Origin of the sequence: Methanocaldococcus infernus ME (assembly GCF_000092305.1) — an archaeon.
In the GTDB taxonomy this organism is placed as follows: domain Archaea; phylum AGJL01; class Methanococci; order Methanococcales; family Methanocaldococcaceae; genus Methanocaldococcus; species Methanocaldococcus infernus.
In genome coordinates, this window is the sequence record NC_014122.1 from 1022182 (window position 1) to 1079852 (window position 57671).

Below are 57671 nucleotides of genomic sequence, written 5' to 3' on the forward strand. Positions count from 1 at the left end.
CCTCCTACTGTGGCTAATGGAAGATCAGGAAGGGTTACTGAAAAATAGAGCTTGTCATCTTCAACTTCAGCCATAGTTATGCCTAAGCTACCTTCAACTATATGAGCCTCATCTTGACCAGTGGCTAAGAAGATGGCTCCAACAATATTGGCATAGTGGGCATTAAAACCCATGCTGTTGGATATTGCTGAGCCAATATAGTTTTTTAGTCTATTAACCTCAGCAATGGCCTCAGGGGTTGTCTTTAAATACTTCTCCACCTCTTCCCTATCTAAGTAAATCTCTGCTACAACACTCTTCCCTCTCCCCTCTATTAAGTTCATGCCACTTGGCTTTTTATCTACACAGGCATTTCCACTTAAGGAAACAAGCTTAACATCAATATTTTCCTTTTTAAGCTCTTCAACAATAAACTTACAAGCCTCTTCTGTAGCTATGGTAACCATATTCATGCCCATAGCATCTCCAGTTTTGTAGCAAAATCTTGGGTAGATATTTCTCCCAACTATTAATATTGGCTCTATCTTTATTAACTTCCCATGCCTTGTTGTTGACTCAGCCACTTCCTTAATTTTATCAAAGTTTTTTAATATCCAATCTCTTACTTTTATAGCTTCAACAACAGACCTTGTTTTAAAGCATGGAGCTCTTGTCATCTTGTCATCAATAACTCTAACTATAGCTCCTCCACACTTGGTTATTATTGAGCAACCTCTATTAACTGAAGCTACTAAGGCTCCTTCAGTTGTAGCCAATGGAATATAAAAGAGACCTTTAGCATGCTCTCCATTAACCCTTATTGGCCCAGCTATTCCTAAGGGTATTTGAATAGCTCCTATCATATTCTCTATATTCTTTTTTACATTCTCCTCTGATATAGAATATTTATTTATGTGATTAAATTTAATGTTAAGTTCCTTTTCTAAAAATTCTCTCCTTATCTTTGTAGCTTCTTTATGTCCTAACATATCATCCAATTGATATAACTTTATTTTCTTATTTTTTAGCTCTTCAAAAATATCCATAGAATCACCAACTTAATCTAAATCTCTCTTCACATGCTTATCCATGTAAAGCTGTGACTTGACATAGAGATCTGCAGCTTTCTCATAATTTCCTTCTTCTTCATGTATCTTAGCCAGACTTAAAAGAGCTTTAACATAACTTGGTTTCTTTTCTATACACCTATTTAAATATTCTTTAGCTCTTTCATACTCCTTTAGTCTCTCATAAGCTTTTCCAATATAGTATAGGAAAGTAGGATCTTCTCCAGCTATCTTTAACCCTTCTTCAGCATATTTTATAGCTTCTTTAAACTCTCCAATAGTTAAACAAATTGATGCCAAGTGTCTTAGAGCATCTAACCACTTAACATTAAGCTCATCAATTAATTTTTTAAACACCTGATAAGCCTCTTCAAATTTATTCATTCTCTTTAATAGCACTCCTTTTAAGTATAAAGCATTAATGTCATTTGGATCTTTCTCTAAGGCTTTATTTATGCATTCTAAAGCTTCATAATACTTTCCTAATTTCCTTAATATATCTGCTTTCTTAACATACAAAATTTTTAAATTTGGAGCAACTCTTAAAACTTTATCATACTCTTCTAAAAGCTCTTCATATTTTCCTAAGCTCTCTAAGCATAGAAGTTTTAAAAATTGAGCTGATGGGAAATTATCTTCAATATTTAAAGCTTTTTTATAGTTTTTTAATGCATCTGAACATGATCCCTTAATACCATAAAGTTGTCCTAAGAACAAGTAAGTAATAGGATTTTTATCTCCCAATCTAACTAAGGTGTTAAAAACCTCAATAGCCTCATCAACCTTCCCTAAAGAGGTTAAGATTAACCCTTTTAAGAATAAAGGGATTAAAAAATCTGATTGTAATCTTAAAGATTCATCACAGTAATATAAAGCTTTATATAAATTGCCTTCAAACATAGCTCTATATGCTCTTAATGCATAAGACACAGCTTCCAAAACTTTAACCCTTGGGGTTTCAGGAGTTTCCAATGTTTCCACCTTGTACATTACTTAGATACTATATTATTACATTGATTTAATGTCAAGAATAGTATATAAAACTAAAGTGAGATGTATATGAATTTTGAAAATTACATAATAAAGATTGGAATTTTTATATTCATTTTAGTAGTTGGTTATTTTGTAAGCATTTTTGTAGATCTATTTTTAAATAGATTGGAAAAAATAGCTGAGAAAACAAAAAATAAGTTAGATGACATTGTTATTAGTGCTATTAAAGTTCCTTTAAAGATAATAATTATCCTCTTCTTCTTATACTTAGGCTTCTATCTTACTCTTCCAATCCAGTATATAAACTTAGTTGAGAATGCTATTAAATTTATATTTATTTTAATACTCACATATACATCAGTTAAAATACTTGATAAACTCTTTGATCTCTATGTAAAGCCAATAATTGAAAAGACAGACACTAAGTTAGATGATCACTTAGCCAAGCCATTAAAGAAAATTTTAAAGATTCTTCTCTACTTACTTGGAATTTTAACAGCTCTAAGCTCTATTGGTTATGACATAACCACCATCTTAGCTGGTTTAGGAATTGGAGGTTTGGCTGTAGCCCTTGCCTTACAAGATACTATAAAAAACTTCATTGCTGGCCTTCTCATCTTAGCTGACAAGCCCTTTATAATAGGACATTGGGTTAAGATTAGTGATATAGAGGGAATAGTTGAAGAGATTGGAATTAGAAGCACAAGGATAAGAAGTTTTGATGAAACCCTCTATATAATTCCAAACTCTAAACTTTTAGAAGAAGTTATAGAAAACTTAAGTGTTAGAGATAGAAGGAGAGTTCTCTTTACCATAGGATTAACCTATAACACTCCTCCAGAGAAGATTAAAAGAGCTAAGGAGATAATATTAAAGATTATTGAAGAGCATAAGGCTACACTTCCTCCTTACAGAGTTCATTTTATTGAATATGGAGATTGGAGCTTAAACTTAAGGATTGAGTATTTTGTTAGAAATATGGGCTTTGACTACTATTTAAATGCTGTTGAGGAGATAAACTTAAAGATTAAGGAGGAGCTTGAAAAAGAGGGAATAGAGATAGCTTTCCCAACCTATACTATCAAGGTTGATAAATATGATACTTAAAAATTGTAGAGCATATATAAACAAAAAATTTATAAATTGTTGTATTGAAATTGATGATGGAAGGATTAAGAAAATAGCTAAGGTTATTGATGGAGAGGGAATAGACTTAAAAAATAATGTTGTTGTTCCTGGGTGTATAGATAGCCATGTCCATCTAAGATGGAAGTCAAAAAAGGAAGGATTTAAAAGTGGTAGTGAAGCAGCTATAAATGGAGGCTTCTGCTTTGTCATAGATATGCCTAATGATAACCCACCAATAACAAGCAAAGAAAGATTTTATAAAAAGTTAGAAGATACTAAGAAATGTAAGGTTAATATTCTTTTAAATTATGGGATAACTGATGAGAACTATAAAGACTACTTAAAAGAGGCTAAAGGATACAAAATTTTTATGGTTAAGTCAGTTGGAGATCTCCATATTAAAGATTATAATAATTTAAAATATATCCTAAATGAGAAAAAGCTTTTTTGTATCCATGCTGAGCATAAAGATATCATAGAGGAGAATAAAAAGAAGATTCCATTAAAAACTTGGCTTGACCACTGTAGAATTAGAGAGAAGAGGGCTGAAGTTGAAGCTGTAAAAGAAATCTTAAAGTATAAAAAAGAGAAGGTTTATTTTTGCCATATTTCAACTAAAGAAAGTTTGGAGATAATAAAGGATGACTATATTGAAGTAACTCCTCACCATCTATACTTAAACAAGGAGATGGCTGAGGAATTAAAAGGCTTGGGGAAATTTAACCCACCCTTAAGGGATAAGGAAGATAACATAGCTCTAATAAAGGCTCTAAATAATAAGGTTAGTGTTATAGCCTCTGACCATGCCCCTCATCTCTATGAGGAGAAGTTGAGAGATGTCAGTGAATGTCCCTCAGGAATTCCTGGATTAGAAACCTTAATTCCCTTAACACTAAATTTAGTTAATAAGGGTTATATATCCTTAGAGAGAGCTATAGAATTAATTTCCCTAAATCCAGCTAAGATCTTTAATATTAACAATAGAATAAAAGAGGGAAATTTAGCTAATTTAACTATCCTAAATATTAAAAAAGAGATTAAGATTGATGCTGAAAACTTTAAGTCCAAGGCTAAGTTTAGTCCATTTGATGGCTGGAAAGTGAGAGGGGCTCCAATATATACAGTGGTTAATGGTAACCTTTATGAGACAACATATAGGTGATATCTTTTGGTAGAGAAGCATAGACACTGCTTGAACTGTGGAATCTCTATTCCTCCTGATCAGGTTTTTTGTTCTGAAAAGTGTAGGATGGAATATTTAAATAGAAGAAAAAAGATGATGAGAGTTCAATATATGTTTATAGGGATTGCTATCCTACTTATTATTTATGTTTTCATCTCAAACTACTTTATTGGGTGAGCTTAAAAATGTTAAAAGTAGCTTGGGGAATTACAGGATGTGGAGATAGAATAGAAGAAGTTGTTAACATTATGATAGAGATGAAGAATAAATATAACTTAAATGTTGATGTCTATGTTTCAAAAAATGGAGAGTTTGTTTTAAGATGGTATAAGTTGTTTGATAAAGTAAAGAAAGAGTTTGATAAAGTTTGGGTTGAAAAGGGACCAAACTCTCCTTTCCTGCCTGGAAAGTTACAGACAGGAAAGTATGATCTATTTATAATAGCTCCTGCTACAGCCAACACAACAGCTAAGATAGCCCATGGGATAGCAGACACTTTAATAACCAACTCTGTAGCCCAAGGGATGAAGGCAAGAGTTCCAACCTATATATATCCTCCAGATAATAAAGAGGGGGTTGTTGAAACCCTACTTCCAAATGGTAAGACATTAAAGTTGTATATAAGAAAGGTGGATGTTGAGAATGTTAAAAAGCTTGAAGAGATGGAAGGAATTGAAGTTCTTTACTCTCCTGAAGAGATTAAGAAGGTTATAGAGAGGCATATAGATGAAAAGAATAGTAGAGGAGATCAATAAAATTAGGGAAGAGCTTAACCTACCAAAGGTTAATATTGATATAGTTAAGATTGAAGAGAAGGATAATAAGTTAGTTATTTACACAAGAACAAGAACTGATAAATCAGCCATTATAGGCCCTGGTGGTTGGGTAGTTGGGAAGCTTAGAGAGAGGTTAGGCTATGAGCTAATTAAAGTTGAGGATTACAGTGACTATTTACTCTTTTTAGAGAGGGTTAAAGAAATTAAAGAAAAATGTAATGATGAAATTATTTTAAAGCTTTGCTCTCACTTTTTAGAAAATAAAAGTTATGATAATTTAGTTTATACTACAATAGTTTGCCAGTATGACTTATACATTGCTGAAACCCTAAATAAAGTGTTTAGAGTGAAAGCTCTACTTTTAAATCCTCCTATTTTACCAGAGAAAAAGAGGAATAGGGCTATAGAATTCTTAGAGGAGAGAAAGATTAGTTATGAAGAGATTTATTTAAAGCCTAACTTTAAAGAATCCTGTGGCTTCTTACCAAAATATTTAAATCTTGAAGGATATATTTTTACCACTTGCCTGAAAGAGAGCTATTTAAAAAGAGGAAGTTCAATATATATAAATTTCCTTAAGCTCTTTCCTCTGAAGTTTAATAAAACATACTATTTAGAGTTCTGCCCTCTCTGTATCCAAAATTTAAAAAATATTTATAGGGAAGTAATTAAAGATATTGTTAATAGTGTCTATCTTGGAATTAGAGAGCCAACAGATGCAGCAGAGGAGATAGTAAAAATTTACAAAAGGATGAGAAAATGAAAATCCTATTTTTTGAGTATGCTATGGCCACAAATTGTAGAGAGTTTTTAGCTGAAGGAAAGATGATGTTTGATAAACTCCTCTATGAATTTTTAAGCTTAGGTAGTGTTGTAACATTAATCAATAAAGAACTTTCAAGGCCCTATAAAAACATTAAAAACCTTAAGGTTGTTGAACCAACTAATTTATTTGAAACTCTAAGGAAGATAAATAACTTTGACTACTTCTTAGTCATTGCTCCTGAGGAAGACAATATATTGTATGAGCTAACAAAGATATTAGAGCCTAAAGGTGTTAATTTAGGAAGTTCATCAAAAGCTATAAAAGTTGCTGGAGACAAATATTTAACTTATGAAGCCTTAAAAGACATTGTCAAAGTTCCTAAAACCTTCCAGCCAAGAAAGTATATAGTAAAGAGAAGAGATGGATGTGGCTCACAGTTCAGGGTTTATGATGAGAAATACATAATTCAGGAGTTTGTTGAAGGTTCTCCTTATTCAGCCTCATTCATAGTAGGGAAGAGAGGAATTAAATTTTTGTCTCTAAATAAACAAATTGTTGATGAATCTGGGTTTAAAGGAGCTGAAGTTAATATAGATCATGAGAGAAAGGAAGAAATCATAGATGAGTGTGAAAAGGCTTTAAAAAGGATTGATGGGCTAAATGGCTATGTTGGAGTTGATTTAGTAATTGATGACAATATATACATAATTGAAATTAATCCAAGGATAACCACTACAGTCTGGGGCTTGATGACAGAGCCACCATTGGCTAAGCTTTTAATTGACAATGCTGAAGGAAAAGAGATTAAAATTGAAAAAGTTGTTGGAAAGAAATTTAAGGTGGGAGAATATGGATGAGAAAGATTTAAAAATTATTAATTTACTATTAGAGAATGGAAGGATGTCTTACACTGACATAGCCAAAAAATTAGGAACAAGTGAGAGCTCTATAAGAAAGAGAGTGAGAAAGCTGGAAGAGATGGGGGTTATTAAGGGCTATACAGCTATAATAGACCCATCAAAGATAGGCTACAATGTTGTAGCCTTAACAGGCTTTGACACTGAGCCAGACAAGTTTTTAAGTGTTGCTAAAGAGCTGGCTAAGTTTGAAGAGGTTAAAAAACTCTTCACTTCAACAGGAGACCACATGATCATGGCAGAAATTTGGGCTAAGGATGGAAAAGAATTTTCAGATTTAATATTTAATAAGTTAGGAAAAATTGAAGGAATTAAAAAGATATGCCCAGCTATTATTTTAGAGCAGATAAAGTAAAGAAGTGATCACCTATGATTATGGAGAATATAAAAACCTATCTCTTATTAGGGCTTTTAGTTGGACTAATTTATTCTATTTGCCTACTTCTCCATATTCCTCCATTCTTTGCTATTATCATAGCTCTAATTCCAAATTTAATAGCCTATTTCTTTAGTGATAAGATAGTTTTAATGAGCTATGGAGCAAGGATCTTAGAGGAAGATGAACTTCCTTGGTTACATGACATTGTTAGAAGAGTGGCAAGAAAGGCAGGAATTCCCAAGCCAAAGGTTGCCTTAGTTCCTATCCAAACTCCTAATGCCTTTGCAACTGGAAGAAATCCTGAAAATGCTGTTGTTGCTGTAACTGAGGGAATTTTGCAACTACTAAGCCCAGAGGAGTTAGAGGGAGTTATTGGGCATGAGATTGGACATATTGTTAATAGAGATATTCTTATATCTACAATAGTAGCTACCTTAGCTGGAGCCATCACCTACATAGCTGAATGGTTCTTATGGTTTGGCTGGATGTTCAGAGGGGATGAAGAGGAAGGGAATCCTCTTGAATTTATAGCCTCAATCTTACTAATTATATTAGCCCCAATAGCAGCCACTTTAATACAGTTTGCCATCTCAAGGCAAAGAGAATTTTTAGCAGATGAGACTGGAGCTAAGCTAACCCATCCACTATGGTTAGCCAATGCCCTAAAAAAGCTTGAGGAAGGGGTTAAGGTTTACCCCTTAGAGCATGGAAATCCAGCAACAGCTCATTTATTTATAGTTAATCCCTTCAGAAGTGACTTTATAGCCAAGCTTTTCTCCACCCATCCACCAACAGAGGAGAGGATTAAGAGGTTATTGGAGTTGGCTAAGAGGCTTAGATATTATTAATTTTTGGTGATATTAAATGAAGACTGTCAAATTTAGAATTTATTATGATGGAGAATACTGGGTTGCTGAAGGAATTGATGTAAGTATATATACACAAGGAAAAAGTTTAGATGAATTAATGAAAAATCTTAAAGAGGCTGTTGAATTACACTTTGAAGATGATCTAAAGTCTGGAGAAAGTATAAAGATCCTCTCTTTTTCTGAGATAGAGGTGTCAGGTGTTGTCTAAACTTCCAGTTGTTGGTGGTAAGGAGTTAATAAAGTTTTTAAAGAGTTTAGGTTATGAAGTTGTCAGACAAAAAGGAAGTCATGTAAGATTAAGAAAAGAAACAGAATTTGGAACTCATAATATAACAATTCCTTATCATGATGAAATAGCAAAAGGAACATTAAATGCTATTTTAACTGATATTTCCAAGTGGAACAATATTTCAAAAGAAGAACTAATAAAAAAATTAAAGAATAAACATTAAATACTTTCTTGGTGCTAAGCTATGATTTTAATTATTGCTGAAAAACCAAGTGTAGCTAAAAAAATAGCTAATGCTCTTGGAAAGGCTAAGAAAAAGAAAATTTATGATGTCCCATATTATGAAGTTGACTATAATGGAAAGAAGATAGTGGTGGCAAGTGCTGTAGGCCATCTCTTCACATTGGTTGAGAAAAACAAGAGCTTTAGCTATCCAACATTTGAAATAAAATGGGCTCCTGCTTACATAGAGAAGGGAAAGAGCTATGTTAAAAACTATATTAGAGCTTTAAAAGAGCTTTCAAAGTATGCTGATGAAATTTATATAGCTACAGATTATGATATAGAAGGAGAGCTTATTGGCTACCATGCCTTAAAGTTTTGCTGTGGCAGAGATAAAGGAAAAAGAATGAAATTTTCTTCTTTAACTAAGAGAGAAATTATAAAAGCTTTTGAAAATCCAATAAGTATGGACTATGGCTTAGTAGATGCTGGAGAGAGTAGGCATATAGTAGATTGGTATTTTGGAATTAATTTATCAAGAGCTTTAATGCATGCAGTAAAGGCTTTAAATGATTGGAAAATTCTAAGCATTGGTAGGGTTCAGGGCCCAACACTCTATTTTTTAGCTGAGAGAGAAAAAGAAATTAAAGAATTTAAGCCTAAGCCATACTGGATTTTAGAAGCTTATCTTAAAAATCTAAAAGCTATTCATGAGAAAGAGAAATTTTGGGATGAGGAAGAGGCTAAGAAAATTTATGAGAAAGTGAAAGATGCTAAATATGGAGAAGTGGTTAAGGTTGAGAGAAGAGTAAGTAAGATAAAGCCTCCTGTTCCCTTTGACCTTGGAACTTTACAGAGAGAGGCTTACAACTATTTTAAATTCTCTCCTAAGAAGACTCAGGAAATTGCTCAGTCTTTGTATGAAAAAGGGTTATGTCTTCATCCAGACACTTTAATATTGTTACCAGATGGAGTTAAAAAAATTAAAGAGTTGAAAGAAGAGGGAGAAGTATTATGTTTGAATCATAACTTAAAGCTAACAAAATCAAGATATAAGCTTTTAAAAAGAACTGTGAGGGAAAAGTTAATAAAAATTACTTTGAATGATGGGACTGAACTCATCACAACAAGAGAGCATCCTATTTTAGTGTATAGAGATAAGCTATTATTTGTTCCATCAGAGAGATTAAAGGAGAAGGAACAGATAATAACTTTAGGACATCAAAATAAAGAGCTAAGTTTAGACAACTATTTAATTAATGAAGATTTAAAAAGAATCTCAGAAGGAGATGTCTATATTTCAAAAATTAAAAAAATTGAAGAAATTGAATATGAAGGAGAAGTCTATGATTTGGTAGTTGATAAGTTCCACAACTTTATAGCAAATGGAATAGTTGTTCATAACTGTTCCTATCCAAGAACATCATCCCAAAAACTACCAAAGGATTGGAGCTACTTGGAGAATATACTAAAAACTCTAAAAAACTCAGAATATTGGAAGTTTGCTGAGAGAATTATAGAAGAGAAGAGGAAACCAATAGAAGGAAAAAAGGATGATCCAGCACATCCAGCTATACATGTTGTAGATTATCCAAAGAATAAAGAAGAGCTGAGTAAGGAAGAGCTTAAAGTCTATGATCTAATAGCAAGAAGAACCTTATCAGCTTTCTGGGATGAGGTGGAAAGAGAGCATATAAATGCTAAGATATCAATAAATGATGAGCTCTTTAAAGCCTCTGGTTCTAAAACAGTAAAGGAAGGTTGGCATGTCATTTACCACTTTCCAACATTTGAAGAGCTTAACTTAAATTTAAAAGAGGGAGAAAAGGTTAAGGTAGAGAAGATAAAGTTAGTTAAAAAAGAGACTAAGCCACCTAAGAGATATACATTATCAAGTATCATTAAAGAGCTTGAAAAGAGGAACTTAGGGACTAAAGCTACAAGGGCTGAAATTGTAGATAAGTTAATTAAGAGAGGTTATATAAAAGTTAGTAAGAATGGCTCTTTAGAGGTTACTGACTTAGGAGCTTCAATAGTTGAAGTCTTTAAAAGATTCTGTCCTGAAATTGTTGATGAGAAATTAACAAGAGAGTTAGAGGATAAGTTAGAAAATATACAGATGAAGAAGATAAATAAAGACCTTGTCTTAGAGGAAGCTAAAAAAAGGTTAATAGAAGTGTTAAAAAAATTTAAGGAGAAAGAGGTTGAAATAGGGAAGAACTTAACCAATAAAGAAGTTGTAGGAACTTGCCCAAGATGTGGCTCTCCTTTAGTGGTTAAAGAAGGGAAATATGGGAAATTTATAGGTTGTACAAACTTTCCAAAGTGTAAATTTACCAAATCCTTAGAGTGATAAAGTGACAATAAAATACTTGGAGAGGGAGTATAGTGATGAAGAAATTTATGAGATCTTAGAAGAGCCTGTTAGAGTTTGGTTTAAAAGTAAATACAAGAGTTTTACACCTCCACAGAGATATGCTATAAAGGAGATACATGAAAAGAAAAATGTTTTAATTTGTTCTCCAACAGGTAGTGGGAAGACATTATCAGCCTTTTTAGCTGGAATTAATGAGCTAATAAAGTTGTCAATGGAGAAAAAGTTAGAGGATAAGGTTTATATCATTTATATATCTCCACTTAGAGCCTTAAATAATGACATAGAGAGAAATTTAAAAGAGCCTTTAAAAGAAATTTGTGAGACAGCTAAAAACTTAGGGATAGAGTTAGATGAGATTAGAGTAGCTGTAAGAACAAGTGATACAACAAGCCATCAGAAGCAGAAGATGTTAAAGAAGCCTCCACATATATTAATAACTACACCAGAGAGCTTAGCCATCTCTTTAAATTCACCTAAGTTCTCTCAGCTATTAAAGGATGTTAAATATGTCATAGTTGATGAGATACATGCACTAACAAATAAAAGAGGGGTTCACCTCTCTCTATCCTTGGAGAGGCTAAATAGAATATCAAATTTTGTCAGGATTGGTTTATCAGCCACTATCTCCCCACTGGAGGAGATAGCTAAGTTCTTAGTTGGAGTTGGTAGAGATTGTTATATAGTAGATGTTAGCTACAGAAAGGAGATAGAGATTAAAGTCTTATCTCCAGTTGATGACTTTATCTACACTCCAACAGAGGAGATAACCAAAAAACTTTATAGTTTATTAAAAAAGCTTATAGAAGAGCATAAAACTGTCCTTATCTTCACAAACACAAGAGGAGCTGCTGAGAGGGTAGCTTTTCACTTGAAACAGTTAGGCATTAAAGGAGTTGGAACTCATCACTCCTCTTTAAGTAGAGAGGTTAGGTTAGAAGTTGAAGAAAAATTAAAAAGAGGAGAGTTAAAGGTTGTTTGTACTTCAACCTCTTTAGAGTTGGGAATTGATATAGGAAGTATAGACTTAGTTATCCTCTTAGGCTCTCCTAAGAGTGTGGCAAGAGCCTTACAAAGGATAGGGAGGAGTGGGCATAGATTACATGAGAAGAGTAAAGGGATTATTATAGCCTTTGATAGGGATGACTTGATTGAAAATACTGTCTTAGCCTATGATGCAAGAACTGGGAAGATAGATAAGGTTAAGATTCCAAGAAACTGCTTAGATGTTCTCTCTCAGCATATTGTTGGGATGGCTTTAGAGAAGGTTTGGAATGTAGATGAAGCTTACAATTTGGTTAAAAGAGCTTACCCATACAAAGATTTAAGTAAAGAAGATTTTTTAGATGTTTTAAAATATTTATCTGGAAGTATTGAGGAGAGGAGAGTTTATTCAAAAATTTGGTTTGATGGAGAGAAGTTTGGAAAGAAGGGGAGAGCGAGGGTTATTTACTTTATGAATGTTGGAACTATCCCAGATGAAACAGCTGTTGAAGTTTATGAAAATAATAAGCTTGTTGGAGAGGTTGAGGAAGAGTTTGCTGAGAAGTTGATGAAAGGAGACATCTTTGTCTTGGGGGGGAAAACTTATAAGTTCTTAGGAGGGAGAGGAAATAGAATTAGAGTTAGGGAAGTTTATAATGAGAAGCCAACCATTCCAGCATGGTTTTCTGAGCAGTTGCCCTTAGCTTATGACTTGGCATTAGATGTTGAGAGGTTTAGAGGAGAGGCTAAAAATATTTCTATAGATGAATTAATAGAGAAGTATGAGATTGATGAAAAGGCTGGGAAAGCTATAAAGGGATATATTGAAGAGCAAGATAGATATGCAATAGTTCCTACTGAGGAAGAGATGTTAATAGAGAGCTTTGAGGAAGAGAAGAGAAGATACTATATATTTCACTTTGTAGCTGGGAGAAGGGCAAATGAGGCAATAGCAAGGGCTTTTGCTAACTATGTGAGTAAGGTTAAGAGGGCTAATGTTAGAATAATGGTTAATGACTATTCCTTTGCCTTAGTACTTTCTAAGAGTAGAAGGTTAAGTAAGGAACTACTTGGACAACTCTTTAACATTGATTTACTCTCTAACTTAAAGGAGTCAATAGAGAGAAGTGAGATAATAAAAAGAAGGTTTAGGCATGTGGCTACAAGAGGCTTTTTAATTTTAAGGAGATATTTAAATAAAAAGATAAGTGTTGAGAGACAACAGTTTAATGCTGAGGCTCTCTTAGAATACTGTAAAAAAGTAAATCATCCTTTGTATAGGGAAACAATAAGAGAGATTTTAGAAGATTACTTAGATATAGAGAATGCACTAAACTATTATGAAAAAGTAAAAGAGAGGAAGATTATTTATAAGAAGTTAAGTTCTCCTTCACCCTTTGCCTTTAACTTGGTTGTTATGGCCTCTTCAGATGTTATCTTTATGGAAGATAAGAGGAAGATGATCTTAGAGCTACATAAGAAGGTTTTAGAAGCAATAAAAGGGAAAAAATGAAGGTTGGGATAGCTACAAAGCCAAAAGATATTAATTTAAATAGTGAAATAATAAAATATTATGACTTCCATGTCATAGACTCTGAAACTGAAGACTTCATAAACTTGGAGAACTTGAAAAAAGTTATAGTTACTGTTCAAAGTAAGAGAGATAATGCTTATGAACTCTTAGAGCTTTACTCTTCCTATGATCCCTTAGCCATCTGTATAGTTTTAGGAAATAGGAAATATTTAAAAGAGCATGAGAGGAAGAAGAGGAGAGAGGTTATATTAAAAGTGATAGAGAGAGCCTTAGACCTCTTTAACAATATTTGGGTTGGCACTGAAAAGGTTGAAGATCTTGTCAAGCCAGTTATTGAAGAACATGACTTAACAGCTTTTTACCTTTATGGAGACTCTTGCTCATTAAAGAATAGAGCTATCTATGTCCCTTACTCATCCCAGCTAAAAAATAAGGAATTTATAAACAATTACTTGGAGAGAAGGAAAAGCAAGGATATAGATAAATATATTTTAAGAGATCCAAGAAAGATAAAAGAGATTTTAAGAGAAAATAAGTATTCAGTCTTTTACCCAATTGATGGAGATATTTATGAGCTCTCAAAGTTAATTAACCTGTAAAGCTAAGTTTTTCGTAAAGTTGTAAGTTTTTCCACTTATATTTATTGTTATCACTATCCTATTCCCAATATCATTAGTTAAAGTTGAGTTGTCAATGTTTACTATAACTCCATCTTCAGTTGGAGTTATACTTAAAAAAATTTCTTTATTAACTAAAACCTCTTTATTTTTTATGTGAAACCTATAGCTTAAATCTCCAATAGGCCTTAAAATATAAGTGGCTGAGATGTCCTTTGAATAGCAAGTTAACATTAAATTCTCCAAGTCATCCATTATATCATAGGCTCTATCACTAATATAGGATAAATATTGAGTGTCATTTAAGGAGAATAGTGTGAAAGCTACATAGGTGGAAACTATTGTTAGCAAGAATATAGAAAAAATTAAATCTAAAGATATTTGTCCTCTTCTCATGCTCACACCAGGTCTATATGAATATGGGCTACTTCAACATTATCCAACTTTTCCAACCTATTCTTTAACTCAGTTTCTATATCATGCATCTCCTTAGCTGATATGTTGCATGGCACTTCAACATGGACATCAACATGAACCTTAGAGCCTAAGTGATAAACCTTTATATCATGAACTCCTAAAACCTTCTCATGGGATAAAATAACTTCCCTAACTTCATTTATTAGATCTTCACTTGCTCTCACTCCTGAGAGGAGTAGGATGTTCTCTTTTGTTATATCAATTCCAGTCTTTAAAATCATTAAACTAACTACAACTCCAGCTAAGGCATCTCCAAAGTATATATTCAACTTTTCCAATATCAAGCCTATGAGAACAGCTATACTACTAAGTACATCACTCCTATGATGGTAGGCATCAGCAATTAAAATTTTATTATTTAACTTTCTTCCAATTATTAGAGAGTATTGTGTCATAACTTCCTTAAATATGATGGAGAAGATAACAACTCCAAGCATTATGGAATTAACCTCTATAGTCTCTCTTGATATAAATCTAAAAAAAGAGTCTTTTAAAAGTTCAAAGGATACAAAAATTAAAGCTATCCCTATAATTAAAGCAAAGATGTTTTCAAATCTCCTATGCCCTAAAGGATGGTCATCATCTGGAGGTTTGTTAGAGATCTTAACCCCAAAGTAACCTATAACACTTGTTATAACATCCGAGAGAGAGTGAATTCCATCAGAGAGGATAGAGATACTATTATATAGATAACCAATATACACCTTAGCAAGAGACAAAGCTATATTTCCAACAATACTAAATATTAATGGCTTCTCCTCTTCTCTCATTTAACCACCATTCCAGCACAGCCAAAGACAAAATTTTTTAATCTTGAGAGGCTACAAAGAGCTTTAAAGCCAGTGCAGTGTAAAGGAATGAATTTAAATTCTTGAACCTTTAGATATCTAAGAACTTCTTCTAAATACTCCTGAGAGGCATTTATTAAGTGAAAGCCTCCAACAACTAACCTTATCACTTCAAAGTTTTTAGCATGCTCAATAACATTTATAACTCCACTATGAGAACAGCCAGTTATTAGCCTATTTTTTGATATTAGAATTAGTTCATCTTCAACCAAATCTTTCCCTTTCTCATCTTTAAAATCTTCAGGCTCATAGTAAAACTTTCTAACAATGTCTCCTAAGACAATATTGTCCTTATCTATCCTAAACTCATCTTGTATAAAAATGACATTAACCTTATCCAATAATTTTTTAACTTCCTCTGAAACCCCTATATATCTTCCATTATAGAATCTCTTTTTTAGAGCATCCTTATGTAAAATAACTGTCTCAATTAGCTCATTTTCAATTAAATACTTTAGCCCATCTGAGTGGTCATAGTGGCCATGTGAGAGAACAAAGTAGTCAAACTTTTCCTTCTCTCCAAGTAATTTTAAGTTATGCTCTAAAACTTTTTCATCTTGCCCAGCATCAAATAGAATTCTTTTTTTCTCATCTATTAGTATAGAGAGACCATGCTGAGCCAGTAATTTACTGTTGGTTATATTATCAATAACTATTTTGATCATAAATATCTCCCATATGTGATAAATTCTTAACTCTCTTATTCTTTTGGTTGGATTACTTAAAATTTATCTTTTTCTAATAATTAATTTAAAATTATAAATCTATGCTATAATTAAAAATAGCTAATCCTGTTGCAAGATCTCCTCAATTATCTTCTCTTCTATAGGCTTGAAGTCTAAATATTCCATTAATACTTTCTCTACAAATTTCAACCTAACATCTTCATCCCTACTAATTAAAGGCTCTCCCTTAATAATCCTATATTTAAATCTTAAGGGTGTAGAATTCAAAACTTTGACATCAATAGGAAACCCTATAACCCTCTCAATCTCAGTAGAAAGCTTTAATTCATACTCTAAAAAATCTTTCACCTTATTCTCATCAACATAAACTCCAATATCTATATCTCTAAAAAAAGATGTTTCATTAAAGCTACCATAGATGTAGGCAAAGACAACCTCATCCTTTTTATCTAAAATTTTTTTAATTTTCTTCTTTATTTCTTCCCTGTTTATTGACATAATCTTTAACCTCCTTAATAAATTCATTTAAATCTGAGACATCTTTTTTTATTATTTCATAAACTTTCTTGTCATCTATTTTCCAATAAAATATGTACAAGCATGTTCCTAAATTTTGCCATATTAGCAAGCTTTTCTGATAAATTTTGAGAGATTATATTATGCTTGCCAAGAATTATAAAACAATCTGAGTAGCTATTTGGAATCTCTTTGGCTACTCTAACAACTATGTGGTTACATATAGAGATAGCTGCTTCAATTGCTACAATCAACTTATATTTTGCTGCATCTTTAATATATGGATCAGATAGAAACCTTTCTAATCCTAAATCAACTATGTTTTTAAGATCATTAAGAACCTGTTTAATCTCAGCAAGTCTTCTGTTTATTAGATCAATATCAATTTTTGACATGATTATCCCTCTCTATTATTTTCAAAATATTAAAATCTTTTAACTATAAAATTTATCTTTTTCTAATAATTAATTTGAAATTATAAATTTTGTGAAGCTTTTTATACTATAAGGAAGAGAGCTTAACCTAAAAAGAGGTTGAAATTATGATAAAAAAAGGAGACTTAGTTAAGGTTGATTACATCTTAGAGGTTGATGGTAAAGTAATAGACACTTCTATGGAAGATGTAGCTAAAGAAGAAGGAATCTATGAAGAAGGTAGGGAATATAAGCCATTAGAGTTTATTGTTGGGAATGGAGAGTTAATAGAAGGCTTTGAAGAGGCTGTTTTAGGAATGGAGGAAGGAGAAGAAAAAGAGGTTATCTTACCTCCAGAAAAAGCTTATGGAGAGAGAAATGAAGAATTTATCCAAGAGATACCTAAAGAGATGTTTAAGGATGCTGACTTTGAGCCAGAAGTGGGGTTAAAGATTTTAGCCAATGGAATACCTGCTGAAATCATAGAGGTTACTGATGATAAAGTTATTTTAGACTTTAACCATCCATTGGCTGGAAAAGAGTTAAAATTTAAAATTATTGTTAGAGAGATACTTTAAAACTCTAAGTCTAAATCTTCTAATCTTCTTTTGAACTCCTCCAATAATAAGTCTTCATACTTCTCTTCAGTTGTAGGGTTTCCATTTTCATCTCTTGCTACAAAACAGGCAGCTAATCTTAAGTATGGCCCAGCATCATCCCATGGAACTGTTGAAATCAACTTCTCCTTTATTAAATATTGTGAAAAGTCTTCTGCTGTTTTAAATTCAATTCCATTAGCTTTTTTTGGAGTCCTAACATATAAATAGAAGGTTCCACCAGGCATTTTAGCCTTGAAGCCAACATCATTTAATATCTTAACCATCTTTCTTAACCTTCTCTCATACTTCTTTCTAATTCTCTCAGTAATCTCAGGATGCTTTAAACAGTAAATCCCAGCCTTTTGGATAGGGATGAATTGACCACTGTCAAAGTTATCCTTAACTGTGGCAAAGGCTTTAATTATTAACTCATTCCCTACTAAGAAGGCTAACCTCCAACCTGTCATATTGTAAGCCTTTGAAAAGCTGTGAATTTCAACACCCACTTCCTTGGCATCCTTAACTGATAAGAATGAGAGAGGCTTGTCATCATAAACTAAAGCTCCATAAGCAGCATCATGGACAACTATCACATCATTCTCAAAGGCAAAATCTACAACCTCTTTAAAGAACTTCTTAGTAGCTTTAGCTCCAGTAGGATTATTTGGATAATTTAGATAGAGCATCTTAGCCTTCTCTCTAACCTCTTTTGGAATATTCTCAAGATCTGGAAGGAAGTCATTTTCTTCTAACAATGGTAAATTATAAACCTTCCCTCCATACCACTCAGCATGAGTTCCCATTACAGGGTAACCTGGAACTGTCATTAGGCAAATGTCTCCTGGATTTATGAATGCTGAAGGTAAGTAAGCTAAGGCGGACTTTGAGCCTATTGAGTGAATAACCTCATTTACAGGATCTATGTCTTTAACTCCATAAACCCTTTCCATATACTCAGGAACAGCATCTTTTAACTCCTGTATCCCATTGTCAGCATAACCTCTATTTTCCCATTTCTTAGCTTCTTCATATAAAACCTCTATAACCTCTGGGTCAGCCATCTCATCTGGCTCTCCAACACCCATATCTATTAATTCCATATCTGGATGCTTCTCCATAGCCTCTTTCTTAGCTCTCTTTATCTTCTCAAATTTGTAAATAACCTCTTCCTTCCCAAACTTCTTTCCTCCTATTCTCTCAGCAAATAAATTTTGAATAAAGCTTTCCAATCTCTCACCTCCTAAGACTTAAATAGATTAATTATAGCAAAGTATAAAAAATTTATTTTACTTTTAAAACTTAAAAATTTTGAGGTTAAAAAATGATGAAAACACTTAGATACAATAGAGATAAGGTTATAAAAACAAGTAAAGAGATGTTCCCACCAGAGAAGTGTGAAAGATGTGGAAGATGCTGTATAATCCATGCATATAAAACAGAAGATGGCTTAAAGCTAATTTACTGTGAACACTTTGACCCAGAAACTAAGTTATGTAAGGTTTATGAGGATAGATATAAATATAATTGCCTAACCATCTTAGAAGCTATCTTAGCCCATGTCTTTCCTAAGGATTGTCCTTTTGTTAGAAACATTGAAAATTATGAGGAGCCTAACTTTTACAAGTATTTGAGAGAGAAAGAGGAATAAATTATAGCTTAACATCTCCTTTAGTACTAACTACTCCCTTTCTCTCATCTATTTTTGTTGCCATGTCTAAGGCTAAGCCAAAGGCTTTAAAAAGAGCCTCTACCTTGTGATGCTCATTTTCTCCAATAACTTCATAGTGTATATTTAAAAATCCATAACTTGCCACTGATTGAAAGAAGTGATTTATATTTTCAGTTGATAGAGACCCAAGATATTCTCTTTTTGGTATATAGTTAGAGACTAAATAGCTTCTTCCACCCAAGTCTATGCTTACAGTAGCCCTTGCCTCATCCATAGGGACAATAGCCCAGCCAAATCTGAAGATGTTTTTCCTCTCTATCTTAGAGAGAGCTAAGCCTAAGCAGATGCCTACATCTTCAACTGTATGATGGTCATCAACATCTAAATCTCCCTTAACCTTTACAATGAGATCAAAGCAACCATGCTTAGCAAAGGAAGAGAGGAGATGATCAAAAAATCCTATTCCTGTGTCTATCTTATACTTCCCAACACCATCAATATTTATTTTTAAGTAGACACTTGTTTCTAAGGTTTCTCTTGCCACTTCATAGACCCTCATAGCAAACCCTACAGAAGTTCTTTAATATCTCTGAGCCATATTCAGTATGAGCCACTTCAGGGTGAAATTGAACTCCATAAATCTTTTTTTCCTCATGCTTCATAGCCTCAACCTTACAGATGTCTGAGTGGGCTAAAACCTTAAAGCCCTTAGGAACCTTTTTAACCTCATCCTTATGTGATGCCCAAGCCTTAAACTTCTTGGGAATTCCTTTAAATAGATCATTTTCTTCATCAACATAAATCTCTGTTAAAGCATATTCCTCAGCTTCAGCTCTTCCAACCTCTCCACCAAAGGCTAAGGCTATTAATTGGTGCCCTAAGCATATTCCTAAGATAGGGACTTCAGCTTTTTTTATGATTTCTATACAGTTCTTCCCCTTCTCAATATCTGGCCCACCACTAACTATTATTCCCTTCACATCCTCAAGCTCTTCCAACTTTACAGTGTTGGGAACTATCTTAGAAGGAACATTAAGATATCTTAAACTTCTATATATCCTATGAACATACTGCCCTCCATTGTTTAAGATGTAAATCATTGTCCCCCTCTTAAGCTTTAACTTTTCTAAACATGTAGCCACCAACAAAGCCTATTAGGACAGATATTATTGAAGTAACTACACTATTAACCAAGTTATTATTATATTCTCTAACCTCTAAGAAGTTTCCATGAATTTCATAAGTTTTTGGTAGCTTAATTTTTTCAAGCTTTATGAGATCAAGATCCATTTGAGCATAGTATGAAGAATATTTATAGTAAAGAGCCTTTGTTATCTTATCATCTAAGTTATTAGCATATTCATAGTAACTGAGAGCTGAGATTGGAACTATATTGTATTGCTCAACCAAATTTATTTTATTTCTTGCATATTCCTTAATATAGGTGGTTTCATTCCCTATCATAACTAATGGAAGCTCAGCCTTAACTGATGCATCTATACACTTAGCTATAGTTAGAAGATAATCACCATTTTCATAGGCATCTTTAGCATCTTTTATATCTTCCTCAGCTCCACTAAAGTCTATGCTTGGAAAGAGAGTTTCAACATAGGTTGTTAAAGTCTCTGAGAAGGATAAATATTGCTGAGCTAAATATTTAACTTTATTCTTGTCTATTATATCTCCTTCACTGTCATTCATTAAGCTTAGCCACCACATTGCACTATCTCCTCTAAGCTTGGCAAAACTTCCATAGTAAAGAGCTGAGTCAAAGTCTCCATTATAATAACTTTTCCAAGCCAAGTCTAAATAATTATTAGCCTCAAAGATTCTCTCCCTTGCAGCTAAGAGAATCTCAAAGTTATCATAGGTTAAATTCTTACTGTAGATCTTTTCCTTATCTTTGAATAACTGAGTCTCTATTTCATTGAGATAATCCTTTAACTCAAGCTCTCCATTTAAATACTTAGTTAGCTTATCTAAATACTCTAATTGAATTAAAGCATTAAAAGCCCTTGAAGTTGCTGAGTAATAGTCTCCTTTTAAATACTCATCATTAGCTTTATTTAAAAGAGCCTTGGCATTCTTTAACTTCTCTAAAACTATAGATTGATAACCAATAGGATATAAAGTACTCTCAACCTCACTTTTAACTTCCTCATACTTCTCATTACTCTCCTTTAATATCTTGTCAGCCAAGTTTTTCATAATTTTTTTATACTCTTCTTCAACCTTTGGATTTTGAGGATACTTTTTCATCTCAATATCTTTCCCAGTAAAGTATTTTAAAGCTTGGTAGATATTTGAAACCTCAATAACTTTAACTCCTAACCTCTTACCATAGGCTACAGCATCAATAATTTTTCCATTGTAGTTAACATACCTTTGCCCTTTAGGGATTAAGAAGATTGTACAGTTAGCCTTTTTAGCAGCCTCTATTTTTTCTAAGATTCCACCTACTGGACCAATAGAGCCATCAGGGTTTATCATTCCAGTCATCATAACATTCCTATTTAAACTCCAATTCATCAACTCTGAAACTATTCCAACTGTCATAGTTCCTCCAGCTGATGGACCTCCAACAATTGGAACATCACTTCTTACTGAGATGTAGACATTGTAATTATTAGGATTCTTCCCAGTTATTTCACAGGCAACTTTATAAGCTATTCTTGCAGAGCCTTGCATATCTAACTGGGTTAGTGGTAGAGTGTCCATATAGACATTTCCTGAACCTTTACCAACTTTAATATCTATAGTTATAGGAACTCCAACATAGCCAGTTGAAGTTTCAGAAACAGCTGGAGCCTTTATTAACACTGCAAAGCTTTGAGATAGTAAAACAAGGAGAGCTAAAAGGACAATATACTTTTTCATGATAACCCCCTTTAGAATTTTTTAAGAGAATATTAAATAAGATCATAGAATAAAAAAATTATTATTAATATGAAGGTTGGAACTATGAGAGAATATATAGAAATAGTTTTAACTGGAATCTATGAAAATTTGGAGAGAATTTTATTAGGCTCAGGATGTGTAACAGATAAAGAGATGAGAAAGAAAATTTTAGAGGGAAAAATAGAGCTTCCAAAGAGTGTTTTAGAAGAGCTTTGTATTGGCTGTGAAGGTTGTGCAAATGTTTGCCCAACAAAGGCTATAGAGATGGTTAAGGTAGAGCCGGTTAAGATTACTGAGAATTATGTAAAGGATAAGGTTCCAAAGATCAACTATGAGAAATGTGTTTATTGTTTTTATTGCCATGACTTTTGCCCAGTGTTTTCAGTATTTGCTGAGCTCTCTCCAATACATCCAAGAGATGTAGGAGAGAAAATAGAAATAGATTTAAAAAAGCTCTTAGAGAAAAAGGTTGACATTCCTGAAGAACAACTATTAAGGATATCTTCAATTTTATCAATCAATTTGAAAAAAATAATAAATAAATGATGGAAAGTTATATAAATTTATTTCACTTTACTAAGGTAAAAATGCTTAAGTGAACTTCATGAGCTTAACAGAGTTGAAAAAGAGCTTAGAGGTTATAAAAGAATTAATTGATGCTATTGAATATGCTGATAAAGGGGAAAATAAGAAAGCTATTGAGTTGTTAAACTCTATCCTAAAGAAGGATCCAGAGAATTTTTTAGCAAACTACATATTAGGAATTATCTATAAGTTAGAGGGTGACTTTGAAAAGGCAAATGAATGCTTTGAGAAGATCTTTTTAAATAACTTTTCTCAACTCTCATGCAATAACTTGATCTGTGTAAACTTCATCTTAGGAAATGCCCATAAAGTTCTTTACTATGCTGAAAAGTTAGAAAAAACTAAGAAAAAATGTGTTTGTGTCTCAAACTTTCATAAGGCTTTAATTTATATGGAAAGTATGGAATATGAGAAAGCTCTTGAAGAGCTTGATAAACTACTTGAAGTGAATAATAAATTTATCCTTGCCTGGAGATTTAAAGCTGAAATTTATAAAAACTTGGGTAGATTTGAAGAGGCTTTAACATGTATTGAGAAGGTTATAGAACTTGGAGGAAAAAACTCAGCCAGCTGGATGCTAAAAGGGGAAATTTTAGAGAACTTAGGAAAGTTAAAAGAGGCTTTAAAGGCTTACTATGTTGCTCTTGAGTTAAATAAAAATTTAAAATTTCTATATAAGAAAGTTGGATATCTTGAACTCACCCAAGGAAATTACAATGAAGCCATAAAATACTTAGGAGAATACTTAAACAACTATAAAGATGTTGAGGGAAAGTACTACTTAGCTTTAGCTTATGAAAAAACAAAAGATTATAAGAAAGCTCTTGATCTCTATAGTGAAGTGATAGAAGAGCTTGAGAATAAAAAGATAAATGAAGTTATCTTAACCAACTCTCTAATAAGGAAGGCTAAGCTCTTAGAAATTCTTGGAAAATTAGAAGAAGCTCTAGAGCTTTACAACAAGGCACTAAATTAGAAAGTGCTAACCTTATTTTCTAAGATTAACTTCTGAACCTCCATAATGTTGTCAAGCCAATTATTTGCTATCTCTTCAGCTTTTTTCTTTATCTCATCAAAGTTATAGTTGTCATCAACAATTAACTCTATATCTAAAGCCTTAGGCTCATTTATTGGCTTTCCAATTTGGCTTAAGATTCTTACATAAACCTCTCTAACTCCTTCAATCTTAGCTATGTCATTAGCTATTAAGTTAGCCAATATATTGTATATCTTACCAACATGATTAACTGGATTCTTACCACTTGCAGCCTCCATACTCATAGGTCTAAATGGAGTTATTAGCCCATTGACCCTATTCCCCCTACCAACAGAGCCATCATCTCCCATCTCAGCAGAGGTTCCAGTAACTGTAATATAGACAGAGCCATTCTCATAGTCATCTGCAGTATTTATATAAATCTCTACATCATAGCCATCAGCTATTTTCTTAGCAAGCTCCCTTACTTTCTCCCTAACCTTGTTAATAACCTCTTTATACTCCTCTAAGTTTTTCACATACTTATCAACAACTGCCATAGCTATAGTTAATTTTATCTTTTTCCCCTCTCTTAGCCCCATAACTTTAATATCCTCTCCAACTGCTGGAATCTCTTTCTTTAGCTCTTCACTATTTAAAAATCTCTCTGTTTCTAAGACCAATCTTTCAGTAACTGAGAGAGGAGCATAACCAACTCCAAAGGATGTATCATTTGCCAATGGAACTTTATTTTTCTGTCTCTCAAAGACATCTATTAAGTCAGAACTTCCCTGACCAATTCTACAGTCAATGATAACATCTTTTTCAACATCTAAGTTTCTTAAAACCTTCTTTAAGTGTTCCTTTGCAGCTTTAATAGCTACAGTACCAACAGGTAGCTTTATAACTTCTCCATTCTCCTTAATAATTTGAGTTGTAGCCCTTCCAGAGAGTAAAATATAGATTGGAGAAACCATTTCTCCTCCACCAAATCTTGGGTAAGCATGGCCTCCAACAACTTCAACTTGGTCAGTGTTGTGGTGTAAAATAGTGTTAAATTTCTCTATATACATCTTACATAAGGCTCTACTAACACTCTCAGCTATTCCATCAGCTAAGGAATCTGGATGTCCTAACCCTTTTCTCTCAACTATCTCAATCTCTTGCTCATCTATGGGCTTGCAATTTAACTTTTTAATAAATATATTTCTCTTCACTCTATCACCTTATACATTCTTAACCAATCTTTAATGATAACATCTTTTTTAAACCCTAACCTTTCATAAAACTTTTGCCCCTCTTTATTCTCAACCCCTACCCAAAGCTCTATAAAGTCTCTCCCTCTTTTCTTAGCATATTCAATAGCTTTATTTATTAAAAGCTTTCCAAATCCTCTACCTCTATAGTCAGGATCAACAAAGATCTCATGAATTTCAGCAACCTCCCTTTTTTCAATGTTGCTAACCCAGTTACAATCAACCCCTATAAAGCCTATAGGTTTATTACAATACTCTAAGACTAAGAACCCATCCTCATCTCTCTTCATGAGCCACTTAAAATACCACTTAGCCCATCTCTTCTTTTTATAGTAATATTTGTCAAACCCTCTATAAGCTTTATAATAAAGCTCTAAAAAAGTTTCTAAGTCTTCTGGCTTAACCTTCCTAATTTTAATAATTAGCTGATAAGTTTTTAATGCCACATCTAAGCATCTAAAAAAGTCATCCAAAGTAGCCTTTAAAGAGCCTATGTTTTTGGTTTTTATATGTATTTCATCATTAACCTCAAATAAAAAGTCTTTCTCTTTGTAGTTATCTATACTTAAAGCTTCTTTAACCTCTTTAGGAATGTTTAAAAATAGCTTAGCCTCTATCATAACTACCATTGATTAATTTAATTTTTTTGATATAATGTTCTAAAATAAAAAATGATGCGCCGGCCGGGATTTGAACCCGGGTCGCTGGCTTGGAAGGCCAGAGTGATACCAGGCTACACCACCGGCGCACTTAACAGCTAAGAATGGTGCGGCCTCCGGGATTTGAACCCGGGGTCCGGGCGTGGCAGGCCCGTGTGTTACCAGGCTACACCAAGGCCGCACCACATAAGCAAAAGATAAAATTGTGGTTGGGATATAAATACTTTTTTATTTTGTGTATTCATATAAAAAAATTTATTTCTCCTTTCCAAGTAAGGAGAGCTTAGCCAATAAAGCACTAAGTTGAATTCTTTCATTGGCTCCTTCAACAATCCTAAAGTCAGTTTCTCCTATGGCTTCAGCAATCTTAACCTTCTTCCTCTCATCAATGTCTAAGTTTCCAACCTCTCTAAACATTTGGGTTAATATATCTTCCCCACTCATTCCCCACTCTACCATTAACTTGTAAAGTAAATCTCTTGCCTCTACAAACTTTCCATCTAAGGCTAAGTTTATCATTTTCTTAATCTCCTCTGGCCTTGCTCTTGAAGAGACTTTATAGACAACACTATCATCTATTTTCTTAGATATGGCTGCAGCAGTTTGTAAGACATTTATAGCTTTCCTTAAATCTCCTTCTGAGACATAAATTATAGCCTCTAAACCAGATGGAGTTAGCTCTAACCCTTCCTTTTCAGCTATCTCTTTCAGCTTTTTAGCAATATCTTCCTTTTTCAAAGGAGAGAATCTGAAGATGGCACATCTTGACTGTATTGGTGGAATTATTTTACTTGGATAGTTACAGCTTAATATAAATCTACAGACATTAGAATACTTCTCCATTGTCCTCCTTAGAGCATTTTGAGCATCTGCAGTTAGGGCATCACTCTCATCTAAGAAGATAATTTTAAATGGAGCTTCTCCAATTGGCTTAGTTCTTGCAAATTCTTTTACTTTTGTCCTAATAACATCTATCCCTCTTTCATCTGAGTTATGTAATAGTATTGGAATATCTCCTGCAAAGAACATCTCATTGTTAGGAACTGAAACATCATAGACAAAGTCATTGTATTCAATAACTTCAATCTTTGTAACTTTAACAGCATGTAAATCTGAGTAGGCTAATTTTCTTAATAAAGATAAGATCTTTCTCTCATCTTCCTTAAGCTCTTCAACCTCAATCATCTTCAAGATCTTCTTAATTATGTCCTTTGAAACCCTCTTCTTCCCATCATAGAGCTGATGTCTAAGTTCATAACGCCAGTTACCATTAATTTTATTCTCAAGTTTCTTAAGTAAGGAAATAACTATATCTGCTGGAACCAAGTCACTCTTTTTCCATTTCATTCCTCCTTTCCATATTAATCTTACTTCCTGATCAAATATTGAACTCTCAATTCCAGATATTCTTGAAAGCCAAGCAATGTCAATTAATAAATCTTTTGAGACTGATGAGATTCTAATAACTTTATCCCAGATATCTCCATCAGCTAAGCCTTTTAGATAAGAGATTCTATCTTGAATAGGAGCTTCATACATGAAGGATGGCACTCTCTTATTAACTGCTCTCTCTCCAGAGCCATCATAAAAGTTTTCCTTGATAAATTTAGCCAGCTGTGTATTCAAAATTCTAACCTGCTTGGCTGAAAACCTTGATCTATCAAATCCTGAACTTGTGAAGTTTTCATAAATACTTAGGTCTAACTCCTGAGCAATAGTTTTTATTCTCTCAATTAAGGGTAGTTCATGAGAGCCTAATGTATAAATCACCTGTCCTGAAGTATCTTCTCTAAATTCTTCTGCAGTATATAAACCAAATGCCCATGCTAAATCTTCATTTATATAAAGCTCATCAAATACTTTAGTTCTTGCTGATTCTCTTCTTAACTGATAGTTATTTAAGCTAATCTTATCCAATAAACCAGGCATCTCAGTTACAAAGCTTAAGAAATAGTCTCCTACTTTAATCTCACTGGCTTTTTTAGCAACTAATCCATTTTCACCAAGTAGCATTATAGAATGATTTCCAGTTAATTCTAAAACTCCTCCTCCCTCAAGATGAACCCTTAAAATTTTTTCTACTCTATGCCTTATTATTTTTGAAACTTTTGCCCATCTAACATTGTAGTTGTCATCAACAGTTAAAACCTCTAAGTTAGGAGTGTCTTTATAAGAAATATCCCCATCTCTCTCATTAAAGTAGAGCTTATCAAGCTCAGCAAATGTAGTCCTTTTAACCTCTCCATTAATTTTTACTAATATAGGTGTATCTTTTGACACTGAGGCATTTAACTCTAAAAAGTTCTCTCTCCAGTTCTCTCCAAAGAGATCTCTTGCTAAACATAAGGCTGCTGTTGTCTTCCCAACCCCTGGAGGTCCTGAGAAGAGGAGGTGGGGCATGCTCTTCCTTTTAACATAGTTTTTTAATCTTTTCACTATCTCCTCTTGCCCAACAATTTCATCTAATGTTTTAGGCCTATACTTCTCAACCCATGGCTGTTCCATTTGTTACCCCTCAGCTCTTCTTATAACCATAACAGGTTTGTCAGATTTTTTAATGACATGCTCAGTAACTGAGCCTAAGAGAATCTCTTTAATATTTGTCTTTCCATGTGACCCCATAATGATTATGTCAACATCCTCTTCATTGGCTACCTTAACTATTTCCTCATGAGGAGTTCCAAAGACAGATATATTTTTAACTTCAAACCCTAAGCTTTCCAACTCCTTTTTAATTTCATCTAACTTTTTGAGAGATTCATCTTTTAACTTTTTCTCAATCTCTTCCCTCTCCTTTGAACCAATATTAAATATTTTGAAAATAGTAGATAATAAATTTTCCTCTTCAGATTTGTCTATCACATTTAGTAAAATAACCTTCTCTCCTCCCAATTTTCTCATGGTTTTTATATGTTCTAAGGCTAATTCAGCAGTTTCAGAGAAGTCTGTTGGATATAGAATTTTTCTATACATTTCTTTGTCACCTGATTAAGGCTTTAAGTAGAAGAGATGGCTTACACATTTACAGTCAGAGCATCCAAAGCCTTTTATTGGCTCTAAGATATTTGAAAGTTCTTTAGCCACTTCACACTCAACACTTTTATTAGTTATATAGATATCTTCAATAGCTCCATGCTCTAATAAATAATCTATGTGCCAAAATTTATTTTTTTCTTTTCTTAAATGTCTTTCTATCCTATTTTTTAAATTTATGTTTTTCCCATTAGCAGAGCCAACATAGAAATAGTAGCCTTTCTTAAAAAATCTTTCATGGTTTCCAAACTTTATAACCTTCCCATTTTTTAGCTTAATTTTTAATATATAGGTTCCTCTCTCATCAGGAATTTTTTTAGGGCTAACTTTTTTAAAATTATATTTATCTAAGACTTCCTTTAGAGCCTTTAACTTCTTGTAGTAAGGACATAACTCTTTTATCTCCTCATAGCACTTATCACACTTAGGCTTAGGACCACATATAGATCTGCCAAACAAGACTAAAAGGTTATTAATAGATTTCCAATATTTTTTAGGTAGAACTTTCTTTAACTCCTCCCTACTCTCCTCTGGGGTTTCAGTGTCTATAAACCATCTGTTACTTATCCTATGGACATGGGTGTCAACACAGATCTCATCCTTGTTAAAGGCTAAGGATAAAACTAAGCTTGCTGTCTTAACTCCAACCCCTGGTAAGGAGAGAAGCTCATCCATATTACTTGGCACTTCTCCATTGTACTTCTCTTTTAACACCTTAGCCAATTTCTTTAAAGTTCTTGCTTTATTTTTGTAAAATCCTGCTGGGTATAGTAGAGATTCTAACTCTTTCTCATCAATCTTTAATAAGTCATCCACATCCTTAACCTTCTCAAATAACTTTTTACTAACCTCTTCAGTAACCTCATCCTTTGTTCTTGCACTTATGATAGTTGAAACCAAAACCTTAAAAGGATCTCTCTCCTTGGCTATCTCAGTAACTACAGCATCTCCTTTAATTCTCTCTTTTAACCTTTCAATAATCTCCATTGCTATCCCTTAAGCCCTAAAAGAGTTAAATTAAAGGCTATTCCTGCTTTAAGATCTTCTCAGCAGCTAAGGAGATAGGTTCTTTAACCATCTTCACAGGAGGGGCATAGCAGAATTCCATAGTTGATAGCTCTTTAATACTAACCTTCTTAGTTATGGCAACAGATAATAAATCTATTCTCTCAGCCACTCTCTCATAGCCTATAATTTGCCCACCAACTACTAAGTTGTCTTTAGCTACAAGTTTAATTATTAACTCTCTTCCTCCAGGGTAGTATCTTGCTCTACTTAAAGCCTTAACTTTCCCTATGTTTATAGGAATCCTCTTTAAGTTTGCTGCTACAGCTGTTAAGCCAACTCCTCCAACTTCAAGCTCTCCTATCTTGCTAATGGCTGCATTTAAAACTGGTGGGAAAGTTTCTTTAAGTCCAGCTATATTTTTTCCTACAACTCTTCCCTGTCTAACAGCTGTAGAGCCAAATGGAGATAAGGTTTTTTCTCCTGTTATCATGTCTATAACTTCAACACAGTCTCCAGCAGCATAAATATTTTTCACAGAGGTTCTTAAGTATTCATCAACCTCTATCCCATACTTCCCTATCTTACATCCAGCCTTTTTAGCCAACTCTATGTTTGGCCTAACTCCAGTGGCTAAGATAACCATATCAACATCATAAGTTTGTCCATCAACTAAGATTCCTTCAACCTTATCCTTTCCTAAGATTTTCTCTAAAGGTTTAGAGAGAATAAACTTTATTCCCAAGCTCTCTAAGTAGTTTTTAACAACCTCAGCCATATCAGGGTCTAAAAATCTTGGTAAAACTTGAGGAGCCATCTCAACAACTAAGACATCTAAGCCTCTCTTCTTAAATGCATAGGCCATCTCTAAACCAATAGCTCCAGCTCCTATAACAGCAACCTTCTCACAGTTTTTCATATATTCTAAGATCTTTTTACCATCCTCTAAGCTCTTCACTTTGAAAACTCCTTCTAACTCTCTTCCCTCAATTGGGGGGATGAAAGGAGAGGATCCAGTGGCTAAGACTAAGTAATCAAACTCTATCTTTTCTCCACTGCTTAGCTCAACCTTGTTATCTCTAACATCTTTAGCCTCTGTTTCTGTTAAAACATCTATCCCTCTTTTTTTATAATCCTCTGGAGTTCTCATTATAATATCTTCAAAACTTTTTATTGTCCCTTCAATAACATAGGGGATAGCACAGGGAGAGTAAGCTATGTACTTATCTTTAGTCACTACTATAATCTCCATCTCTTCATTATACCCTCTCAATGTTGAAGCTGCTGTTAATCCAGCTGCACCACTGCCAATTATGATAGTTCTCATCTTTTCCCTCTAACATTTTTGCTAAATTAAAATTTAGAGTTAGCCTTAGTAAATATTTTATAAAAATAACAATCAATATAAATTATGTTTTATAGTAAATTATTCCAAACTGTGGGAGATTATGGGGGAAAATATACAAATATTAGTCAAAAAATATATAAAGAAGGAAGAATATGAGAAAGTTCTTGAACTCATAGAAGATGAGCTTAAAAATAAATGGGATGAGAAATTACTATATTTAAAATATGAAATTTTAATAGAGTTAAAAAGATTTGATGAAGCTATTGAAGTACTTGATGAGCTAATGAGAAAATCAGGGAATTATAAATATTTAAGTATTGTTAAGGGTCTATTATTAATGATCATTGGAAAATTGGAAGATTCTAAGAAGACATTTAAAGAAGTTTGCCATATTACAAGAATGAACTACCTTGTAGCAGCAACCATGCTCGCTTATATCTATGCAAGATTAGGAGAGTATGAAAAATCTTTAAAATTGTTAGAGAAAATTTCAGAACATTACAATTCTCCAGCAGCCTATTTAGAGAGGGGAAAAGTTCTATATAATTTAGGCAGGTTAGAAGAATCTCTTACATGCTTTAAAAAATGTCTTGAAAAATGTGATTGTGATACTGAAGCTTTATACTATGCTGGAGATGTCTGTGTAAAATTAGGGAAGTATGATGAGGCTATAGAATACTTATGTAAGATTATAAAAATAAATCCTTGTAATATTAGAGCATTAACTAAAATTAGCAAAGTTCTTATAACTATTGGGAAAATTACAAAAGCTAAAGAGTTTTTAGAAAAAGCTTTAGAGTTGAATCCAAAAGATCCAGCTTTATATATTTTATATGGAATAGTTCTTAACAAATTAGGGAAATATGATAAAGCTATAGAATACTTTGATAAAGCTTTAAGTATTAATCCTAACTTAGTAGAAGCTTGGAATGGTAAAGGCTTGGCTTTAGAGAAATTAGGTAGATTAGAAGAAGCTTTAGAGTGTTATAATAGAGCATTTAGTTTATTGGAGTGAATTATGCTGAGGGAAATAGAGAGAGCAAGGAAATTTATATTAAAGAATTTGGACAAAAAATTCTTAATTGTTACTCATGTTGATACTGATGGGTTAACTTCAAGGGTTATTTTACAAAAGTTAGCTGAAAGATTAAACTTAGATGCTGACTATCTCTTTTTGACACAATTAACACCCAGTACTGTAGAAGAGGTTCCATTTAATGACTATGACATCATAATTATGGCTGATCTTGGTAGCTCTCATTTAAGCCTGTTAAAAGAAGTGAGGAAGAAAATTATTATCTTAGATCATCATCAGCCAGAGAATATAAAGTTAAGTAATATTATTCATGTAAATCCTCATTTAGAGGGAAGAAGTAGCTTAGATCTCTGTGGAGCCAGTGTCTCTTACTTGTTAGCAAGAGCTTTTGGAAATAATATAGATCTTGCTAAGTATGCCATCTTAGGAGCTGTTGGAGATGTGCAAAACATTTGGGGAAGGTTAGAGGGCTTAAATAGAGCTATTTTATCAGATGCTATTCTCTCAGGAGACTTAGTGGTTAAGAGTGATCTACAACTCTATGGAAGATGCTCAAGGCCCCTCTATATCTCTCTAAGATACTGGAGTGATGTTAGGACAGATCTACTAAACAATGATGAAAATATAATTAAATATATTAAGTATATAAATAAAAAGCATAACTTAAACATTGATCCTACTTCAAGCCTCTCAGAGATTGATTACAATGAAAAAAAGATCCTTGGAAATGAATTGATAATTAAAGCCTTAAGATATGTGCCAAAGGGATGGGTTAGATTTTTACCCAAGGTTGTGTTTGGAGAGGTTTATGAGTTGAGAGATGAGGAGGAGAAGATATTAATTGACTTATCAGAATTCTCAACCTGTATAAATGCCTGTACAAGATATGGGGATTATGAAACAGCATTAAGAGTTTTGATGGGAGATAGAGGAAAGTATTTAAAAAGGATCAAAGAAAATCTAAGAGAGCATAGGAAAAATTTAAGGGAAGCTTTAAAGCATGTTAAAAATGATGTTGAAATTATTGAGGAGAAAAAGTTTCAATACTTTGTAACAGATAAGATAGAAAAAAATATTATTGGAATAGTGGCAAGTCTAAGCTATGGAATTGATGAGATTAACTGGCTTAAGCCAATCTTAGCCTTCTCTGAGCTTAGTGAAGGATATAAAGTTTCAGCAAGGTGTCCAAGGCTAATGTGTTTGGCTGAAAATATAAACTTAGGAAGAGCTATAAAGTTGGCTTCTTTAAAAGTTAATGGCTCTGGAGGAGGGCATAGCTTTGCCTCTGGAGCTTACATACCAGAGGAAAAGGAGAGGTTTATAAAATACTTTGGAGAGTGCTTATAAATGCTAAAAGAGTTAAAAGAATTTATATATAAATACTATATTGAGCCAGCTGAAACTGGTAGTGGCTACAACTTAGTTCAGGAAATAACCTATGGCTTAATCTTAGCCCTCTCTTTATATCTTTTTTATAAAGGGCTGAAGAAGTTAAATATAAAAATTGATGAAAAATTTGCCATCCCAGGGGTTATTTTCACTATCTTAATAGCTTTAATGAGAGCCTTAGTAGATTTAGGCTACATAGAAAGAAGCTTCTTAACCATAACTCCTGGCATTGTTTTTTTAGTTGGAGGCTTCTATATCTTAACTATATTAGTAACTGGCTACTTTTTTAGAGATAACTATTATAAAGTCTCTTCAGTTGTTGGCTTAATTCCACTAATATATTTTTTTATTATTTTTTTACAGCATGTTAAAACAGTTCTTCCAATAATATTATCCTTCTTTTTAGTCACTATCTTCTTGGGAATAGCTTATTTAATAAACAAAAGATTTAAGATATTTAATAGTAAAATAGATTATTTAACCTTACTTGGACAGTTAGTTGATGGAGCAGCAACAACTATAGGGATAGGGATTTATGGTTATTTAGAGCAACACCCAATCCCAAGATTTTTAATGGAGCACTTCACCCCCATCTCTTTTATTGTTGTCAAATTTACAATTACTATACTTATTTTATACATTTTAAATAGGGAAGAGATGGATCCCAACTTAAGAAATATTATTAAGCTAATTATAATGGCTCTTGGTTTAGCTCCTGGGTTAAGGAACTTGTTTAGAACTATTATGGGAGTTTAATAATGATAACTCTAATTATTATAGGCTCAATAATTGGTTTAATCTCAAGCCTCTTAGGGATCAGTGGAGGTTTCCTCTTAGTTCCTATTCTCTATCACTACTTCATTTCCTTAGGAGTTCCTTCAACTACAGCTATAAAAATGGCTATTGGCACCTCTCTCTTTACAATTTTTTTAAACTCCCTCTTCTCTTTATATTTTTCAAGACATCAGTTAGACTTAAGATCTTCTCTACACATAGGCATCTTTGGCATCTTTGGCTCCTTTATTGGAGCTTATCTAACTATAAAGGTGTTTCCAGAGTATGTAATAAAAAAGATCTTTGGCTTTTTTCTAATTATTTTGTCAATATACTTAATTTTCAAAAAACATAAAGATATAGAAAATTTTCAAGGGAACATTTGTAATAAAAAGTTGTCTCTTTTAGGTTTTATTACTGGAATACTCTCCTCAATGTTGGGTATTGGTGGAGGGATAATAGTTATTCCCTCTCTAAACATTCTTTTAAGTGTCCCAATAAAAAGAGCTATAACCATTTCAATTGGAATGATTAGCATAATAACCTTCCCTGGAGTTATTATCTATATGTTCTCCTCTATTGGAGAATTTGACAGCCTTTATAATATTGGCTATGTCTCACTTTCAACCTCTTTAACATTACTTCCTTTCTGTATAACCTTCTCAAAGGTTGGGGCTCAAATAAAGGATAAAATAAATACCAAATATTTAAGATATTTATTAGCCATCTTTATCCTAATAGGTGGGCTGAGAATGATAACATGATCACAGAGATATTTAGCTCTATCATGGGAGAGGGAAAGTATATAGGAAGGAGATATATCTTTATCAGATTCCCTAAGTGTAATTTAAACTGTATCTATTGTGATGAGAGGAAAAATTATAAGAATAGGGTTGAGGTTGAGCCAGGAAGTGGAGTTTTTGAGGAGAGAGAAATTAGAGATGTAAAAGATATTGTTAAAGAGGTTGAGAGGTTAAAAACTGATGATCTTTTTGCCATTTCATTTACTGGAGGAGAACCTCTACTATTTGATAAGTTAGATGAGCTAAACAAACTTCTAAAAAAGAAAGGGTTTAGAACTCACTTAGAAAGTAATGGTACTCTTCCAGAGAGGTTAGTTTTTACAGATATAGGGTCAATAGATATTAAGTTAAAGGGACATATCCCCAACTATAAGGAAGTTTATAATAAAGAGTTAGAGAGTATTAAAATACTATATGAAAATGGAGTAGATGTCTATGCAAAGGTAGTTATATTAAGTAGTAATACAGTTGAAGAGATTGAGAAGGTTGCTAAGGACTTGTCAGAGATTGGCTCCATCCTTCTATGCCTCCAGCCAGTAACTCCAACTAAAGATATAAAAGGAGTTTCCAAAAAAGTTATTTTTAAAATGATGGAGAAAGCTGGGAAGTATGTTGATGTTATGACAACCATACAAATGCATAAATATATGAAAATACTATAATGGTTGATAGTATGAAGAAAGAGATCTTAGAGAAAGTCTTAGAGCTAAAAAATAGTGGTCTCTCCATTGGAGAGATTGCTGATGAACTCAACATTTCAACAGACACAGCAAGATACTTAGTCTTAAATGCTGAGAAGTTGTTAGAAAAGTCTGAGCCTATAGATCTTGATATCTATGTAGATTGGAGAAATATTGGAAGCTCTGGGGAGAGGTTAAGATATCTAAGCCTAATAATGGCTGACATAATAAAAAGTAGGAATATAGATTTTGACATTGTCATAGGAATTTCAAATAGTGGCATTCCCTTAGCAACCTTAATAGCCTCAGAGCTTAAAAAAGAGTTTGGAGTCTATATAACTAAGAAGGATGAAAATAAGGGATCATTGTCAAAGAATTTCTCCCCAGCCACTTATAAAAAAGCTATTATTATAGATGACATTGTTACAAGTGGGAAAACATTAACAGAATGTATAAAAAAGTTAAAAGAGGTTTGCTCTCCTAAGTTAATAGTTGTCCTAATTGACAAAAGTGGGCTAAATGAGATTGAGGGAATTCCATTAGTTCCTCTAATAAGAGTTAGTGGAATCAAAGTTGAGAAATAATTTTATCAATAGTTTTAACTAATGGATAAGGGTTATGAAAGGCTCTAACTGGGAAGACTTTAATATCATTTTCTTCCAAGGTTTTTTTAAACTCTTCATTTATTTTTCTTCCAAATAGTATGGCTAAGCATTCTTTTTTATACTTATTTTTATATGTTACTGTATAACTAACCCCTCCATCATTGTGGACAAAGCTCACTATTTTTTCCACTCCTTCTAACCCTCTAAGACCTTCATCTATGTCTATACAAGCTACTCCTTTTAAGTAGTGCCTCTCAACATCTGAAACATCTAAGAGCTTTAAAGCTGCATGGTTTCCAGCTATGACTATATCTTTTAACTTTCTTAACTTAGCTATTAAATAGAGAGCTGAAGGGATCATAGCTGGAGGCTCAGGACAGCCAAGCAGGATTAATATCAAGCTCTCACCAATTTTAATTACTTGATTAAGAAAGCCACTTATATGTTATAAAGGGAATTTATTTTATATTTAGTTTTAGTATCGAATGGAGTATGAAGAGGGAAAATATGAAATTCTTTAACCGAGAGAAAGAAATTAGAGAAATTCTTTCTATTTTGGAGTTTGAGCCTAATTTTATCTATTTTATTTACGGCCCTATTAATAGTGGAAAGACGGCTTTAATTAACGAGGTTATTAATAAACTTGATGAGGAATATGTGGTGTTTTATTTTGACTTAAGAGAGATTTTTATTTCCAAGTATGAAGATTTTATAGAGGTTCTCTTTGAGGAGTATGAGGAAGATAAAAATCCTATAGAATTGGTTAAGAGCTTAATTAAAGACTCTTCCATTCTTTTTGGAATTCCTACACCAAAGAATACGTTAGAAACTTTACTAAGTAAAAAGAAACCTAAAAATGTTTTTAAATATATAACTAATATTTTATTGGAGCTTAGGAAAGAAGGAAAACAACCAATTATTATCTTGGATGAACTTCAAAAGATAGGAGATTTAAAAATTAACGGCTTTTTGATTTATGAGCTTTTTAACTATTTCATAAGTTTAACTAAGCATAAACACCTATGTCATGTCTTTTGTCTATCTTCAGATTCTTTATTTATTGAGAAGGTTTATAGTGAAGCGATGCTGAAAGGTAGAGCTGATTATATCTTAGTTGATGACTTTGATAAAGAAACAGCCTTAAAGTTTATGGACTTTTTAGCTGAAAACATTTTAAATAAAAAACTCTCAAATGAAGAAAAAGAATTAATTTATTCATACGTTGGAGGGAAACCAGTACTAATAATAAATGTAATAAATAAGCTAAAAACTAAAAATTTGGATGAAGTTTTAAATTACTTACTAAATGTAGAGATCTCTGACATTATGAACTTGTTAGTTAAAGCTAAAAATAATAAAGAAAAAGTTGTTAATGCTTTAAAACTCTTTAAAGATAGATATGAGATAGATGCTTATAGCATAGAAGAAGACATAAAAGAACTTTTAGTTAAAAGGAATATTCTATTTTTAGACCCTATTAAGAGGATTTTAAGGCCACAGAGCTTTTTAACTTGGAGAGCCATAAAGATTTTATTAGAATCTAAACAATTTTTCAATTAAACCCTTCTTTTTCTTCTTCTCCTCTTTCTTTTTCTCCTCTAACATTAGCTTTATAACAAATGTTCCATAGCAGGGTTTGGTGTATGGGAAGATAATATAGTTGTCTCCATAAACCACTGGAATTGGAGGAATGCCAATTAAGAAAACTCCTTCAATTATCTCCTCTCCAGCCTCTTTTTCTACAACATCTTTAAAGTTCTCTCTTATAAACTTGGCACAGTCCTTAAAGCTACCTCTAAATAAAATTTCATAGTTCATCTGATCTATACAAGCCAAGCCTATCCCCTGTAGCTGTGCTTAAACTCTTTATCATAGAGTTTAGAGTAACTATACTTCTTTGGCTCTAAAATGTCTCCAACTATAATTAAGGCTGTCCTCTCTATATTCTCTTTCTTAACCTTCTCAGCTATATCTTTTAAGGTTCCTCTAACTATCTTCTCCTCAGGCCATGAGGCTTTATAAACTATGGCCACAGGAGTCTCCTCTGGATAACCTCCTTCAATTAGCTCATTAACAACCTTATCTATAAGAGAAGCTCCTAAGAAGATTACCATGGTAGATCTATGCTTAGCCAACTCTTTAATTTTTTCTCTCTCAGGAACTTTAGTTCTTCCCTCAGGCCTTGTTATAATAACTGTCTGAGATACATCTGGGAGAGTTAACTCTACCTTTAAAGAGGCTGCAGCAGCAAAGAGAGAAGAAACTCCAGGGATTATTTCAACCTCTATCCCTCTCTTTTCAAGCTCATCAATCTGTTCCTTTATAGCTCCATAAATTGAAGGGTCTCCAGTATGTAGCCTAACCACTTTCTTCCCTTTTTTAACAGCATCCACCATTACATTAATAATTTCTTCCAAGTTTAGTCTTGAGCTATCATACTTTTCAGCCTTTTCATTGTAGTTGAGAATCTCTTTATTTATTAAAGAGCCTGCATAAACAATAATATCAGCCTCTTTTATTAATTTTAGAGCTTTTAAGGTTATTAATTCCTTATCTCCTGGTCCAGCACCAACAATATAAACTTTCATCAAACCACCTAAATATTTAATACAATAAATTGAAATAAAAATTTTATACCTTTCACTTAAATATAGGTTAAAAGGTTATAAAGGTGATTGTGTGTTCTCAAGGAAATTAAATGAAGCAAGAACTGGCTATACTTTTGATGATGTTCTTTTAATCCCTAACCCCTCCCCTGTGGAGCCAAAAGATACTGATGTCTCAACAGAAATAGCAGGGATAAAGTTAAATATTCCTATTTTATCCTCAGCTATGGACACTGTTACAGAGAAGGAGATGGCTATAGCCTTAGCAAGACTTGGAGGTTTAGGAGTTATACATAGAAACATGTCCATAGAAGAGCAAGTTCATCAAGTGTTAGCTGTTAAAAAGGCTGATGAATTCATCATTAAGGAGGTTATTGTTGTTTCTCCTGAGGATAGTGTTGGAGAAGCTATGGAGTTAATGGAAAACTATTCAGTTAGTGGTTTGCCAGTTATTGACAGGGATGAGAAGGTTGTGGGGATTATAACACATAGAGACATTAAAGCCATTAAAGATAAAGGGGTTAAGGTTAAAGAAGTGATGACCAAGAATGTGGTTACTGCTAAGGAAGACATTAGTGAAGATGAAGCCTTAGAAATTATGTATAGTAATAGAGTTGAAAGATTGCCAATAGTGGATGATGAAGGGAAATTAATAGGAATCGTCACTTTAAGAGATATTTTAAAGAAAAGAAGATATCCTCAGGCAGCAAGGGATAGGAAAGGAAGATTAATAGTTGCTGCAGCCTGTGGGCCACATGACTTTAAGAGAGCTGAAGCCTTAATAGAGGCTGAAGTTGATGCATTGGTTATAGATTGTGCCCATGCTCATAACTTAAAGGTTGTAGAGAACACTAAAAAGTTTAAAGAGCTTTTAGATGGAACTGACACTAAGTTAATAGTTGGAAATATAGCCACTAAAGAGGCTGCTGAGGACTTAATAAAGGCTGGAGCTGATGCTTTAAAGGTTGGGATTGGACCAGGGTCAATATGTACCACAAGAGTAGTTGCTGGAGTTGGAGTTCCTCAGCTAACAGCTGTAGCTGATGTTGCAGATGTTGCTAAGGATTATGATATTTCAGTTATAGCTGATGGAGGAATTAGATACAGTGGAGATATAGCCAAAGCTATAGCTGCTGGAGCAGATGCTGTTATGCTTGGTTCCCTATTAGCAGGAACTGATGAGGCTCCTGGTAGGTTGATGATTATAAATGGAAGGAAATATAAACAGTATAGGGGAATGGGTTCCTTAGGAGCCTTAGCTGGAAGTTCTGCAGATAGATACTTCCAGAGTGGAGTTAAGTATAGTAAGTTAGTCCCAGAAGGGGTTGAAGGAGCTGTTCCTTACAAGGGACCAGTTAGTGAAGTAATTCACCAACTTGTTGGAGGTTTAAAGTCTTCAATGGGATACTGTGGAGCTAAAAACATTAAAGAGATGCAAGAGAAAACAAGATTTATTATAATAACTCAAAGTGGTCAAATAGAGAGCCATCCACATGATATTTTAATAACCAATGAAGCTCCAAACTATCCAATAAATAGGAGATAAGTTATGAGATTCTTAATTCCCTTAGGAATTCTTTTAATATTCTTAGGCTTCATTATACTAAGCTTAGGCTTATTTTTTTACACTTTAGAAAATATAGAGAAAAGTAAGGAGGAAAAAAATTTAAAGAAAGAGAATATTGAATATTCTGGAATTATTATGATTGGCCCTATCCCTATAGTTTTTGGAAACTCAAAGAGCTTAACTTTATTCTCTATACTGATAGCTATGCTTATGCTACTTTGGTTTATCCTAATGGTGTTAAGTATAAGAAAAGTCTAAATAGTTAATTTTAAATAAATGAAGTTTAAATTTCAAACAATCCTTAAATAAAAGAGGTGATAGCTTGGCTGAGATGATTATCCCATATCCTCAGTTAAAGAAGTTGATGAATGTAACCTGTGAAGTTGACCTATACAAGACTGAAGCTGAGGACATGATGGATGTTGTGGAGAAAAAGGTAGCTGATCTATTTGAAGTAGCCTATAAAAATGCTAAGGAAGAGAATGCAAAAATTATAAAGATGAGACATATCCCATTAACAAAGGGGATGTTAAACTCTATGGAGCTATTTAAAGAGGTTATTGAAGAGGAAAATATTATAGCTGAAACTATTAAGAAGTATGTTATGAAAAAGATTCCTGGGGATTTACCATTAGATGATAATGTTGTTGATAACCTTCCTTTAATAACTGGAACTATATTCATCATCTTAGGAAGAGTTATTAAAGCTTTACATGAAGACATAGAGAGAATAAGAAGAGAGCATATAGAAGAGGCTAAGAAGGTTTTAGACTACACCTTATAAAAAAGTTAAAAAGTGAGCCTCTATGTTTGTGTGCTTACACAACACTTACAGTGCTAAACAAGTTGAAGAGTTTGGAAGAATAGCCTATGGTTTTGATGTTAATACAGTAGTTATTACAAAAGCAACAGCCTCAGCTGCTCAGACAGGGGTGCCAACACTTCAGAAGATGGCTTACAAATTAAAGAAAAATATTCTATTCTTTGAAGATTTGGATGATGCTATTGAAGTTCTCAGGCCTGAGAAGGTTATTATGATAGGAAATAAAAATATTTGTGAGAAGAAGTTAGACTTTAAAGAAGTTGGAGAAAATGATCTAATAGTTTTCTCTGGAGTTAGTACAGGCTTCACTCAGATAGAGTTGGAGAAGGGTTTAGGAAGATACATAGTTGAGAATGAAATAGGAGCTTTAGGAAACTTGGCCATTTTCCTATATGAAATAAGTAGGATGTGAAGCTATTGCCACTGTAACCCCCCTAACCCTTAACTTTTTTAAAATTAGCTTTCCTTTTATTTTTAAGCTTTCTAAGCCTAAAAGAGCTGAAGGTTCAGCTACTCCATAGGTGCCAACATGCTTATAAACAAACTCTGATCTTTCTAAGTTATATCTTTTTACAGCTTCATTAAGCTCTTCTTTTGTGAAGGTTAAGATCTCTCTATTGAATCTTTTACATCCCTCTCTAACTTCCCTCTTCCTTAAATTTATTGTTCCTATTATATCAATTCTCCAACTTGGGATATTCCTTAAATATAGAGCTTTTTTAACAGCCCAGTAAATTTTAAAGCTCTCTATCCCTCTTCTACATCCAACTCCAACAGAAACCTTTAGGGGCTTTAGTTTTACATCTTCCACTTTCACATAATCTTTGTCATGATAGCTAACTTTATATCCATTTATTTTTATATTCCAACCTTCTGGTAAGTAAAGTTCTAAATCTCTCTCTAAAAGCTCTTTATTTAACCTTAAGATATCCTTCTTCTTAGGAAGTTCTAAAAAAAGGGTTCTGCAGAGTTCATCAACTCCAACCTTTCCCTTTAAGTCTGTAGCTGTAGAATAAACTATTTCTTTATTTAAATTAATTGCTAAAATCTTTCCTATGTAGTTTCCTCCTCCTATATGATTAGAGAGGAGAGGAATAACATAATTATTATTAACAACTATTAAAAAAGGATCTCTCAACTTATCTTTAATTATCTCCTTAACTTTCCTTATAGCTATCCCTGTTGAGCTTAAAAATATGTAACCTTCAACATCCTTAGAGAGGGAAAACTCTTTAATATCTATTAAAGTATAGTCATACTTATAATACTCTAAGATCTTACTAATCTCTTGGGCTAACCTTTTATTGTTAGTTGTATAAACTATGGTTATCAATGTTCAAAACCTCCTAAAGGTGGGACAATGAAATTTATAGCATGGTTAGATGAGGTTACAAATAAAGATATTGGCTTAGTTGGTGGGAAAGGGGCTTCATTAGGGGAGATGTGGAATGCTAAACTTCCAGTACCTCCAGCCTTTATAGTGACTTCTGAAGCATACAGATACTTCATTAAAGAGACTGGTTTAATGGATAAGATAAAAGAGATATTAAAAGATTTGGACATCAATGATACTAAGAAGTTGGAAGAAGCTTCTAAGAAAATTAGAGAGTTAATAGAGAGTAAGGAGATGCCTGATGAGTTAAAAATAGCTATAGTTGAAGCTTACAATAAATTGGGAGAACTTGTAGGGGAAGAGGAGCCAGAGGTTGCTATAAGAAGCTCAGCAACAGCTGAAGACTTACCAGATGCAAGCTTTGCAGGACAGCAGGAAACTTATCTAAATATTAGAGGAGCTGACAATGTTGTTAAGTATGTTAAAAAGTGTTTCTCTTCACTCTTCACTCCAAGAGCTATTTTTTACAGAGAGGAGAAAGGGTTTGATCACTTCAATGTAGCCCTTGCTGCTGTTGTTCAAAAGTTGGTTAATGCTGAAAAAGCTGGGGTTATGTTCACTGTCAACCCTATTAATCAGAACTATGATGAGCTTGTTATAGAGGCTGCCTGGGGTTTAGGAGAGGGAGTAGTTAGTGGCTCTGTCTCTCCAGACACTTACATAGTTGATAAAAAAACCCTTGAAATTAAGGATAAGCATATAGCTAAGAAAGAGAAGATGTTTGTTAAGGATGAAAAGGGAGAGGTTAAAGTTATTGATGTCCTTGATGAGATGAAGGAGAAGCAAGTTCTAACTGATGATGAAATTAAAGAGCTTGCAAAGGTTGGGATAAGGATAGAGAAGCATTATAAAAGACCAATGGACATAGAGTGGGCTATAGAGAAAAATAAGATATATATGCTACAGGCAAGGCCAATAACAACCCTTAAGAAGGAGAAGAAGGAGAGAGAGGAAGAGATAGAAGGGAAAATATTATTAAAGGGAATTGGAGCCTCTCCAGGAATAGCTTCAGGAGTGGTTAAGATAGTTAAAGATATTAAAGAGCTTGATAAGGTTAAAGAAGGAGATATCTTAGTTACTGAGATGACCACTCCTGACATGGTTCCAGCAATGAGAAGAGCTGCTGCTATAATTACTGATGAGGGAGGTTTAACCTGTATAGAAGGAGACGCAAAGATCCTTACAGACAGAGGATTTATAACTATGAGAGAAGCCTATGAGTTAGTTAAAAATGGAGAAAAAATAAGAGTTTTAGGATTGAATGCTAAAACATTAAGAACAGAGTGGAAAGAAATTATAGATGCTCAGAAAAGAGAGGCTAAGAGGTTTGAGGTTGGAGTTTATAGAAAGAATAAGAATACTAAGGATACAATAAAGATAACTCCAGATCATAAATTCCCAATAATAAAAGATGGTAGCTTAAAGAAAGTCCCATTAGCTGAGATAATAGAAAATAACTACTCTGTTTTAAGTATTGATTACATCCCTATGATCTCTGAGAAGTTTGAGACATTATCCAATATTATGTATCTCTGTGGAGCTATCTTATCAGATGGGCATGTTGAATATCAAACAAGTAAAATTATGCCATCAAAGATATTAGGGTTTGTTGAGGACAACATAAATACAATTCCTTTATATGCTACAGAGGAAGAGCTAACTGACTTCTTAGCTGGATATGTTGATGGAGATGGATACTTAAGTGGAAAGGCAAGAATTGAGATCTATGAAAATTCCAAACATGTTAAGAAAATAGAGGGGCTTATCCTCTCCTTGTATAGGGTAGGAATAGTTCCAAAGATGAGAATTAAGAATAATACAGCTGTTATTTACTTCAAAGATAACTTAGAGAAGATACTTTCAAAGACTAAAAGGATCACTATTGAAAAGTTAAACCAGCTAAAGGCTGAGGTAAGAGAGGATAATAAGTTAATAGATATTTCTCAGATGTTCCCTGAATGTAAAGAGTATGACTATAGAGGATATCTCTACAACCACTACAAAAATAGAGCATTTATTGGAGTTGAGAAGTTATACAATTACTTGAAAGAAAGAGCAGATGGCTCTTTAATTAAGAAGATAGAGTTAATAAGAAACTCCAATATCTACAGTATAAGGTTAATTAAGGTTGGTGAAGACTATGGAGAGGTTTATAATTTAACAGTTGATGCTGATAATGAGTTTGATCACAACTATATAGTTTGGACTAAATACTACACTCCAATAGTTGTATTTAACTGTCATGCAGCTATAGTTTCAAGAGAGCTTGGAGTTCCTTGTGTTGTTGGGACTAAAAAGGCTACTAAGATTTTAAAGGATGGAATGGTTGTAACAGTTGATGGAGAGAAGGGAATAGTTTATGAAGGAAAAGTAGAGAAAAAAGAAGAGGAAAAGAAAGAGGAGAAAGTTGTTTATCAAGCTCCAATTATCACAGCTACTGAAGTTAAAGTCAATGTCTCAATGCCAGAGGTTGCTGAGAGGGCAGCAAAGACTGGAGCTGATGGGGTTGGTTTATTAAGAGCTGAGCACATGATCTTAGGCTTAGGGAAGCATCCTAAGAAGATTTTAGAAGAGGAAGGAAGAGAGGCTTTAATAGAGGCTCTAATGGAGGGAATAAGGAAGGTTGCTGATGCATTCTATCCAAGGCCTGTTACCTATAGAACCTTAGATGCTCCAACAGATGAGTTTAGGGGCTTAGAAGGAGGAGAGAATGAGCCTATAGAGCACAACCCAATGCTTGGATGGAGAGGGATAAGAAGAGGTTTAGATGAGCCAGAGATCTTAAAGTGTGAGCTTGAAGCAATAAAGAGGTTAAGAGAGGAAGGTTACAAAAATATAGAAGTTATGATTCCATTGGTTACATATGTTGATGAAGTTAGAAAGTTTAAAGAGATTGCTAAAGAGGTTGGCTTAGAACTTGGAAAAGATATTAAGTTTGGAGTTATGGTAGAAACTCCAGCAGCAGCTTTAATAATTGAGGATCTTATTAAGGAAGGGATAGATTTTGTTAGCTTGGGAACCAATGATTTAACTCAATACACATTAGCAATAGATAGAAATAATGAACTTGTTTCCAAATACTATAAAGAGGATCATCCAGCAGTGTTAAAATTAATGAAGTATGTTATAGAAACCTGTAAAAAGAATGGGGTTAAAACTTCCATCTGTGGACAAGCTGGAAGTAGGCCACATATTGTTGAAAAGCTAATAGAGTGGGGAATTGATAGTGTCTCAGCTAATATAGATGCTGTTGACACTATAAGAAGAGTTGTAGCAAGAACTGAGAGGAAAATTATTTTAGAGCATATAAGAAAGAAATAAGTTAATAGAGTTAGTACTAATTATATTATTACTATATTTCTTTTCTTCTTTTTTATATTACCTAATAATAGTAAGTTTTATATAAATATATAGTCTATTTTTATGCTAACTAAACAAAAAATTGATATTAATTTTTATTAATTGGACATTAAAAACATTAATAAAACAAGGACTAAATATAAGATTTACACAAGAACTTTATTTTGTGCTTACAAAATTTTAGGGATGGTAATGGCAACACCTATGAAAATTATAGAATCTCTTAAGGTTATTGATTCAAGAGCTAAATTTATGGGAATTAAATTAACAATGATTAGAAATTTATTAGAAAAATATAGAGATGATAAAGATCTCTTAAAAGAAGTTTTAAAAGCTTTAAGAGGATCTCATTTATATGACTTGGTTTTAGAAGCTTGTCCCTATTTAAAAGACCTTGAAAATGAAATATTAGAAGAGGAATTAACTGGGCATATTGAATCCAAAATAAAGAAAGAAGAGCCTGTTGAAGGCTGTATTTTAGAAGGAGAGGTTCCAATATTTGTTTATATGAAAGAATACCTTAGAAAATATTATTTTAAAGATAACACTCCAAAAATATTTTATGACATTGGTAAAGATTATGCTCTATTTTTAGAGGTTAAAACCTTTGAAGAGATGGAAAATAAGATTAAAAAATATTTTGGAAATATGAGAGTTGAAAGCTCTGAACCATTAATAATAGTGATTGAAAATAATAAGGAATGTGAAAATTGTAAAGCCACTGAACCTATTTGCTATTTTACCTCTGGCTTTATAGCTGGCTGTTTAGAGTCTATAGCTGATAAGTTATATATTGTCAATGTTGAAGAAATTAAGTGTAAAGCTAAGGGAGATGAATACTGCTCTTTTAAGGCTAAAAGAGTTGCAAGGTTAGCCTAACTTCCAAATTATGGAGAAGTCTTTAACAGCCTTTTTAACTCTATCAAGAGAGCCTTCAATAGTTATCTTATAGTTATCTTCTGAGCTATGGTTAAAAATAACTCCATACCACTCACTTAAATCTTTTAATCTATCAATATCAATATATGAATTAACTTTTATTCTTATACATTCAACCTCTCCAACTTTTTTAACCTCTGGGTTAAACTCAGATTTATCAAGAGGAAACTCAATATTTAGCTCACTTCTCAAAGCTTTCTCCATTAGGTCTAAGTATTTTCTTAATAACTCTTCATCACAAAGAGGAAAAAGCTTAGATTGAATATAATTTAACTCTCTCTCAACATCCCTAAGCTTCTCTAAGCCAACATGCTCATCTAAAAGATAGTAAGAAATTAGAGCTTTAGTTATCCTTAACCTTTCAAAAACCTCCTCAGGAACTAAGATATTTTTATTAGCTAACTCTATAGCCAAGTTGGAAAGAACAACCCAGAGCTTATCTAAACCCTTGCAGTCTTTCATCTTTTTAACCCTTCTAAGTATCTTTTTATAGCTTTTTCACTATCATAGTTTAGCCTTACATTAATATTTTTTAATTCCTCTTTTATATGCTCTAACCCTTTGTCTAAGAAAAAGACTTGAAAGCTTGTAGTATTTACAATATTTAAAACCACTATCATATCATCCTCTCTTAATTCCCTATTTTCTTCTTTAGCCTTAATTTTAACATAGTATCCATACCCAGCATCTATGGCCTCTTTAACAGTCATTATTCCTGTTAGAGTAGCAACAAATTCCATTATTTCACCCTTATACAGTCTAAAACTCTTGGAGCATAGGTTTCCTTTTTAAATAGCCTATTAACAGTTGAGGAGAAGTCTAAACACTTACTTTCTTCACCATGAACCATTATTATCTTCTCAGGAGAAGGTTTAACTTTCCTCACATATCTTATTAGTTGTTTTCTATCACTATGCCCAGAGAATCCTTCAACTGTATAAACTCCCATATTTATAGGGATAGATTTAGTTTTACCATTCTTAGTTACTATAGGAATTTCCTTCCAACCCTTCTGAACCTTTCTTCCTAAGGTTCCTTCTGCCTGATAACCAACAAAGATAATAGCATTTTTCTCATCAGGTGCTAAGTTTTTGAAATACTCTAAACTTGGTCCTCCTGTGAGCATTCCAGAGGTTGCTAAGATAACACAGGGCTCACTGTCATCTATAATTCTCCTTCTATCATTTGTATTCCTAACCCTCTGGAAGACATCAGATAGAAATGGATTGTCTCCCTCTTGGAAAATTTTTCTTCTCATGTCCTTTGATAGATACTCTGGGTAAGCTGTATGTATAGCTGTAGCCTCCCAGATCATCCCATCTAAATAGACAGGAGCATTAAATATTCCTTGGTTGTAACCCTCTTCTAAAACTAACATTAACTCCTGAGCTCTTCCAACTCCAAACACAGGAATTAATATTTTTCCCCCTTTCTCTATATGTTCTATAACTATCCTTAATAACTCTTTCTCAGCCTCAGCCCTATCTGGGAGTACATCATCATAACCTCCATAGGTAGATTCAATAATTAAAGCCTCTAATCTTGGAAATTGACAAACTGCTGGCTCTAAGAGTCTTGAGGTGTCAAATTTTAAATCTCCTGTATAGGCTAAGTTATAAAGCCCTTCCCCAAAATGTAGGTGAGCTATTGCTGAGCCTAAGACATGTCCAGCATTGTGTAAGGTTAACTTTATTGATGGACTTATGTCAGTTGTAACTCCATAGTCTAAGGGAATAACATGCTTAACACACTCTTTTATCTCCTTACTTGAGAATGGCACCGGCTTCCCTTCCTTCTCAGCAATATCTAAATAATCTTTCTGTAAGAGGGTCATTAAGTCCCTTGTTGGCCTTGTACAATACACTGGTCCATCATAGCCATATCTAAACAATCCAGGAAGAAATCCACAGTGGTCAAGGTGGGCATGGGTTATAATAACAGCATCTAAATCCTCAATGGAAAACTCTGGAGCATCAAATTGAGGATACATCTTTTCCTCATAGGCTATATTAACTCCACAGTCAAGCAAAACCTTAGTGTCTGGAGTTTGTAACAATAGACAAGATCTCCCAACCTCTCTGGCTCCACCTAAAAAAGAGACTCTTATCCAATAATCTCCTTTTTGTATAACTTCTCTATGTATCCTTCTTCCAATTCTTCTTAATATTTCTTTAACTTCATCCCTCTCCCTAAATAATGTAGCCCTAATAGCCTTTATTGTCTCTGATGGGATTGGTGGAGCTCTAACAGGCTTTGGTGCCCATCTTATAGCTTTCTTTATAGCCTCTAAGGTTTTTCCCTCTTTCCCTATAACCAATCCTGGTTTTTTAGACTCTATTATTACTTCTCCAGTGTTTGCATCAAAAATAATATCTGTGATTCCAGCATCCTCTGGAACTATCTCTAAAATCTTCTTCTTAGCAAGCTCTGGCTCCATCAAAACAGAGGGATCTGGCCTAATAACTATTCTCTTTCTTAAATCTTTTGCTAACTGTTTAATAATATCATTTGTATAAATTTCAGGATTTTTCACATAAATAACTAATTCAGGCCCTTCAAATTGAACATCTATAATTTTAGCTCCCTTTGGAGATTTATTTATGATCTCCTCTTTTAATCTTTCTAAAACTTCCAAATAAGATCACCTTTTAAAATAATTTGTATATTTAAAATAAGAAATTTAGCTTTTAAAATAGAAATTATTACAAATATTTAAAATAAAAAATTTATTTTTTCTTGATTAATTTCTTTATCTCATCATCCTCATAAATCTTTACTCCATCTTTAGTTATTAAGGCTAAACTAACCCCATTCCCTGAAAAAGTATCTCTCTCCATAGCAGCCTGTAAAGCCTTTAAAACTAATGAAACTCCTTTTTTATAGTCCATATCTTTCTTGTATCCAGCCTCTAACACCCCATAAGCAATAGGAGATCCTGAACCTGTTGCTGTAAAGTCTTTCTCTTCATTAACCCCTCCCAAGGGATCTAAGGAATAGAGCTTAAAGCCCTTCTCATCAAAACCTCCAACAATCATTTGAACTAAAAAAGGGAAGTATCTGCTTGAGTGTAAGATATTACTTAACAGTGTTGTACAAGCCAAAGGAGACATTAACTTTCCTGTCCTCATTCTATAAAGCTTAGCCTCAGCTGTTAGATATCTAACCAATGACTGAGCATCCCCAACACTTCCAGCAATGGTTAGGGCTAAGTTATCATCTATCTTATAAATTTTTTTAGCATTTTTGTCAGCTATTAGATTTCCTAATGAGGCTCTTTTATCAGCAGCCAAAATAACTGCATCTTTGCATATTAAACCAATAGTTGTAGTTCCTTTCATTTCCATCAATTTCACCTTAAAAAATGTAAAAAAGAAGTTTGAGAGATTAAAGATAGTTTCTATAATATAAGGAGTAGGCTCTTAAAATGAATACTGAAAGATAAAAGGAAATAAAATATTGTATGAAACTACTTAAAGTGTTAAGGAATATATAAACATTTAGGTTATCTACAAAGAAAGCTGGTAGATGTATAGCTAAGGCTATAATAGTTATTATTATTCCTATACCTACACCTATTAAAATAAGAAGGAGCCACAATATAATATAGTTTAAGTTAAACACCATTTTAAATATTTTTCCAAATTCAAAGAATCCAAAGAAGCCCTTCACTGAGAAATTAACCTGAGCTAATGGCTGATATAAAGCAAGAAGTATAAGAGAAATAATAAGTAAGACAATCCCAACCCCTATAAAAACTATGCCAAATCCTTTAATTATTAAGGCTCCTATAATAAATAAAATAATTGGGACTATCATAAAAATTAAGGCTACTATGAAAGACCCTATAGAAAATAGAAAACCTTTTATAATTAGATCTAAAAAATTGTCCCAATCTGGAGCTTTATCAGAGTTTTCAACACTACTTTTCATAATCCTAACAAAATATCCAGCAACTATTAAAGAAACTATAATAGCAACCATAATTAAGATAGCAAATATAATTATAACTGTGCTATTAATATTAAAGAAATATGATGATACCTTAAAAGAAAGATAACCATTTAAAGCTCCTATCATGGCTCCAAAAATTCCATAGAGTATAGAGCCTAAGCTTAGCTCTTTAAAATTTGATCTTACATACTCAAAAGAATCTGTTAAGATTTCTTTAATCATAAAATCCCCTTTAAAAAATTTTAATTAAAATATATAATTATTCTTTATTTAAAGCTTTTCTTAATTTGAGATTTTCTATAAAATAGACTAAGTCTCCATAACTTCTTTCTAAGATTCCTCTTGCTATATCCTGCTTTCTTCTTAGGTTATCTACAACATAGTAGTGGTCAAAGCTCATAATAAAGTCATAGAGCTCTTCCATAAATTTGTAGTATCTCTCAGCCTCCTCTTTGTCATCTTCCTTTATAGCCTCTAAGAACTCTCTCCTTAACTCTCCAATAGTGTCAGCTATCCCTAAAATATAGTTCTCCTCTTTTATAATCTCAAAGTCTTCAAACTTTGGAACTGTGTTGTAAAACTTAATGCTGTATAAAGTGTAGGCTTCAACAAACTCCTGCTCTGGAGTTGATAGATAGTGAATAAATTCAGGATATTGAGTTAGCTCCTTTAATTTTATGATCTTCTCTCTTATACTTTTAAAATCTTCTTTAAAAACATCTTCCTTACTCTTATGTATTCTCCTTATAAGCATGGCACAATCTCTAACTATCTCTCTTGCCAATTTTAAGATTTCCTCCCTTGTTTGGTCTTTCTTTGTTAAATATTCTATTAAATAATCCATAAAGAGATCACCTTCTTTTTACTCTTCAACTCTAACAACACTACCAAAACCTTTAGAAACTTTTCTACCAATTCCTAAGTAGTTTGGGATATTAAAATTAATTAAAAATTCTCCTTTAAAACCTATAAATTTATTTCCCTTATATTTAACTATAAAATCCTCCAATTCTAAGACCTCAGCTTTTAGTTTTTCCTTAACATTATAATCTAAATATTTGCTCATTGATAATACATTTCCAACTAATATTTTCTCTAACAACTCTTTTTTCCCTTCATTGTCTAACTCTTTATATTTGGAATAGTTTTTCTCATTTAAGGCTAACCATGGAGATATAAACTTATACTTAACCATTTCTTTAGTGGTTCCAAAGTCTTCAAATCTAACTTTAGCATAGCCATTAACAACCTTATAAATTTCTCCTTTTAGCTCTAACTCTTTAATATTTAAAATAATGTCTCCTAAGATATTGATCCCTTCCTTTATTCCTAATAAAATAGCATCTCCACCAATAATTTTATACTGTATTTTTGGATATGTGTAAATAAAGCCATTACCACTGTGGTTATGTAACTCCTTATATTCCTCTTTATTAAATTTATTGAGTATATACCCCCTTACATAAGGAGTTTGAGACTTTTTTAAAGGCTTGTTTGTTTTTAACCTGCAAATTAGAATAGGTAGTTTCATAATTCTTTCACCAAACCTCTATAATATTATTGTCTTGTCTTCAATGACTCTAAAGCCAGTTTCTCTATCATAGTATTTTTCATCAATTTTATCTAAATTCTCTAAAGGTATTTCTTTACCTTTAAGAGCATATTCAGGGACACTTATAACATAATCATAAAAATCTTTTTTTATCTTTAGAAATTCTTTTCTTCTTTTAAACACATCTTTTATTTCTTTAATTTCTTCATATTTTTTCCAAATTCTCTTAGCTTCATCTTCAACACAGACAAATAAGTCAAGGGATGGAATATTCTCAATTAATTTAAATTTATTTTCAACATCTTCATACCTAAAGTTTTCAATGGTCTTTAGAATTTCTTTAGATTTATCTTTATAAATACTCAATTTTTTAAAGTACAAATTATTTAACCTCAAAAACTCTTTTTCTTCAATTATTTCATAATCATTTAATAACTCCTCAGTCTTGGTTATAAGGTGATTTTCATAGATGTAAGAAGAAAATCTTTTCCCATTATCATCAATTAACTTAACAATATTTACAATTCCTTTTTTCCCTTCATTGTGCCTATTACACCTTCCAGCAGTTTGATTTAGACAGTCTAATGGTGCTATATCTCTATATACAATATCAACACTAATATCAACACCAGCCTCAATTAGTTGAGTAGAAACAATAATTTTCCTATTTTTATTTTTATTAATTTTTTTAATTCTTCTTAGTCTTTCCTTTGGGTAAATATTTGTTGATAGGTAGTAGAAATCTCCATCTAAACCCATCTCCTTTAAAGATTGATAGACTTCTTTAGATGATCTTATTGTATTTAAAACAATGAGAAAATCTTTATGAGGGTTTTTTTGGATATCTTCACTAACTAAATCAATAAACTCTTTTAAATTCATTTCATTTTTATGAATTCTCATCTTTATTCTGTTCATTTCTTTGAAGTATTCCTCTTTATTTTTTAAAATTTCTATATTATTCTTAAAAATCATTGGTAAAGTTGCTGTACATAAAACAAAATAAATGTTATATTCCTCTGCTAAGAAGCTAAATACTTTATTTATAGCAAACCAATATTTGTAAGGAATAGCTTGAATTTCATCTAAGATGATTATTGAATTACTCAAAGATTGGAATTTTTTTAGATTTTTATTTTTATTACTAAAAATAGAGTAGAATAGTTGCATAAAGGTAGTTACTATTATTTTAGAGTTCCATGTTTCTATAAGATGAAGAGCCTTATCTTCATCTAAAACTTCTTCATCAACTTTATAATAAATTTCACTTAAATGGTGATGCTTTAAAAGCATGTCTGAGTCCAAATTTTTTAATATATAACTTAGAGCTTTTTTTAACACTTCATAATTTTGATCAATAATGCTTAAAAAAGGCAAACAATAAATAATTCTCATGTCGGTCTTTTTCTCCTTCTTTATTCTATTTGCTAATTTTAGAGCAAAGTTAAAGACTGTTAAAGTTTTACCCATTCCAGTTGGAGCATTTAAAGAATAAATTTTATGATTTAAATTAAGTTCATCAACTCTTTTAGCCACTTCAAAGAACATTTTTGTTCTTAAATAGTCAATTTTATTCTTTTTTAGAAATGTTTTGATATAGCATTCTATACTATCAGGAACATTTAGATTAGAGCTTAAAAACTTTCCTCTAAATATGACATCCTCTTTATCTGAGCTTATTAGTAAAGAAAATAGGTAGATGTATAAAAAATAGAATTCATATTTTAAATTATTCTCTTCATATTCAATTTCATCATATACATCTTCCAATTCTCTAAAAGAATCCCATAAGTCATCAAAGTCACATTTAATTACAGGAAATTTATTTTCATCTAAAACTTTATTTATAAAGTCTATATTTAACTCATTAAATTGCTTTTCTAAAATCTCTTTATCTATGTTAAAATCATGAATAGGATTGCTTAAAAAAGAATGATGATTTTTCACACATAAAGAAAAGAGTTGATAGTAGTTATTTTCAATTGTTTCTCTAATTACCCAATTGGTTAGTAAGAAGGATATTGCTGAATGTCTCTTTAGAGAACTTTTAACTTTTTCCCCTCTAATATATCTCTGAAAATAAGAAGTAGCCTTTCCAAAGTCATGAGTTAGAGCAATAATTTTCAAAGTACCTTTAACTAACTTCTCATTAAAGTACTTTAATTTAGGAGGAACATATTTTTTTAATGCTCTTTTCATTGTGTTTGTTAAATGATCCTTCAGTGGATAATTAGGATGAGATAAGAGCATAGTCTCATCAATTTAGATAAATGTTATATTTTCATTCAATTCTTTTAGTTTGAAGAATTCATTAACTTTACATCTTATAGGATATCCATTTTTTTCATAAAATATGTCTACGTACTCAGTGGTTACCCTTTCAAGATTCATGTCATTAGGAAACTTTGAAAATAAATATTCTTTATTTTCTTCAAAGAGGATATCTTTTATATGATCTTTTCTGATAACTGAATTTATTTCTACAAAGTTATTACTATTCAAATTTTTTATAGCTTCAAATTCCCCAATATATTTAAAGTTGGCTATTAACTCACTAATACCCATATACAATGTATAAACAGTTTTATGCTCTTCTAAGAGATTTTTTAGTTTTTCATGTAGTTTATCATCTTTTAAGCTAACATAAATTCTATATTTTGGATTTTTTAACATTTCAAACCTTATTTGTGTTCTTGGTTCATGTCCTGTTTTTTTCACTGGAATAAAATAGTTATCCTTTGTATTTATTAAATTTATACCAAAATAACATTTCTTTATAGGGTTTAATATTCTTAATCCTATATAGCTTGTGCTACCATTTATATATTTTAAATATTCATTTTTTTTCAATCCAAGGATAGCCCCTAAAATTCCATAAATTGTAGTTTTTGGTATTATATCATAAGTTAATGGGCTTGTTGTTGTGTATATTTTTTTAAAATGTCCATAATCAGCCCAGATATCAAAAACTAAAACATTCATATCCTTCACCAAAAAATAAAGAAAGTTTATAAAGTTATCTCTTTAAATGGTAAGTCTGAAGTTTTAAAGTCAAATTCTTCTCCATTATAAACTAACTTTAATCTCTTGTCCCAAATATACTCAATACTTTCAATTTTATCTTTATTCTCTTTTAGTAGGTTAATTAGCTCAGTTAAATCTAATTTGTAATCCTTAACATCCCTAATTTTTTCATCTTCTACATTAGAGATTAATTTTAAACTCCTATCTAAGTCTCCAATATGGTAGTTTTTCTCTTTATAGTTAACCTTTATCAACAATCTTGGAGTATGCCCTACTTTACTTCTACTAATAAGATTTTTTGTTCCATTCCACATAGCTTCAATTAATTTTTTAATATCCTCTTCTGTCAATTTTGTAGTTTTTGCAGCATTCTCATTAATTATCCCATAAAATGCTATTAATGAATATGGAACTACCCAATATTCTGTAAAAGTTCCCTGGCTTTTTCCTTCTTTTGAAGGCATTACAGTAGTTCCCTTTATTAATTTTAAAGAAACTCTGTGTAAGCTTCTCCCAAACCTAAATTGAACTGGTCCTGTAAGAGCTATAGGATTTCCTTTAACAGCTATTGTAGCCCCAAATAGTCTAATATCAATTAATTTTAGTAAGTCTTCTTCTTTTTCTATTTTTAACTCTTTTAGCCTATCTTCCTTTGTTTTTAATTCACCTTTTTCATCTCTTACTTCTTTTATAAATATATCTTCTCCAATACTGTCTAAGTAATCTCTAATAGTTCTTTTCAACCTTACATCTGTAACTATATTGATCCCAGTTTCTTCATCAATTCTTGGCTTGTTCTCATCTAATGGATCTCCATTTGGATTGGCATCTTTAACATCATATAAGAATAAAATTTCACTTCTTTTTATCATTCTTCATCCCCTCCTTTTCCTTTAAACCTATCACTCATAGCCATACCCAAAGAAAAGATATATGAGATTTCATTATTTGTTAATTTCCAATCGTCTCCAGCTTTAACAAAATATTCAGCAACTTTTTCTCTTAATTTTTTGTAGTATAAAGTATTATCTTCTTGTTCATATTCCATAAGCTTTTGAATAGCTTCTTTAAAAATATATTCAACTCTCTTTTTATCTAACTTTAAGCCATAAAGTTTGGATTGGAAAGGTTTTGATCCTCTCTTTTTATATTGAAGAGAGAGGAGTTTATTCACTAAAATACCTAATAAAAAGACACATTTTTTCTCATCTCTATCAAAAAATCCTTTATAATTATTAAAGAATTCATCAATTTCATCATAAAGATAGTATTCTTTATTGTCTCCCATGATCTCACCATTCAGGATATTCAAGTTTATCAAGAAAAGGAGAATCATAAATGACTTGTATGCTGATAATTCAAAAGGCTCATCTTTGACAAACTTGGCTCTAATTTTTGATATAAAACCATTTATTAATTGATAGTAATCAACTTTTTTATTTGATATTATAATATTTAATAATCTTAAAAAGTCCTCATTGCCAAAAAATTCTTTTATGTATCCAAGTCTGAATCTTAAGCCTTCCCTATCATCAAAATTTTTTAATATATTTTTGAAATATTCTCTTTCTTTTTTTGAGAGTTTCTTATATTTTAATTTAAAATATTTGAATATACCATAGTTTTCTACTCTATCAATTTCAGCATATAATTTAGCAAATCTTGATGGAAGAATATCTTCAATCATTTGTGTAATTTTAAAATCATTTCCTTCTTTAAAGAACATAAATGTTATGTACATGTAAATATCTTTTTTTGAAAGATTTTCAAATAGCTTTTTCTCTCTATAGGAATAGTCTTTAGTTCCAAATTCTTCAGCCATCTTCTCTAATCTCTTTAAAACATCTCCAATATACTTTTCATCTAAAACTTTTGGGATAATGTAAAGATCATTGCCATAAAATTTTACTCTTAAATGTTCATCTAAGTAGTTCTTTCCCTCTTTAATATATAAGGCACACTTTAAACATATTGGAAAGGTTTTCCAAGCTTCATTTGGCTTTAAACCACTAACATTTCCAATCTTATCTATAGTATAAAATTTAAATTCTCTAAATAGTCCAAAAACCTCCCCTTCTTTGTTACAAATTGAACAAACCCCTTTTCCTTTTGCAACAACATTCCCTGTTTTCATGTAATAATAGTCCATAGTGGCTTTATATATGAAGTATTCTTTAAATTCTT

General features: G+C 32.4%; 63 protein-coding genes and 2 tRNA genes (2 of these 65 only partly in view). 30 read left to right on the forward strand and 35 right to left on the reverse strand.

The window, feature by feature from the left end; genetic code table 11:
- Both hmgA and METIN_RS05675 read right to left on the reverse strand, forming a co-directional pair.
- On the reverse strand, positions 1-1025 hold the 5' portion of the coding sequence (gene hmgA / locus METIN_RS05670; RefSeq protein ID WP_013100535.1) for a hydroxymethylglutaryl-CoA reductase (NADPH). The gene continues 178 nt to the left of window position 1, outside the view; 1025 of the gene's 1203 nt are visible here — the first part of the coding sequence; it begins with the start codon at positions 1023-1025; its stop codon lies off the left edge, out of view.
- 12 nt (positions 1026-1037) lie between these two features.
- Positions 1038-2018 carry a tetratricopeptide repeat protein gene (locus METIN_RS05675; protein WP_013100536.1) on the reverse strand — a complete coding sequence of 327 codons (981 nt, stop codon included), beginning with the start codon at positions 2016-2018 and terminating at the stop codon, positions 1038-1040.
- A gap of 87 nt (positions 2019-2105) precedes the next feature.
- Here METIN_RS05675 and METIN_RS05680 point away from each other — a divergent pair, with 87 nt between their 5' ends.
- From METIN_RS05680 to METIN_RS05740, 13 genes are read left to right on the forward strand one after another with little or no spacing between them, the layout of a single operon-like run.
- Positions 2106-3146 (forward strand): mechanosensitive ion channel family protein, encoded by a 1041-nt coding sequence (locus tag METIN_RS05680; RefSeq protein ID WP_013100537.1) that lies wholly within the window; start codon positions 2106-2108, stop codon positions 3144-3146.
- Positions 3136-4329, forward strand: coding sequence for a dihydroorotase (gene pyrC, locus METIN_RS05685; RefSeq protein ID WP_013100538.1), 1194 nt, complete (start codon positions 3136-3138; stop codon positions 4327-4329). Before METIN_RS05680 ends, pyrC begins: the two co-directional genes overlap by 11 nt.
- 6 nt (positions 4330-4335) lie before the next feature.
- Positions 4336-4527 carry a DUF2116 family Zn-ribbon domain-containing protein gene (locus tag METIN_RS05690; RefSeq protein ID WP_013100539.1) on the forward strand — a complete coding sequence of 64 codons (192 nt, stop codon included), beginning with the start codon at positions 4336-4338 and terminating at the stop codon, positions 4525-4527.
- Positions 4528-4535: 8 nt separating this feature from the next.
- Positions 4536-5105, forward strand: a complete 570-nt coding sequence (gene afpA / locus METIN_RS05695) for an archaeoflavoprotein AfpA (protein WP_013100540.1) — start codon at positions 4536-4538, stop codon at positions 5103-5105.
- Positions 5077-5889 carry a hypothetical protein gene (locus tag METIN_RS05700; protein WP_013100541.1) on the forward strand — a complete coding sequence of 271 codons (813 nt, stop codon included), beginning with the start codon at positions 5077-5079 and terminating at the stop codon, positions 5887-5889. Before afpA ends, METIN_RS05700 begins: the two co-directional genes overlap by 29 nt.
- Positions 5886-6749: a tyramine--L-glutamate ligase gene (gene mfnD / locus METIN_RS05705; RefSeq protein WP_013100542.1), complete on the forward strand. Its 864-nt coding sequence runs from the start codon at positions 5886-5888 to the stop codon at positions 6747-6749. The genes METIN_RS05700 and mfnD overlap by 4 nt, the downstream gene beginning before the upstream one ends.
- Positions 6742-7164: an Lrp/AsnC family transcriptional regulator gene (locus METIN_RS05710; RefSeq protein WP_013100543.1), complete on the forward strand. Its 423-nt coding sequence runs from the start codon at positions 6742-6744 to the stop codon at positions 7162-7164. Before mfnD ends, METIN_RS05710 begins: the two co-directional genes overlap by 8 nt.
- A gap of 14 nt (positions 7165-7178) precedes the next feature.
- Positions 7179-8036 carry a zinc metalloprotease HtpX gene (locus METIN_RS05715; RefSeq protein WP_013100544.1) on the forward strand — a complete coding sequence of 286 codons (858 nt, stop codon included), beginning with the start codon at positions 7179-7181 and terminating at the stop codon, positions 8034-8036.
- 16 nt (positions 8037-8052) lie between these two features.
- Positions 8053-8265, forward strand: a complete 213-nt coding sequence (locus tag METIN_RS05720; RefSeq protein WP_013100545.1) for a type II toxin-antitoxin system HicB family antitoxin — start codon at positions 8053-8055, stop codon at positions 8263-8265.
- The gene (locus tag METIN_RS05725; protein ID WP_157198826.1) at positions 8255-8509 is read left to right on the forward strand and encodes a type II toxin-antitoxin system HicA family toxin; all 255 of its coding nucleotides are present in this window, start codon (positions 8255-8257) and stop codon (positions 8507-8509) included. Before METIN_RS05720 ends, METIN_RS05725 begins: the two co-directional genes overlap by 11 nt.
- 21 nt (positions 8510-8530) lie before the next feature.
- Positions 8531-10861 carry a DNA topoisomerase gene (locus tag METIN_RS07600; RefSeq protein WP_013100547.1) on the forward strand — a complete coding sequence of 777 codons (2331 nt, stop codon included), beginning with the start codon at positions 8531-8533 and terminating at the stop codon, positions 10859-10861.
- Positions 10862-10865: 4 nt separating this feature from the next.
- Positions 10866-13379: an ATP-dependent helicase gene (locus tag METIN_RS05735; RefSeq protein WP_013100548.1), complete on the forward strand. Its 2514-nt coding sequence runs from the start codon at positions 10866-10868 to the stop codon at positions 13377-13379.
- The gene (locus tag METIN_RS05740) at positions 13376-13999 is read left to right on the forward strand and encodes a hypothetical protein (RefSeq protein ID WP_013100549.1); all 624 of its coding nucleotides are present in this window, start codon (positions 13376-13378) and stop codon (positions 13997-13999) included. The genes METIN_RS05735 and METIN_RS05740 overlap by 4 nt, the downstream gene beginning before the upstream one ends.
- On the opposite strand, the gene METIN_RS05745 is transcribed toward METIN_RS05740, so the two are convergent.
- From METIN_RS05745 to hepT, 6 genes are all read right to left on the reverse strand, one after another.
- Entirely contained in the window at positions 13985-14413 is a 429-nt protein-coding gene (locus METIN_RS05745) for a hypothetical protein (RefSeq protein ID WP_013100550.1), read from the reverse strand. The genes METIN_RS05740 and METIN_RS05745 overlap by 15 nt on opposite strands.
- A 2-nt stretch (positions 14414-14415) precedes the next feature.
- The gene (locus tag METIN_RS05750) at positions 14416-15264 is read right to left on the reverse strand and encodes a cation diffusion facilitator family transporter (protein WP_013100551.1); all 849 of its coding nucleotides are present in this window, start codon (positions 15262-15264) and stop codon (positions 14416-14418) included.
- Complete coding sequence (locus METIN_RS05755) at positions 15261-16007, reverse strand: MBL fold metallo-hydrolase (RefSeq protein WP_013100552.1); 747 nt, start codon at positions 16005-16007, stop codon at positions 15261-15263. The genes METIN_RS05750 and METIN_RS05755 overlap by 4 nt, the downstream gene beginning before the upstream one ends.
- 120 nt (positions 16008-16127) lie before the next feature.
- Positions 16128-16526, reverse strand: coding sequence for a nucleotidyltransferase domain-containing protein (locus tag METIN_RS05760; protein WP_013100553.1), 399 nt, complete (start codon positions 16524-16526; stop codon positions 16128-16130).
- Positions 16489-16656, reverse strand: a complete 168-nt coding sequence (locus tag METIN_RS07820) for a HepT-like ribonuclease domain-containing protein (RefSeq protein WP_394295972.1) — start codon at positions 16654-16656, stop codon at positions 16489-16491. The genes METIN_RS05760 and METIN_RS07820 overlap by 38 nt, the downstream gene beginning before the upstream one ends.
- Entirely contained in the window at positions 16598-16939 is a 342-nt protein-coding gene (gene hepT / locus METIN_RS05765; RefSeq protein WP_198002839.1) for a type VII toxin-antitoxin system HepT family RNase toxin, read from the reverse strand. Before hepT ends, METIN_RS07820 begins: the two co-directional genes overlap by 59 nt.
- 146 nt (positions 16940-17085) lie before the next feature.
- Here hepT and METIN_RS05770 point away from each other — a divergent pair, with 146 nt between their 5' ends.
- On the forward strand, positions 17086-17535 hold the full coding sequence (locus METIN_RS05770; protein WP_013100554.1) for an FKBP-type peptidyl-prolyl cis-trans isomerase: 450 nt from the start codon (positions 17086-17088) through the stop codon (positions 17533-17535).
- Here METIN_RS05770 and METIN_RS05775 read toward each other — a convergent pair.
- Complete coding sequence (locus METIN_RS05775) at positions 17532-18785, reverse strand: LL-diaminopimelate aminotransferase (protein ID WP_013100555.1); 1254 nt, start codon at positions 18783-18785, stop codon at positions 17532-17534. The two genes, METIN_RS05770 and METIN_RS05775, sit on opposite strands and share 4 nt — an antisense overlap.
- 95 nt (positions 18786-18880) lie before the next feature.
- Between METIN_RS05775 and METIN_RS05780 the strand changes: the two genes are divergently transcribed.
- Positions 18881-19204, forward strand: a complete 324-nt coding sequence (locus METIN_RS05780; protein ID WP_013100556.1) for a hypothetical protein — start codon at positions 18881-18883, stop codon at positions 19202-19204.
- A 1-nt stretch (position 19205) separates the two neighbouring features.
- Here the strand turns inward: METIN_RS05780 and hisB are convergent, their stop codons facing one another.
- From hisB to METIN_RS05795, 3 genes are read right to left on the reverse strand one after another with little or no spacing between them, the layout of a single operon-like run.
- The gene (hisB, locus tag METIN_RS05785; protein ID WP_013100557.1) at positions 19206-19784 is read right to left on the reverse strand and encodes an imidazoleglycerol-phosphate dehydratase HisB; all 579 of its coding nucleotides are present in this window, start codon (positions 19782-19784) and stop codon (positions 19206-19208) included.
- Positions 19771-20325: a GMP synthase subunit A gene (locus METIN_RS05790; protein ID WP_013100558.1), complete on the reverse strand. Its 555-nt coding sequence runs from the start codon at positions 20323-20325 to the stop codon at positions 19771-19773. Before METIN_RS05790 ends, hisB begins: the two co-directional genes overlap by 14 nt.
- A gap of 10 nt (positions 20326-20335) precedes the next feature.
- Positions 20336-22102 (reverse strand): S16 family serine protease, encoded by a 1767-nt coding sequence (locus tag METIN_RS05795; protein WP_013100559.1) that lies wholly within the window; start codon positions 22100-22102, stop codon positions 20336-20338.
- Positions 22103-22186: 84 nt separating this feature from the next.
- On the opposite strand from METIN_RS05795, the gene METIN_RS05800 reads away from it, so the two are divergent.
- Positions 22187-22669: a 4Fe-4S binding protein gene (locus tag METIN_RS05800; protein WP_013100560.1), complete on the forward strand. Its 483-nt coding sequence runs from the start codon at positions 22187-22189 to the stop codon at positions 22667-22669.
- 58 nt (positions 22670-22727) lie between these two features.
- Positions 22728-23684 (forward strand): tetratricopeptide repeat protein, encoded by a 957-nt coding sequence (locus METIN_RS05805; RefSeq protein WP_048203424.1) that lies wholly within the window; start codon positions 22728-22730, stop codon positions 23682-23684.
- Here METIN_RS05805 and METIN_RS05810 read toward each other — a convergent pair.
- The 8 genes from METIN_RS05810 to METIN_RS05845 all read right to left on the reverse strand — a co-directional run bounded on the left by METIN_RS05810 (position 23681) and on the right by METIN_RS05845 (position 30964).
- Positions 23681-24901 (reverse strand): methionine adenosyltransferase, encoded by a 1221-nt coding sequence (locus tag METIN_RS05810; protein ID WP_013100562.1) that lies wholly within the window; start codon positions 24899-24901, stop codon positions 23681-23683. The genes METIN_RS05805 and METIN_RS05810 overlap by 4 nt on opposite strands.
- Positions 24898-25560, reverse strand: coding sequence for a KEOPS complex subunit Pcc1 (locus METIN_RS05815; RefSeq protein ID WP_048203426.1), 663 nt, complete (start codon positions 25558-25560; stop codon positions 24898-24900). The genes METIN_RS05810 and METIN_RS05815 overlap by 4 nt, the downstream gene beginning before the upstream one ends.
- 55 nt (positions 25561-25615) lie before the next feature.
- Positions 25616-25688, reverse strand: a tRNA-Gly gene (locus METIN_RS05820).
- 16 nt (positions 25689-25704) lie between these two features.
- A tRNA-Gly gene (locus METIN_RS05825) sits at positions 25705-25780 on the reverse strand.
- A 74-nt stretch (positions 25781-25854) separates the two neighbouring features.
- The gene (locus tag METIN_RS05830; protein WP_013100564.1) at positions 25855-28104 is read right to left on the reverse strand and encodes a replication factor C small subunit; all 2250 of its coding nucleotides are present in this window, start codon (positions 28102-28104) and stop codon (positions 25855-25857) included.
- Positions 28105-28107: 3 nt separating this feature from the next.
- Entirely contained in the window at positions 28108-28572 is a 465-nt protein-coding gene (locus METIN_RS05835; RefSeq protein WP_013100565.1) for a universal stress protein, read from the reverse strand.
- Between the two features lie 15 nt (positions 28573-28587).
- Positions 28588-29619, reverse strand: coding sequence for a DUF123 domain-containing protein (locus tag METIN_RS05840; protein ID WP_013100566.1), 1032 nt, complete (start codon positions 29617-29619; stop codon positions 28588-28590).
- Between the two features lie 37 nt (positions 29620-29656).
- Entirely contained in the window at positions 29657-30964 is a 1308-nt protein-coding gene (locus METIN_RS05845) for an FAD-dependent oxidoreductase (protein ID WP_013100567.1), read from the reverse strand.
- 121 nt (positions 30965-31085) lie between these two features.
- Between METIN_RS05845 and METIN_RS05850 the strand changes: the two genes are divergently transcribed.
- The 6 genes from METIN_RS05850 to METIN_RS05875 are packed head-to-tail and all read left to right on the forward strand — an operon-like array spanning position 31086 to position 36251.
- Complete coding sequence (locus tag METIN_RS05850; RefSeq protein WP_013100568.1) at positions 31086-32000, forward strand: tetratricopeptide repeat protein; 915 nt, start codon at positions 31086-31088, stop codon at positions 31998-32000.
- A 3-nt stretch (positions 32001-32003) separates the two neighbouring features.
- Positions 32004-33368: a single-stranded-DNA-specific exonuclease RecJ gene (gene recJ, locus METIN_RS05855; protein ID WP_013100569.1), complete on the forward strand. Its 1365-nt coding sequence runs from the start codon at positions 32004-32006 to the stop codon at positions 33366-33368.
- The gene (locus tag METIN_RS05860; protein WP_013100570.1) at positions 33369-34166 is read left to right on the forward strand and encodes a DUF63 family protein; all 798 of its coding nucleotides are present in this window, start codon (positions 33369-33371) and stop codon (positions 34164-34166) included.
- Between the two features lie 2 nt (positions 34167-34168).
- On the forward strand, positions 34169-34948 hold the full coding sequence (locus METIN_RS05865) for a sulfite exporter TauE/SafE family protein (RefSeq protein ID WP_013100571.1): 780 nt from the start codon (positions 34169-34171) through the stop codon (positions 34946-34948).
- Positions 34945-35649 carry a 7-carboxy-7-deazaguanine synthase QueE gene (locus METIN_RS05870; protein ID WP_013100572.1) on the forward strand — a complete coding sequence of 235 codons (705 nt, stop codon included), beginning with the start codon at positions 34945-34947 and terminating at the stop codon, positions 35647-35649. The genes METIN_RS05865 and METIN_RS05870 overlap by 4 nt, the downstream gene beginning before the upstream one ends.
- 11 nt (positions 35650-35660) lie before the next feature.
- The gene (locus METIN_RS05875) at positions 35661-36251 is read left to right on the forward strand and encodes an orotate phosphoribosyltransferase-like protein (protein ID WP_048203429.1); all 591 of its coding nucleotides are present in this window, start codon (positions 35661-35663) and stop codon (positions 36249-36251) included.
- On the opposite strand, the gene METIN_RS05880 is transcribed toward METIN_RS05875, so the two are convergent.
- Positions 36235-36672 (reverse strand): DUF1890 family protein, encoded by a 438-nt coding sequence (locus METIN_RS05880; protein WP_013100574.1) that lies wholly within the window; start codon positions 36670-36672, stop codon positions 36235-36237. The two genes, METIN_RS05875 and METIN_RS05880, sit on opposite strands and share 17 nt — an antisense overlap.
- A 107-nt stretch (positions 36673-36779) precedes the next feature.
- Between METIN_RS05880 and METIN_RS05885 the strand changes: the two genes are divergently transcribed.
- The gene (locus METIN_RS05885; protein WP_013100575.1) at positions 36780-37832 is read left to right on the forward strand and encodes an ATP-binding protein; all 1053 of its coding nucleotides are present in this window, start codon (positions 36780-36782) and stop codon (positions 37830-37832) included.
- Here METIN_RS05885 and METIN_RS05890 read toward each other — a convergent pair.
- The gene (locus tag METIN_RS05890) at positions 37806-38108 is read right to left on the reverse strand and encodes a DUF1894 domain-containing protein (protein WP_013100576.1); all 303 of its coding nucleotides are present in this window, start codon (positions 38106-38108) and stop codon (positions 37806-37808) included. The genes METIN_RS05885 and METIN_RS05890 overlap by 27 nt on opposite strands.
- 2 nt (positions 38109-38110) lie before the next feature.
- The gene (cobM, locus tag METIN_RS05895) at positions 38111-38860 is read right to left on the reverse strand and encodes a precorrin-4 C(11)-methyltransferase (RefSeq protein ID WP_013100577.1); all 750 of its coding nucleotides are present in this window, start codon (positions 38858-38860) and stop codon (positions 38111-38113) included.
- Between the two features lie 91 nt (positions 38861-38951).
- Here cobM and guaB point away from each other — a divergent pair, with 91 nt between their 5' ends.
- From guaB to METIN_RS05915, 4 genes are all read left to right on the forward strand, one after another.
- Positions 38952-40424: an IMP dehydrogenase gene (gene guaB / locus METIN_RS05900; protein ID WP_013100578.1), complete on the forward strand. Its 1473-nt coding sequence runs from the start codon at positions 38952-38954 to the stop codon at positions 40422-40424.
- 3 nt (positions 40425-40427) lie between these two features.
- The gene (locus tag METIN_RS05905; protein WP_013100579.1) at positions 40428-40703 is read left to right on the forward strand and encodes a TIGR00304 family membrane protein; all 276 of its coding nucleotides are present in this window, start codon (positions 40428-40430) and stop codon (positions 40701-40703) included.
- 64 nt (positions 40704-40767) lie between these two features.
- Positions 40768-41229: a DUF1931 family protein gene (locus tag METIN_RS05910; RefSeq protein WP_013100580.1), complete on the forward strand. Its 462-nt coding sequence runs from the start codon at positions 40768-40770 to the stop codon at positions 41227-41229.
- Positions 41230-41251: 22 nt separating this feature from the next.
- On the forward strand, positions 41252-41680 hold the full coding sequence (locus METIN_RS05915; RefSeq protein ID WP_013100581.1) for a RecB-family nuclease: 429 nt from the start codon (positions 41252-41254) through the stop codon (positions 41678-41680).
- Here the strand turns inward: METIN_RS05915 and METIN_RS05920 are convergent.
- Positions 41657-42601, reverse strand: a complete 945-nt coding sequence (locus METIN_RS05920) for a cobalamin biosynthesis protein (RefSeq protein ID WP_013100582.1) — start codon at positions 42599-42601, stop codon at positions 41657-41659. The two genes, METIN_RS05915 and METIN_RS05920, sit on opposite strands and share 24 nt — an antisense overlap.
- Positions 42602-42628: 27 nt before the next feature.
- Here METIN_RS05920 and ppsA point away from each other — a divergent pair, with 27 nt between their 5' ends.
- Entirely contained in the window at positions 42629-45982 is a 3354-nt protein-coding gene (ppsA, locus tag METIN_RS05925) for an intein-containing phosphoenolpyruvate synthase (RefSeq protein WP_013100583.1), read from the forward strand.
- Between the two features lie 231 nt (positions 45983-46213).
- Positions 46214-46900: a V4R domain-containing protein gene (locus METIN_RS05930; protein WP_048203434.1), complete on the forward strand. Its 687-nt coding sequence runs from the start codon at positions 46214-46216 to the stop codon at positions 46898-46900.
- Here the strand turns inward: METIN_RS05930 and METIN_RS05935 are convergent.
- The 11 genes from METIN_RS05935 to METIN_RS05985 all read right to left on the reverse strand — a co-directional run.
- Positions 46892-47422, reverse strand: a complete 531-nt coding sequence (locus METIN_RS05935) for a DUF2096 family protein (protein ID WP_013100585.1) — start codon at positions 47420-47422, stop codon at positions 46892-46894. The two genes, METIN_RS05930 and METIN_RS05935, sit on opposite strands and share 9 nt — an antisense overlap.
- The gene (locus tag METIN_RS05940) at positions 47419-47700 is read right to left on the reverse strand and encodes a DUF749 family protein (protein WP_013100586.1); all 282 of its coding nucleotides are present in this window, start codon (positions 47698-47700) and stop codon (positions 47419-47421) included. The genes METIN_RS05935 and METIN_RS05940 overlap by 4 nt, the downstream gene beginning before the upstream one ends.
- Positions 47700-49595 (reverse strand): beta-CASP ribonuclease aCPSF1, encoded by a 1896-nt coding sequence (locus METIN_RS05945; RefSeq protein WP_013100587.1) that lies wholly within the window; start codon positions 49593-49595, stop codon positions 47700-47702. The genes METIN_RS05940 and METIN_RS05945 overlap by 1 nt, the downstream gene beginning before the upstream one ends.
- A gap of 91 nt (positions 49596-49686) precedes the next feature.
- A complete protein-coding gene (gene psmB / locus METIN_RS05950) occupies positions 49687-50304 on the reverse strand; it encodes an archaeal proteasome endopeptidase complex subunit beta (protein ID WP_013100588.1) in 618 nt (205 codons plus the stop codon).
- Between the two features lie 40 nt (positions 50305-50344).
- Positions 50345-51133, reverse strand: a complete 789-nt coding sequence (locus METIN_RS05955; protein ID WP_013100589.1) for a DUF4013 domain-containing protein — start codon at positions 51131-51133, stop codon at positions 50345-50347.
- Between the two features lie 37 nt (positions 51134-51170).
- A complete protein-coding gene (locus tag METIN_RS05960) occupies positions 51171-51755 on the reverse strand; it encodes a haloacid dehalogenase (protein WP_013100590.1) in 585 nt (194 codons plus the stop codon).
- 18 nt (positions 51756-51773) lie between these two features.
- Entirely contained in the window at positions 51774-52442 is a 669-nt protein-coding gene (locus tag METIN_RS05965; protein ID WP_013100591.1) for a CRISPR-associated endonuclease Cas6, read from the reverse strand.
- A gap of 18 nt (positions 52443-52460) precedes the next feature.
- Positions 52461-54713 (reverse strand): CRISPR-associated helicase/endonuclease Cas3, encoded by a 2253-nt coding sequence (locus METIN_RS05970; protein WP_013100592.1) that lies wholly within the window; start codon positions 54711-54713, stop codon positions 52461-52463.
- Between the two features lie 12 nt (positions 54714-54725).
- Positions 54726-55445 carry a type I-B CRISPR-associated protein Cas5b gene (gene cas5b / locus METIN_RS05975; protein WP_013100593.1) on the reverse strand — a complete coding sequence of 240 codons (720 nt, stop codon included), beginning with the start codon at positions 55443-55445 and terminating at the stop codon, positions 54726-54728.
- A gap of 26 nt (positions 55446-55471) precedes the next feature.
- The gene (cas7b, locus tag METIN_RS05980) at positions 55472-56359 is read right to left on the reverse strand and encodes a type I-B CRISPR-associated protein Cas7/Csh2 (RefSeq protein WP_013100594.1); all 888 of its coding nucleotides are present in this window, start codon (positions 56357-56359) and stop codon (positions 55472-55474) included.
- Positions 56356-57671: the 3' portion of a TIGR02556 family CRISPR-associated protein gene (locus METIN_RS05985; RefSeq protein ID WP_048203438.1), read on the reverse strand. The gene runs 481 nt beyond the window's last position; the window shows 1316 of its 1797 coding nt (coding positions 482-1797); the start codon falls outside the window, past its right edge; its stop codon occupies positions 56356-56358. The genes cas7b and METIN_RS05985 overlap by 4 nt, the downstream gene beginning before the upstream one ends.

Bases quoted from the DNA above. Each gene is read 5' to 3' on its own strand.
- METIN_RS05750 (WP_013100551.1), bottom strand. From the start codon at position 15,264: ATGAGAGAAGAGGAGAAGCCATTAATATTTAGTATTGTTGGAAATATA.
- METIN_RS05835 (WP_013100565.1), bottom strand. From the start codon at position 28,572: ATGTATAGAAAAATTCTATATCCAACAGACTTCTCTGAAACTGCTGAA.
- ppsA (WP_013100583.1), top strand. From the start codon at position 42,629: ATGAAATTTATAGCATGGTTAGATGAGGTTACAAATAAAGATATTGGC.
- METIN_RS05960 (WP_013100590.1), bottom strand. From the start codon at position 51,755: ATGGATTATTTAATAGAATATTTAACAAAGAAAGACCAAACAAGGGAG.
- METIN_RS05905 (WP_013100579.1), top strand. From the start codon at position 40,428: ATGAGATTCTTAATTCCCTTAGGAATTCTTTTAATATTCTTAGGCTTC.
- METIN_RS05870 (WP_013100572.1), top strand. From the start codon at position 34,945: ATGATCACAGAGATATTTAGCTCTATCATGGGAGAGGGAAAGTATATA.
- cas7b (WP_013100594.1), bottom strand. From the start codon at position 56,359: ATGATAAAAAGAAGTGAAATTTTATTCTTATATGATGTTAAAGATGCC.
- METIN_RS05970 (WP_013100592.1), bottom strand. From the start codon at position 54,713: ATGCTCTTATCTCATCCTAATTATCCACTGAAGGATCATTTAACAAAC.
- METIN_RS05715 (WP_013100544.1), top strand. From the start codon at position 7,179: ATGATTATGGAGAATATAAAAACCTATCTCTTATTAGGGCTTTTAGTT.
- afpA (WP_013100540.1), top strand. From the start codon at position 4,536: ATGTTAAAAGTAGCTTGGGGAATTACAGGATGTGGAGATAGAATAGAA.
- cas5b (WP_013100593.1), bottom strand. From the start codon at position 55,445: ATGAATGTTTTAGTTTTTGATATCTGGGCTGATTATGGACATTTTAAA.
- METIN_RS05845 (WP_013100567.1), bottom strand. From the start codon at position 30,964: ATGAGAACTATCATAATTGGCAGTGGTGCAGCTGGATTAACAGCAGCT.
- METIN_RS05745 (WP_013100550.1), bottom strand. From the start codon at position 14,413: ATGAGAAGAGGACAAATATCTTTAGATTTAATTTTTTCTATATTCTTG.
- METIN_RS05770 (WP_013100554.1), top strand. From the start codon at position 17,086: ATGATAAAAAAAGGAGACTTAGTTAAGGTTGATTACATCTTAGAGGTT.
- cobM (WP_013100577.1), bottom strand. From the start codon at position 38,860: ATGAAAGTTTATATTGTTGGTGCTGGACCAGGAGATAAGGAATTAATA.
- METIN_RS05875 (WP_048203429.1), top strand. From the start codon at position 35,661: ATGAAGAAAGAGATCTTAGAGAAAGTCTTAGAGCTAAAAAATAGTGGT.
- METIN_RS05830 (WP_013100564.1), bottom strand. From the start codon at position 28,104: ATGGAACAGCCATGGGTTGAGAAGTATAGGCCTAAAACATTAGATGAA.
- mfnD (WP_013100542.1), top strand. From the start codon at position 5,886: ATGAAAATCCTATTTTTTGAGTATGCTATGGCCACAAATTGTAGAGAG.
- pyrC (WP_013100538.1), top strand. From the start codon at position 3,136: ATGATACTTAAAAATTGTAGAGCATATATAAACAAAAAATTTATAAAT.
- METIN_RS05740 (WP_013100549.1), top strand. From the start codon at position 13,376: ATGAAGGTTGGGATAGCTACAAAGCCAAAAGATATTAATTTAAATAGT.
- METIN_RS05760 (WP_013100553.1), bottom strand. From the start codon at position 16,526: ATGTCAATAAACAGGGAAGAAATAAAGAAGAAAATTAAAAAAATTTTA.
- METIN_RS05815 (WP_048203426.1), bottom strand. From the start codon at position 25,560: ATGATAGAGGCTAAGCTATTTTTAAACATTCCTAAAGAGGTTAAAGAA.
- METIN_RS05755 (WP_013100552.1), bottom strand. From the start codon at position 16,007: ATGATCAAAATAGTTATTGATAATATAACCAACAGTAAATTACTGGCT.
- METIN_RS05790 (WP_013100558.1), bottom strand. From the start codon at position 20,325: ATGATTTACATCTTAAACAATGGAGGGCAGTATGTTCATAGGATATAT.
- METIN_RS05915 (WP_013100581.1), top strand. From the start codon at position 41,252: ATGTTTGTGTGCTTACACAACACTTACAGTGCTAAACAAGTTGAAGAG.
- METIN_RS05860 (WP_013100570.1), top strand. From the start codon at position 33,369: ATGCTAAAAGAGTTAAAAGAATTTATATATAAATACTATATTGAGCCA.
- hepT (WP_198002839.1), bottom strand. From the start codon at position 16,939: ATGTCAAAAATTGATATTGATCTAATAAACAGAAGACTTGCTGAGATT.
- hisB (WP_013100557.1), bottom strand. From the start codon at position 19,784: ATGAGGGTCTATGAAGTGGCAAGAGAAACCTTAGAAACAAGTGTCTAC.
- METIN_RS05700 (WP_013100541.1), top strand. From the start codon at position 5,077: ATGAAAAGAATAGTAGAGGAGATCAATAAAATTAGGGAAGAGCTTAAC.
- METIN_RS05710 (WP_013100543.1), top strand. From the start codon at position 6,742: ATGGATGAGAAAGATTTAAAAATTATTAATTTACTATTAGAGAATGGA.
- METIN_RS05805 (WP_048203424.1), top strand. From the start codon at position 22,728: ATGAGCTTAACAGAGTTGAAAAAGAGCTTAGAGGTTATAAAAGAATTA.
- METIN_RS05885 (WP_013100575.1), top strand. From the start codon at position 36,780: ATGAAATTCTTTAACCGAGAGAAAGAAATTAGAGAAATTCTTTCTATT.
- METIN_RS05930 (WP_048203434.1), top strand. From the start codon at position 46,214: ATGGCAACACCTATGAAAATTATAGAATCTCTTAAGGTTATTGATTCA.
- METIN_RS05720 (WP_013100545.1), top strand. From the start codon at position 8,053: ATGAAGACTGTCAAATTTAGAATTTATTATGATGGAGAATACTGGGTT.
- METIN_RS05680 (WP_013100537.1), top strand. From the start codon at position 2,106: ATGAATTTTGAAAATTACATAATAAAGATTGGAATTTTTATATTCATT.
- recJ (WP_013100569.1), top strand. From the start codon at position 32,004: ATGCTGAGGGAAATAGAGAGAGCAAGGAAATTTATATTAAAGAATTTG.
- METIN_RS05850 (WP_013100568.1), top strand. From the start codon at position 31,086: ATGGGGGAAAATATACAAATATTAGTCAAAAAATATATAAAGAAGGAA.
- METIN_RS05865 (WP_013100571.1), top strand. From the start codon at position 34,169: ATGATAACTCTAATTATTATAGGCTCAATAATTGGTTTAATCTCAAGC.
- METIN_RS05840 (WP_013100566.1), bottom strand. From the start codon at position 29,619: ATGGAGATTATTGAAAGGTTAAAAGAGAGAATTAAAGGAGATGCTGTA.
- METIN_RS05940 (WP_013100586.1), bottom strand. From the start codon at position 47,700: ATGGAATTTGTTGCTACTCTAACAGGAATAATGACTGTTAAAGAGGCC.
- METIN_RS07600 (WP_013100547.1), top strand. From the start codon at position 8,531: ATGATTTTAATTATTGCTGAAAAACCAAGTGTAGCTAAAAAAATAGCT.
- METIN_RS05780 (WP_013100556.1), top strand. From the start codon at position 18,881: ATGAAAACACTTAGATACAATAGAGATAAGGTTATAAAAACAAGTAAA.
- METIN_RS05965 (WP_013100591.1), bottom strand. From the start codon at position 52,442: ATGAAACTACCTATTCTAATTTGCAGGTTAAAAACAAACAAGCCTTTA.
- METIN_RS05935 (WP_013100585.1), bottom strand. From the start codon at position 47,422: ATGAAAGACTGCAAGGGTTTAGATAAGCTCTGGGTTGTTCTTTCCAAC.
- psmB (WP_013100588.1), bottom strand. From the start codon at position 50,304: ATGGAAATGAAAGGAACTACAACTATTGGTTTAATATGCAAAGATGCA.
- METIN_RS05800 (WP_013100560.1), top strand. From the start codon at position 22,187: ATGAGAGAATATATAGAAATAGTTTTAACTGGAATCTATGAAAATTTG.
- METIN_RS05795 (WP_013100559.1), bottom strand. From the start codon at position 22,102: ATGAAAAAGTATATTGTCCTTTTAGCTCTCCTTGTTTTACTATCTCAA.
- METIN_RS05955 (WP_013100589.1), bottom strand. From the start codon at position 51,133: ATGATTAAAGAAATCTTAACAGATTCTTTTGAGTATGTAAGATCAAAT.